This is a genomic window from Terrabacter sp. R4-6 (assembly GCF_057529065.1).
Genome location: NZ_CP197224.1, coordinates 2490779 through 2546484, shown reverse-complemented (window position 1 = coordinate 2546484; position 55706 = coordinate 2490779). Strand labels below are relative to the sequence as shown.

55 protein-coding genes (2 of these 55 running past the window's edge) are annotated in these 55706 nt (G+C 71.5%); 20 read left to right on the top strand and 35 right to left on the bottom strand.

The window, feature by feature from the left end; genetic code table 11:
• Nucleotides 1–82 carry the 5' portion of a pyridoxal kinase PdxY gene (gene pdxY / locus ACSSS0_RS11915; protein ID WP_487228128.1) on the bottom strand. It extends 767 nt beyond the left edge of the window, so 82 of the gene's 849 nt are visible here — the first part of the coding sequence; the start codon lies at nt 80–82; the stop codon falls past the left edge of the window.
• Between the two features lie 54 nt (nt 83–136).
• Here pdxY and ACSSS0_RS11910 point away from each other — a divergent pair, with 54 nt between their 5' ends.
• The 4 genes from ACSSS0_RS11910 to ACSSS0_RS11895 all read left to right on the top strand — a co-directional run bounded on the left by ACSSS0_RS11910 (nt 137) and on the right by ACSSS0_RS11895 (nt 2492).
• Complete coding sequence (locus tag ACSSS0_RS11910) at nt 137–493, top strand: GntR family transcriptional regulator (protein ID WP_487228127.1); 357 nt, start codon at nt 137–139, stop codon at nt 491–493.
• Nucleotides 490–1449: a DUF1648 domain-containing protein gene (locus ACSSS0_RS11905; protein ID WP_487228126.1), complete on the top strand. Its 960-nt coding sequence runs from the start codon at nt 490–492 to the stop codon at nt 1447–1449. The genes ACSSS0_RS11910 and ACSSS0_RS11905 overlap by 4 nt, the downstream gene beginning before the upstream one ends.
• A gap of 115 nt (nt 1450–1564) precedes the next feature.
• Nucleotides 1565–1885, top strand: coding sequence for a rhodanese-like domain-containing protein (locus ACSSS0_RS11900; protein WP_487228125.1), 321 nt, complete (start codon nt 1565–1567; stop codon nt 1883–1885).
• Between the two features lie 109 nt (nt 1886–1994).
• Nucleotides 1995–2492, top strand: a complete 498-nt coding sequence (locus tag ACSSS0_RS11895) for a CD225/dispanin family protein (protein WP_487228124.1) — start codon at nt 1995–1997, stop codon at nt 2490–2492.
• A 4-nt stretch (nt 2493–2496) separates the two neighbouring features.
• On the opposite strand, the gene ACSSS0_RS11890 is transcribed toward ACSSS0_RS11895, so the two are convergent.
• Nucleotides 2497–3825, bottom strand: a complete 1329-nt coding sequence (locus ACSSS0_RS11890) for an amidohydrolase family protein (RefSeq protein WP_487228123.1) — start codon at nt 3823–3825, stop codon at nt 2497–2499.
• Between the two features lie 80 nt (nt 3826–3905).
• Here ACSSS0_RS11890 and ACSSS0_RS11885 point away from each other — a divergent pair, with 80 nt between their 5' ends.
• The gene (locus tag ACSSS0_RS11885; protein WP_487228122.1) at nt 3906–4550 is read left to right on the top strand and encodes a GntR family transcriptional regulator; all 645 of its coding nucleotides are present in this window, start codon (nt 3906–3908) and stop codon (nt 4548–4550) included.
• 25 nt (nt 4551–4575) lie between these two features.
• On the opposite strand, the gene ACSSS0_RS11880 is transcribed toward ACSSS0_RS11885, so the two are convergent.
• From ACSSS0_RS11880 to ACSSS0_RS11870, 3 genes are all read right to left on the bottom strand, one after another.
• A complete protein-coding gene (locus tag ACSSS0_RS11880; RefSeq protein ID WP_487228121.1) occupies nt 4576–5376 on the bottom strand; it encodes a hypothetical protein in 801 nt (266 codons plus the stop codon).
• Between the two features lie 118 nt (nt 5377–5494).
• Nucleotides 5495–6355: an Fpg/Nei family DNA glycosylase gene (locus ACSSS0_RS11875; RefSeq protein WP_435987734.1), complete on the bottom strand. Its 861-nt coding sequence runs from the start codon at nt 6353–6355 to the stop codon at nt 5495–5497.
• Nucleotides 6356–6367: 12 nt separating this feature from the next.
• On the bottom strand, nt 6368–7480 hold the full coding sequence (locus tag ACSSS0_RS11870; RefSeq protein WP_435987735.1) for an App1 family protein phosphatidate phosphatase: 1113 nt from the start codon (nt 7478–7480) through the stop codon (nt 6368–6370).
• A gap of 113 nt (nt 7481–7593) precedes the next feature.
• Between ACSSS0_RS11870 and ACSSS0_RS11865 the strand changes: the two genes are divergently transcribed.
• The 3 genes from ACSSS0_RS11865 (at nt 7594) to ACSSS0_RS11855 (ending at nt 11318) form a co-directional block, all read left to right on the top strand.
• The gene (locus tag ACSSS0_RS11865) at nt 7594–8226 is read left to right on the top strand and encodes an N-acetyltransferase (RefSeq protein WP_435987736.1); all 633 of its coding nucleotides are present in this window, start codon (nt 7594–7596) and stop codon (nt 8224–8226) included.
• 93 nt (nt 8227–8319) lie between these two features.
• Nucleotides 8320–9357 carry a hypothetical protein gene (locus tag ACSSS0_RS11860; RefSeq protein WP_487228120.1) on the top strand — a complete coding sequence of 346 codons (1038 nt, stop codon included), beginning with the start codon at nt 8320–8322 and terminating at the stop codon, nt 9355–9357.
• A gap of 35 nt (nt 9358–9392) precedes the next feature.
• A complete protein-coding gene (locus ACSSS0_RS11855) occupies nt 9393–11318 on the top strand; it encodes a penicillin-binding transpeptidase domain-containing protein (RefSeq protein WP_487228119.1) in 1926 nt (641 codons plus the stop codon).
• Between the two features lie 102 nt (nt 11319–11420).
• On the opposite strand, the gene ACSSS0_RS11850 is transcribed toward ACSSS0_RS11855, so the two are convergent.
• A complete protein-coding gene (locus tag ACSSS0_RS11850; protein ID WP_435987739.1) occupies nt 11421–13379 on the bottom strand; it encodes an N-acetylmuramoyl-L-alanine amidase in 1959 nt (652 codons plus the stop codon).
• A 235-nt stretch (nt 13380–13614) separates the two neighbouring features.
• Between ACSSS0_RS11850 and ACSSS0_RS11845 the strand changes: the two genes are divergently transcribed.
• Entirely contained in the window at nt 13615–14235 is a 621-nt protein-coding gene (locus ACSSS0_RS11845) for a hypothetical protein (RefSeq protein WP_487228118.1), read from the top strand.
• Between the two features lie 191 nt (nt 14236–14426).
• Here the strand turns inward: ACSSS0_RS11845 and ACSSS0_RS11840 are convergent, their stop codons facing one another.
• Both ACSSS0_RS11840 and mobA read right to left on the bottom strand, forming a co-directional pair.
• Entirely contained in the window at nt 14427–16484 is a 2058-nt protein-coding gene (locus ACSSS0_RS11840) for a M4 family metallopeptidase (RefSeq protein ID WP_487228117.1), read from the bottom strand.
• Nucleotides 16485–16719: 235 nt separating this feature from the next.
• Nucleotides 16720–17340, bottom strand: a complete 621-nt coding sequence (gene mobA, locus ACSSS0_RS11835; protein ID WP_487228116.1) for a molybdenum cofactor guanylyltransferase — start codon at nt 17338–17340, stop codon at nt 16720–16722.
• A 38-nt stretch (nt 17341–17378) separates the two neighbouring features.
• On the opposite strand from mobA, the gene fdhD reads away from it, so the two are divergent.
• A complete protein-coding gene (gene fdhD / locus ACSSS0_RS11830; protein ID WP_487228115.1) occupies nt 17379–18227 on the top strand; it encodes a formate dehydrogenase accessory sulfurtransferase FdhD in 849 nt (282 codons plus the stop codon).
• A 26-nt stretch (nt 18228–18253) separates the two neighbouring features.
• Entirely contained in the window at nt 18254–18592 is a 339-nt protein-coding gene (locus ACSSS0_RS11825) for a YciI family protein (protein ID WP_487228114.1), read from the top strand.
• A gap of 135 nt (nt 18593–18727) precedes the next feature.
• Here the strand turns inward: ACSSS0_RS11825 and ACSSS0_RS11820 are convergent, their stop codons facing one another.
• Together ACSSS0_RS11820 and ACSSS0_RS11815 are read right to left on the bottom strand one after the other, a co-directional pair.
• Nucleotides 18728–20365 carry an ABC-F family ATP-binding cassette domain-containing protein gene (locus ACSSS0_RS11820; protein WP_487228113.1) on the bottom strand — a complete coding sequence of 546 codons (1638 nt, stop codon included), beginning with the start codon at nt 20363–20365 and terminating at the stop codon, nt 18728–18730.
• A gap of 36 nt (nt 20366–20401) precedes the next feature.
• The gene (locus ACSSS0_RS11815; protein WP_487228112.1) at nt 20402–21595 is read right to left on the bottom strand and encodes a molybdopterin molybdotransferase MoeA; all 1194 of its coding nucleotides are present in this window, start codon (nt 21593–21595) and stop codon (nt 20402–20404) included.
• Between the two features lie 42 nt (nt 21596–21637).
• On the opposite strand from ACSSS0_RS11815, the gene ACSSS0_RS11810 reads away from it, so the two are divergent.
• On the top strand, nt 21638–22957 hold the full coding sequence (locus ACSSS0_RS11810) for a glycoside hydrolase family 1 protein (protein WP_487228111.1): 1320 nt from the start codon (nt 21638–21640) through the stop codon (nt 22955–22957).
• Between the two features lie 118 nt (nt 22958–23075).
• On the opposite strand, the gene ACSSS0_RS11805 is transcribed toward ACSSS0_RS11810, so the two are convergent.
• Nucleotides 23076–24449, bottom strand: coding sequence for an L-serine ammonia-lyase (locus ACSSS0_RS11805; RefSeq protein WP_487228110.1), 1374 nt, complete (start codon nt 24447–24449; stop codon nt 23076–23078).
• Between the two features lie 160 nt (nt 24450–24609).
• Between ACSSS0_RS11805 and ACSSS0_RS11800 the strand changes: the two genes are divergently transcribed.
• Both ACSSS0_RS11800 and ACSSS0_RS11795 read left to right on the top strand, forming a co-directional pair.
• The gene (locus ACSSS0_RS11800; RefSeq protein WP_487228109.1) at nt 24610–24939 is read left to right on the top strand and encodes a hypothetical protein; all 330 of its coding nucleotides are present in this window, start codon (nt 24610–24612) and stop codon (nt 24937–24939) included.
• A complete protein-coding gene (locus ACSSS0_RS11795) occupies nt 24940–25887 on the top strand; it encodes an ornithine cyclodeaminase family protein (RefSeq protein WP_487228108.1) in 948 nt (315 codons plus the stop codon).
• 210 nt (nt 25888–26097) lie between these two features.
• On the opposite strand, the gene ACSSS0_RS11790 is transcribed toward ACSSS0_RS11795, so the two are convergent.
• The 5 genes from ACSSS0_RS11790 to ACSSS0_RS11770 all read right to left on the bottom strand — a co-directional run bounded on the left by ACSSS0_RS11790 (nt 26098) and on the right by ACSSS0_RS11770 (nt 31518).
• Nucleotides 26098–26760 carry an NAD(P)-dependent oxidoreductase gene (locus tag ACSSS0_RS11790; protein WP_487228107.1) on the bottom strand — a complete coding sequence of 221 codons (663 nt, stop codon included), beginning with the start codon at nt 26758–26760 and terminating at the stop codon, nt 26098–26100.
• Nucleotides 26761–26872: 112 nt separating this feature from the next.
• Nucleotides 26873–27646 carry an SRPBCC family protein gene (locus ACSSS0_RS11785; protein WP_487228106.1) on the bottom strand — a complete coding sequence of 258 codons (774 nt, stop codon included), beginning with the start codon at nt 27644–27646 and terminating at the stop codon, nt 26873–26875.
• A gap of 7 nt (nt 27647–27653) precedes the next feature.
• The gene (locus ACSSS0_RS11780; protein WP_487228105.1) at nt 27654–28511 is read right to left on the bottom strand and encodes an FAD binding domain-containing protein; all 858 of its coding nucleotides are present in this window, start codon (nt 28509–28511) and stop codon (nt 27654–27656) included.
• Nucleotides 28508–30994 carry a xanthine dehydrogenase family protein molybdopterin-binding subunit gene (locus ACSSS0_RS11775; protein ID WP_487228104.1) on the bottom strand — a complete coding sequence of 829 codons (2487 nt, stop codon included), beginning with the start codon at nt 30992–30994 and terminating at the stop codon, nt 28508–28510. Before ACSSS0_RS11775 ends, ACSSS0_RS11780 begins: the two co-directional genes overlap by 4 nt.
• Entirely contained in the window at nt 30991–31518 is a 528-nt protein-coding gene (locus ACSSS0_RS11770; protein ID WP_487228103.1) for a (2Fe-2S)-binding protein, read from the bottom strand. Before ACSSS0_RS11770 ends, ACSSS0_RS11775 begins: the two co-directional genes overlap by 4 nt.
• A 229-nt stretch (nt 31519–31747) precedes the next feature.
• On the opposite strand from ACSSS0_RS11770, the gene mgrA reads away from it, so the two are divergent.
• Entirely contained in the window at nt 31748–32791 is a 1044-nt protein-coding gene (mgrA, locus tag ACSSS0_RS11765; protein ID WP_487228102.1) for an L-glyceraldehyde 3-phosphate reductase, read from the top strand.
• A gap of 157 nt (nt 32792–32948) precedes the next feature.
• Here mgrA and ACSSS0_RS11760 read toward each other — a convergent pair whose 3' ends face one another.
• The 4 genes from ACSSS0_RS11760 to ACSSS0_RS11745 all read right to left on the bottom strand — a co-directional run bounded on the left by ACSSS0_RS11760 (nt 32949) and on the right by ACSSS0_RS11745 (nt 36092).
• Nucleotides 32949–33743, bottom strand: a complete 795-nt coding sequence (locus tag ACSSS0_RS11760; protein WP_487228101.1) for a trypsin-like serine protease — start codon at nt 33741–33743, stop codon at nt 32949–32951.
• Nucleotides 33744–33865: 122 nt separating this feature from the next.
• Entirely contained in the window at nt 33866–34435 is a 570-nt protein-coding gene (locus ACSSS0_RS11755; protein ID WP_487228100.1) for an NADPH-dependent FMN reductase, read from the bottom strand.
• 92 nt (nt 34436–34527) lie between these two features.
• Nucleotides 34528–35355, bottom strand: coding sequence for a sterol desaturase family protein (locus tag ACSSS0_RS11750; protein WP_487228099.1), 828 nt, complete (start codon nt 35353–35355; stop codon nt 34528–34530).
• Complete coding sequence (locus ACSSS0_RS11745) at nt 35355–36092, bottom strand: FadR/GntR family transcriptional regulator (RefSeq protein WP_487228098.1); 738 nt, start codon at nt 36090–36092, stop codon at nt 35355–35357. Before ACSSS0_RS11745 ends, ACSSS0_RS11750 begins: the two co-directional genes overlap by 1 nt.
• Before the next feature lie 84 nt (nt 36093–36176).
• Here ACSSS0_RS11745 and ACSSS0_RS11740 point away from each other — a divergent pair, with 84 nt between their 5' ends.
• From ACSSS0_RS11740 to ACSSS0_RS11725, 4 genes are all read left to right on the top strand, one after another.
• Nucleotides 36177–36680, top strand: a complete 504-nt coding sequence (locus ACSSS0_RS11740; protein ID WP_487228097.1) for a PaaI family thioesterase — start codon at nt 36177–36179, stop codon at nt 36678–36680.
• 126 nt (nt 36681–36806) lie between these two features.
• A complete protein-coding gene (locus tag ACSSS0_RS11735) occupies nt 36807–37241 on the top strand; it encodes a DUF309 domain-containing protein (RefSeq protein ID WP_487228096.1) in 435 nt (144 codons plus the stop codon).
• 192 nt (nt 37242–37433) lie between these two features.
• Nucleotides 37434–37961 carry an RNA polymerase sigma factor gene (locus ACSSS0_RS11730; RefSeq protein ID WP_487228095.1) on the top strand — a complete coding sequence of 176 codons (528 nt, stop codon included), beginning with the start codon at nt 37434–37436 and terminating at the stop codon, nt 37959–37961.
• A gap of 56 nt (nt 37962–38017) precedes the next feature.
• Nucleotides 38018–38911: a hypothetical protein gene (locus ACSSS0_RS11725; protein WP_487228094.1), complete on the top strand. Its 894-nt coding sequence runs from the start codon at nt 38018–38020 to the stop codon at nt 38909–38911.
• A 27-nt stretch (nt 38912–38938) separates the two neighbouring features.
• Here the strand turns inward: ACSSS0_RS11725 and ACSSS0_RS11720 are convergent, their stop codons facing one another.
• From ACSSS0_RS11720 to ACSSS0_RS11650, 15 genes are all read right to left on the bottom strand, one after another.
• A complete protein-coding gene (locus ACSSS0_RS11720) occupies nt 38939–40120 on the bottom strand; it encodes an XdhC family protein (protein ID WP_487228093.1) in 1182 nt (393 codons plus the stop codon).
• Nucleotides 40113–41249: a vWA domain-containing protein gene (locus ACSSS0_RS11715; RefSeq protein WP_487228092.1), complete on the bottom strand. Its 1137-nt coding sequence runs from the start codon at nt 41247–41249 to the stop codon at nt 40113–40115. Before ACSSS0_RS11715 ends, ACSSS0_RS11720 begins: the two co-directional genes overlap by 8 nt.
• Entirely contained in the window at nt 41246–42133 is an 888-nt protein-coding gene (locus ACSSS0_RS11710; RefSeq protein WP_487228091.1) for an AAA family ATPase, read from the bottom strand. The genes ACSSS0_RS11715 and ACSSS0_RS11710 overlap by 4 nt, the downstream gene beginning before the upstream one ends.
• Nucleotides 42134–42181: 48 nt before the next feature.
• On the bottom strand, nt 42182–42934 hold the full coding sequence (locus ACSSS0_RS11705; protein WP_487228090.1) for a nucleotidyltransferase family protein: 753 nt from the start codon (nt 42932–42934) through the stop codon (nt 42182–42184).
• Nucleotides 42935–42983: 49 nt separating this feature from the next.
• A complete protein-coding gene (locus ACSSS0_RS11700; protein ID WP_487228089.1) occupies nt 42984–43142 on the bottom strand; it encodes a hypothetical protein in 159 nt (52 codons plus the stop codon).
• Between the two features lie 347 nt (nt 43143–43489).
• Complete coding sequence (locus tag ACSSS0_RS11695; RefSeq protein WP_487228088.1) at nt 43490–43771, bottom strand: ASCH domain-containing protein; 282 nt, start codon at nt 43769–43771, stop codon at nt 43490–43492.
• A gap of 42 nt (nt 43772–43813) precedes the next feature.
• On the bottom strand, nt 43814–44320 hold the full coding sequence (locus tag ACSSS0_RS11690; RefSeq protein WP_487228087.1) for a pyridoxamine 5'-phosphate oxidase family protein: 507 nt from the start codon (nt 44318–44320) through the stop codon (nt 43814–43816).
• Nucleotides 44321–44643: 323 nt separating this feature from the next.
• A complete protein-coding gene (locus tag ACSSS0_RS11685) occupies nt 44644–45627 on the bottom strand; it encodes an alpha/beta fold hydrolase (protein ID WP_487228086.1) in 984 nt (327 codons plus the stop codon).
• A 104-nt stretch (nt 45628–45731) separates the two neighbouring features.
• Complete coding sequence (locus ACSSS0_RS11680; protein WP_487228085.1) at nt 45732–46736, bottom strand: Gfo/Idh/MocA family protein; 1005 nt, start codon at nt 46734–46736, stop codon at nt 45732–45734.
• A 64-nt stretch (nt 46737–46800) separates the two neighbouring features.
• On the bottom strand, nt 46801–49296 hold the full coding sequence (locus tag ACSSS0_RS11675) for an ATP-binding protein (RefSeq protein ID WP_487228084.1): 2496 nt from the start codon (nt 49294–49296) through the stop codon (nt 46801–46803).
• Nucleotides 49297–49603: 307 nt separating this feature from the next.
• Nucleotides 49604–51436 (bottom strand): GMC family oxidoreductase, encoded by a 1833-nt coding sequence (locus ACSSS0_RS11670; RefSeq protein WP_487228083.1) that lies wholly within the window; start codon nt 51434–51436, stop codon nt 49604–49606.
• A gap of 118 nt (nt 51437–51554) precedes the next feature.
• Nucleotides 51555–52226 carry a DUF72 domain-containing protein gene (locus ACSSS0_RS11665; protein ID WP_487228082.1) on the bottom strand — a complete coding sequence of 224 codons (672 nt, stop codon included), beginning with the start codon at nt 52224–52226 and terminating at the stop codon, nt 51555–51557.
• 57 nt (nt 52227–52283) lie between these two features.
• On the bottom strand, nt 52284–53342 hold the full coding sequence (locus tag ACSSS0_RS11660; protein ID WP_487228081.1) for a zinc-dependent alcohol dehydrogenase family protein: 1059 nt from the start codon (nt 53340–53342) through the stop codon (nt 52284–52286).
• Entirely contained in the window at nt 53339–54238 is a 900-nt protein-coding gene (locus ACSSS0_RS11655; protein WP_487228080.1) for an NAD-dependent epimerase/dehydratase family protein, read from the bottom strand. Before ACSSS0_RS11655 ends, ACSSS0_RS11660 begins: the two co-directional genes overlap by 4 nt.
• Before the next feature lie 44 nt (nt 54239–54282).
• Nucleotides 54283–54888: a TetR/AcrR family transcriptional regulator gene (locus ACSSS0_RS11650; RefSeq protein ID WP_487228079.1), complete on the bottom strand. Its 606-nt coding sequence runs from the start codon at nt 54886–54888 to the stop codon at nt 54283–54285.
• 68 nt (nt 54889–54956) lie between these two features.
• Here ACSSS0_RS11650 and ACSSS0_RS11645 point away from each other — a divergent pair, with 68 nt between their 5' ends.
• Nucleotides 54957–55706: the 5' portion of an alpha/beta fold hydrolase gene (locus tag ACSSS0_RS11645; protein ID WP_487228078.1), read on the top strand. 102 nt of this gene lie beyond the right edge of the window; 750 of the gene's 852 nt are visible here — the first part of the coding sequence; it begins with the start codon at nt 54957–54959; the stop codon falls past the right edge of the window.

Sequence of the window (55706 nt, the reverse complement as noted above, 5' to 3'; positions counted from 1 at the left end):
CGAGCCGCTGGAGCGGGAAGACCGCGGCCGAGTTGCCGGCGTGGCCGTAGGCGACGTGGGACTGGATCGACAGGATCTTCACGACGCCCACACTATCCGCTTGGCTTTACCGAGTAGTTATAGTCATAATAGAACTATGTTGTGGCAGGTGGACCCCACGTCGAGCACCGCGTTGCACGTGCAGGTGGCTGCCTGCGTGCGCCGCGAGATGGCCTCCGGACGGCTCGCGAAGGGCGACCGGCTGCCGTCCGCGAGGGAGGTCGCCGGTGTCCTCGACGTCAACCTCCACACGGTGCTCCGCGCCTACCAGTCCCTGCGCGACGAGGGCCTCATCGACCTGCGCCGGGGCCGTGGGGCCGTCGTCAGCGCGTCGGACCCCGGTGGTGACGCCCGGCTGCGCACCCTCACCGCCGCGCTCGTCGCCGAGGCGCGACTCGTGGGCGCCACCCCGACCGACCTCACCCGACTCATCGAGAGCGAGTTCCAGCGATGACCTCCGACCGCCGCCCCACCCATGCCCTCGTCGCGAGCGCCGTGCTGGCTCCCGTCGTGGCCGCGGCCGGCACCGGCCTGGCGTATGCCGTCCGGGACCTGGTGCCGGACCCCGTGGCCGTCCACTGGGGCCTGCACGGTGAGCCGGACCGCTGGCAGCCCTTCGCGACCGCGGTCGTCACCGCGGCCGTCATCACGACGGTGATGCCGCTCGCCCTCGTCGGTCTCACCGCGGTCATGCACCGCTCCGCCCGGGGTCCCCTCGCCGCCGTGGCCGGTGGCCTCGCGGTCTTCCTCGGTGGAGTGCTCTTCGGTGGCCTCGTCGCGCAGCGGCCGGGACAGGTCCCCCAGGCGTTCCCGCCGCAGTGGGTCGTGCCGACGCTCCTGCTGACCGCCCTCGTGGCCGTCGGGATCTGGCGCTGGGGACGCACGACGCCGCCCGAGGTCGCCGGAGCACGCGAGCCCCTACCCGCCGACGCGCGCCGCCTCGACGTCCCGTCCACGACGCGGCTCGCGTGGACCGGACGGGCGAGCCTGCGCGTGGGCCCGACGGTGACGCTGGCGGTCGTCGTCGCCCTGCCGCTCGTCTGGGTGGCGCTCTCCGGGTTCGTGTGGGTGTGGCTGCTGGCCCTCGCCCTCGGGGCCCTGCTCGCCCTCACCATCTGCGCGCGCGTGAGCGTGGACGCCTCCGGACTCCGGGTCTCGAGCGCCGGACTGTCGTGGTCCCGCGTGCCGATCGAGCGGGTCGCCTCGGCCACGACCGGCACCGTGTCGCCGCTGCGCGAGTTCGGCGGATGGGGCTGGCGCATCGGCGTCGACGGCCGCCGCGGCTACGTCACCCGTGCCGGCGAGGCCCTCGTCGTCCACCGCATCGGCGAGCCGGACGTCGTCGTCACCGTCGATGACGCCGACGAGGCCGCGGCCGTGCTCAACACCCTCGTCGCCCGGGCCTCCTGACCGACGGACGACCGTTGGTGGCCGTGCGTCGCCCACCCCGGCGTGTCCCACCGCGTGTCGCCGGCGGGCGCGGACCAACGGTCGTCGGACGGCGGCGTCGTGCCACGATGAAGGCATGAGCATCCCCACGACGACCGTGTCCGAGCTGCCCGACGACGCCGTCCTCGTCGACGTCCGCGAGGCCGACGAGTGGGCCGCCGGCCATGCCCCCAACGCCATCCACATCCCGCTCGGTGAGCTGCCGGCGCGCATCGACGAGCTGCCCGAGACCGACGACACCGTCGCCGTCGTCTGCCGCATGGGCGGCCGCTCCGCCCGCGCGGTCCAGTGGCTCTTGCACCAGGGCTACGACGTCGCCAACGTCGAGGGCGGGATGCTCGAGTGGGAGCGGGCCGGCAAGCAGCTCGCGGCGGACGGCGACCCCACCATCATCTGACCGGGTCGATTCGTCCGGTTCGCGCCCGGAACCTCGCTCCGCATGGAACGCTGTCGCTCCTGACGGGTCTCACCAGTGACCGACCCGCCGAGCCAGGAGCACCCGGACCATGGACGACCGCCGACCCGATCCCACGCAGGACACCTGGTCCCAGTGGCTGCCCGACCTCGAGCCGCCGCCCAGCGCCCCAGCGCCGACCGCAACGACCGCGCCGACCGCGGCGGCAGCCGGACCGACGGCGCCGCTGAGCCCGCCGCCCGTCCCGCTGCCGCCGCCCGCCGGCCGGGTCGACCCGCTGCCGTATGCCGCCACCCCCATCGCCGAGTGGGTCGGCCCCCGCAGTGGCCAGGCACCGCCACCACCGACCCGGCTCGGCTGGGCGATCCTGTGCACGATCTTCTGCTTCACGCCCTTCGGGATCGTCGCGATCATCAAGTCGACCCAGGTCAACCCCAGGTGGGCCCTCGGCGACTGGGACGGGGCCCGGGCCGCGTCACGGTCGGTCAAGACGTGGTGCCTGGTGGCCGCCGCGGCCTGGCCCGGCTCGTTCATGCTCTTCAGCTGCCTCGGCATCGCCAACGGCGGCCACGTCTCGCTCCACCTCTGACCCGTCAGGGGTGGCGCACCACCGCGCCCTGGGCCACGACGACCCGGACCCGCTCGACCGCGCCGCCGTCGTCGAGCGGGTTGCCGTCGACGACGAGCAGGTCGCCGAAGCCGCCCGGCACGAGCCGGCCGGCCTGACGCGACCAGCCGAGCATCCGCGCCGCGCTCGTCGTCGCCGCTCGCAGCGCGTCGAGCGGGGTCAGTCCGGCCTCGACGAGCAGGCGCACCTCGGACCCGATGGGGTCGACGTCGGTGCCGAAGGAGTCGGTGCCGGCCACGATCGTGACGCCACGCTCGTGGGCCTCGCGGACGGCCTTCATGAGGATCGGGGTGTACTCGCGACCGCGGGCGTCGAGGACGGGGTTGCTCGAGCCGATCATGCCGCTGATCGCGGCGAGGGTCGGCGTGAAGTGGGTGTCGCGCCGGGCCATCTCCGAGATCGTCGCGTCGGCGACGAAGACGCCGTGCTCGATGCTGCGGACGCCGGCGCGGACGGCACCGTCGATGCCCTCGGCGCTGTACGCGTGACACAGCACCGGGCGCCCGCTCGCGGCGCGGACCACGGCCGTGAGCTGCTCACGGTCGTAGACGAGCTCGCGCGGGTCCTGCTCGGCGAGCCCGGCCCGTGGGTTGGCCCTCGTCTTGACGACGTCGACACCGCGGGAGACGTTGACCCGGGTCACGTGGGCGATGTCGGCGGTCGACGTGACGCCGCCGGGGAGGGCCGCGAGCGGGGCGAGCTCGGGGTCGGCGAGCAGCGAGTCGCCGAGCTGCGGCGACACGAAGATGCCGGCGGCCCGCATGCGCGGCGCCAGTCCGGGCGCCCAGTCGGGCAGGGAGCGCATCGCGACGTCCTGGTAGAAGGAGGAGGACCCGCTGCGCACCGACGTGGCGCCGGCCTGCAGCAGGGCGCGGGCGTCCGCGAGCGCGTTGGCGTGGACGTGCACGTCGATGAGACCCGGCACGACCCAGCGTCCCGAGGCGTCCACCCGTCGCGCCGCGGAGCCGACCGAGGCCACGGCCCGTCGCGTCGCGTCGCGCGAGCCGACGGCGAGCACCCGACCGTCGCGGATGACGACGACGCCGTCCTCGACGACGTGGCCCGTGAGGGGGTCGACGACCGAGCCGCCCTCGACGACGAGCGGGGCCGCGGTCGTGGGCCGGAGGGAGCCGGTCCGGCCGCGGGCCACCGTGTCAGCGGCCTGTGCCGACGAGGCCGAGGCGATCCCGCCGGCCGTGACGCCCGCGAGGACCGCGGCCCCGGCGATGACGTTGCGACGCGAGAGGGCCGCGGGCGGCAGGGACGGCGTGGCGTCGTGGTCGTGCAGGCACATGCGGGACCTCCAGGGGTTAGGCTCGGGCCGAGCCGTTTTTGGTATACCAATTTGGTATACCAAGTGAGGAGGGGTGGTCAATGCCTACTCGTGAGGAACATGCGGGATCGCTCCGCGACTCCGTCACCGAGGCGCTGCGCCGGCGCATCGTGTCCGGCGACCTCGCCCCCGGCACGCGCGTCGTCGAGCGCCAGGTCGCCGAGCAGCTCGGCGTCTCCCGGGTGCCCGTGCGGGAGGCGCTGCGCGCCCTCGAGCGGGAGGGCTTCCTCGAGGAGCGGGCCACACGGGGCATGGTCGTACGCCGCCTCGACCCCGACGACGTCGCCATGCTCTTCGCGGTGCGCGAGTCCCTCGAGGCCGTGCTGTCGCACCGGCTCGTCGGCGTGCTCGACGAGGAGGGCCTCGCGACCCTCGACGACCTCGTGACGCGGGCCGACGCCCACACCCGAGCCGGTCGTCACGCCGAGGCGGTCGGCGCCAACGCCGCCTTCCACGACGCGCTGGTCGACCTCGCCCGCAGCCGCGTGCTCAGCTCGATCATCGAGCCGGTCGCCGGTCGGATGGCGTGGCTGCTCAACCAGCACGCCGAGCCGGCCGCCATGGTCGCCGAGCACCGATCCATCGTCGAGGCTCTCCGCTCCCGCGACGCCGACCGTGCGGCAGCGGTCTTCCGTGACCACCTCGCGAGCAGCCGCGCCGCCGTCACGAGCCTCGACGGACCCTGACGGGCCGGGCGTCGGGCGTGCCCCGTCAGCCGACCGGGATCGTCGACGGAGGGGTGCAGACGAGCTCCTCGCCCTGCGGAGCCGTGGACGCCGCCTCGACGACGCCACCCCCGACGGCGGACGGTCGGGCCTGTGCGGCGCGGTCGGTGACCTGGATGCAGAGCTGCCACTGCTTGACGCCCGGGTCGACCGGGGTGCGCGGGGCCTCGAAGGACTCACCCGGCACGTCGAGCGTCGGCGGCGACACGGCATACGCCTTCCCGGTGATGCTGGCGCCCGGCGCGACCGTGTGGCCGCCCATGACGGGGGCGGCGGCGAAGCGGACGTTCGGGCCCGGCGCGAAGCCCTGCTTGCTGAGGCGGAGGACGCCGGACTGCTCGTAGACCCACGCGTGCTTGAGGTCGACGTCCGCGGGGAGCGTCGCGCTGCCCAGGTCGGCGGGGACGACGTCGAAGGCGAGGACGGGCTTCGTGCCGGTGTTGGTCAGCGTGTAGTCGACGACGAGACCGGGACTCGCCGCGATGCCGGCCCCCGTCGCTCCGGCCTCGGGGCCACCCGGGGCCATCGTCGCCTCGAGGCGCACGCCGCCCGACGTCACCGTCTGGGCTCCCGCACCGGCGTCACCCGTCGAGCTCGCCGTGGCCGACCCTCCGTCGCCGCCGGCCGGGGTCGCGACGCCGGGTGACGGCGTCGCCTGCCCGCACGCGCTCGTGACGAGCACGGCTCCGAGGGCGAGGGCGAAGAGTCCTCGTCCGGGACGGACGGGCTGGAGGGGACCGCGCGGGACGTGGTGGGTCAACGGCTTCATGACGATGAAGACAACCACGAGACCGGAAGCGTTGCATTCCGGACGAATCCGCGTCGCGGAGCGGTCACACGACCAAGTAGCGCTCGCTGACCTTGACGACGCAGAGCTGCGCCACCGGCGCGGCGAGCAGGCTCGCTCACTTGAGCAGCTTGGACATCCGTCGGTCGGCGAGCGGCTTGCCACCGGTCTGGCAGGTGGCGCAGTACTGCAGGGACGTGTCGGCGAACGACACCTCGCGCACGATGTCGCCGCACTCCGGGCACGTCTCACCGGTGCGCGCATGGACCCGCATGCCCGCTCGCTTGGCGTCCTTGAGCTCCTTGGCCGGCTTGCCCGACGCCGTCGTGACGGCGCCCTTCAGCGTGTCGCGCAGGGCGGCATACAACCGGTCGACCACCTCGGGGGCGAGCGTGCCGGCGATGGCGAACGGGCTGATCTTGGCCACGTGGAGGATCTCGTCGGAGTAGGCGTTGCCGACGCCCGCGATGAACTCCTGGTCGCGCAGCAGGCCCTTGATCTGCGTGCGACGGCCCTCGAGCATCGACCGGAACCGCTCGAGCGTGAAGTCGTCGGCCATCGGGTCGGGCCCGAGGCGCGCGATGCCGGGCACCTCTGCGGGGTCCGTGACGATGTAGGCGGCGAGGGACTTCTTGGTACCGGCCTCGGTCAGGTCGAAGCCCGAGCCGTCGGACAGCCTCACCCGCAAGGCGATCGGCGACTTGCCGGGACGCACGACGGTCGTCGGCAGCTGGTCGGACCAGCGCAGCCAGCCGGCGCGCGCGAGGTGGAAGACGAGGTGCGTGCCGTCGGCGTCGATGTCGAGGAACTTGCCGTGGCGGTGGACGCCGTCGATGGGCGCACCCTCGAGCGCCTGGGGCGGCGGGTTGAACGTCTTGAGCACGCTGAACGACGCGAGCTCGACCTTCGTGATGGCAAGGCCGTCCGTCCGCTCGGCGAGGAAGTCGACGAGCGCCTGCACCTCCGGCAGCTCAGGCATGGCCCCAGTCTGTCACCCGGACCCGACGGAACGGCCCGGACGCGAGGGCTGCTCGTCGGTCGCCACGGGCTCACCGACTTTGCCGGCGCCCTCGAGCACCCGGAGCATCGCGTGCCCGTCGGCTGCCGAGAAGGTCGGCACCGATCGCGCCGCCCAGGGACGGATGGGTGAGTCGATCTTCATCGGGTTGGACAGCACCTGCTCGGTCGGCGACAGGTGCCGGATGCAGATGGCGTCGACGCGGTCGGGGCGCGCCTCGGCGAAGTCGGCGTAGATCTGCGGGTCGTGCTGGCCGTCGTCGCCGACGAGCAGCCACGTGATCTCGGGGAAGTCGCGGGCCAGCCGGTCGAGGCAGGTGCGCTTGTGCGCCTGCCCGCTGCGGAACCAGCCGGTGTTGGTGGGACCCCAGTCGGTGAGCATGAGCGGACCGAGGGGGAAGCCGTTCTCGACGAGGAAGCGGTTGAGCGTGGCAGAGGTGTTCCACGCGCCGGTCGAGACGTAGACGATGGGCGCGCCGGGGTGGGCCGAGAGGATGCGGCGGTACATCGGCGCCATGCCCGCGACCGCGTGACGCGCCTTGGCCCGGCGCACGAAGGTGTTGAACGCCGCGATCATCGGGCGGGGCAGCATCGTCGTGATGACGGTGTCGTCGATGTCGCTCACGATGCCGTGCGTCACGCCGTCGGCGACGATGAAGACGTCGGCCGCGACGGGGTCGGTGCCCTGCGCCTCGACGACGACCTGCTGCCAGCCCGGGGCGAGCCCGTGGTCCCGGGCGACGATGTCGACGTGGCCGCCGCGGTCCGACCGTCCGTAGACCTCGCGGTCGCCCACGGTGACCTTGACCGGCACCCCCGTGGCCGGTGAGGTGATGAAGGCGCGCCAGCCCCGGTCGTAGTGGGCCGGGCTCAGCGCGCCGGTCGCGTCCTGACGGGCCTCGGGGCCCTCGACGTCCTCACGGCCCTTGCGCCCGAGGAGGATCCGCGCATAGACACGGACGAAGGAGGACGAGCCGTAGCCCACGTGGGTGATGACCCGGTTGCCCCAGCCACGGCTGCGGAGCACGCGCTCGATCTGCTCGTGGACGGCGTCCTCCACGATGGCGGCCGCGTGCGGTCGGGACATGGCCACAACCTACCCGGCGGGGCCGTCCGGGGAGCACCGGGAGAGCTGCCGGCGGGTGCCAACAGGTGGACCCCGGCGGGCGCGGGGTCGACGCGGCGGGTTTGATGGACGGCGTGCACCCCATTGCCGAAGTCCTCAGCAAGGCCGCAGGCGGCGACTTCCCGGCCGTGGACGGCGCGTGGCAGCGCGTCGAGCCGTGGCGGGCCGGCGTGGAGGGCGTCGTCGCCTTCACCGGCCACGCGTACCTCGCCGTCGACGACGACGTCTCCGACGGCACCCTGGACTCGCTGAGCCCCGACGGCTTCGGCGGGGCGAGCAACCCGCGCCTCGTCTCGCGCCTCGCCGGCACCGGCTGGATCGACGCCCTCGACATCATCCTCGTGGCGCGCGGCACGGGCGGCGAGCCGGTGCTCGTGCCGCGCAGCGACCTGCGCAACCACCCCCGCGCCGAGCACGCGACGTCGGTGCGCAGCGACGTCACGACCTTCGGGTATGCCGCCCCGGACGACCACACGCTCGTGACCCTCTCGACGGGGCTGGGCGGGCTGCCCGAGGTGGGCCTCGAGACCGACCCGTCCAAGGACCACGTCGGGACCGACGTCGTGCGCGACGCGCTGACGCTCATCGACGAGGGCGACGTCGTCGTCGCGGCCTGCGCGCCCGGCAACGCCCGTGCCCTGCGCGCGTTCCTCGCGGCGGGCTTCGAGCCGGTGGCCTCCGTGCAGCTCTGGCGCCCCGAGCGCTGAGCCCGGCCCCCAGCCGCGACCCCGGGACGCGGGTCGGCGCGGCGAGCACGCCGACGATTGGCGGATGTCGGTCAGTCATGATCGGATCTGCGCGTGGACACCGGCGTTGGCGTGGGCAGTGGGGCGCACCATCGGCCTGCCCGCGACCACCTCTGGCCGGTCCTGCCGCTCGCGGCGGCGGCCTGGTGGGTCGGCGGCGCGCTGCCCTGGACCATCGACGGGCTCGGCGCACGGTCGCCGCGCAACTGGCCCTTCGACGTCGCCACGGGCTCGGCGACCGACGGCTACATCAGCCTGCTCCCCTTCACGACGGCGCGGCTCGGGCTGCTCCTGACGATCACGCTCGTCGGCGGCGCGCTCGCGGCCCTCGCGACGCTCTGGGTGCGTCCTCGCGCCGGGCGACGTCTCCGGGTGGCTGCGCTCGCCGTCCTCGGCGCCCTGACGTCCAGCGCCTACACGATCGCCCAGTCGGCCGGCGCCACCCGCCAGCTCGGCGGCGACTTCGACCGCGACGACCGCGTCATCCTCGGCGTCCTCGCCGTGGCGGTCGTGGGCACCGTCCTCGGTCTCGTGCTGGGTCTGACCGTCGCCCTGGGCGGCCCGGTGCTGCGCGCCCTGGCCGCCGCCCCGCTGGCCGTGGCTCTCGGCAGCTGGGTCAGTGCCGTCCTCGTCGCGCTGCTCGGCCCCCAGCGTTCGCTGGGCCTGCTGCAGTGGAGCCCGGTCGTCGTGGGTGTGGCCGCGGGTCTCGCCCTGGCCGGCCTGGGGCTGCGACCGGCGCGACGCCTCGTCGCGTGGCTCGCGGTGCTCGTCCTCCTCTCCGTCTGCGCCGCCGGCCAGACCGCCTTCTCCTACCTCGCCTCCTACCTGCGGCCCCGTTCGGGGTTGCCCAACGGGCTGCGCGACCACGTCGAGGCGAGCCGCGACGTCTTCGTCGCCGCCCTCTCACCGGCCGACCAGGACTGGGGCGTGCACCTCGTCGCCATCGCCGTCGGTCTGCTCGGGTCGCTCGTGCTGTGGCGGCGTCCCCGCACACCGAGGAGCCCTGGGACCGCGCGCCCGGCACCCGGCCCGACCACCCGGCATACGACCGCTCCTGCACAGGACCGTCACGTGGGCGCCACGACCTCATGACACGGGGGCCGCGGCCCGGCACGTACCGTGGAGCCATGCTCAGGGGATCTCGCGCCAGGACTCTCGTCGCCGTCTCGCTCTCGGGGGTGCTCGTCGGCACGCTCGGTGCAGGATGCTCGCTCTTCGAGTCGCCGCCGAAGCCCGACGACACCGCGCGCGCCCTCGCGACCGGCCTGGCCACGGGTGACCTCGGTGCGGTCACGTTCAAGAACACGACCCCCGCGAAGGCGACCACCTTCGTCAAGGCGGCCTACAAGGACCTCGGCACGCTGCGCCCGCAGGTGTCCCTCAGCGAGATGAGCCACAACGAGGGCTCCGACCACGCCACGGCCACGCTCTTCACCCGCTGGGACGTCTCGACGTCCCCCACCGACTGGACCTACGAGACCCAGGTCGACCTGACCCTCGTCGACGACCAGTGGCGGGTGTCGTGGACGCCGGGCGTCGTGGCGCCCCGGCTCACCTCCGACGAGACCCTCGACCTCGCGCGCAAGTGGCCGCGGCGAGCCGACATCGTCGACTCCTCCGGCGGCAAGATCATGACCGAGCGCGAGGTCGCCGCCGTCGGCATCGACAAGACGAAGGTGTCGGGGGCCGAGGCCACGGCCTCGGCGAAGAAGCTCGCCGCGCTCGTCGAGATCGACCCCGCCCGGTTCGCGGCGAAGGTCGAGGCCGCCGGCTCGAAGGCCTTCGTCGAGGGCGTCACCCTGCGCGCCACCGACCCGATCATCGAGGAGCGCGGCGCCGCCATCGAGAAGGTCAAGGGCGCGCTCACCGTCCCGGCCCTGCAGGTGCTCGGGCCGAGCCGCACCTGGGCCGCCCCGATCCTCGGCACCGTCGGCGAGGCCACGGCCGAGCAGATCAAGGCCTCCAAGGACACCCTCGAGGCCGGCGACACCGTCGGCAAGAACGGCCTCCAGTACCGCTACGACGCCCGGCTGCGCGGCACGCCTGGCCTCGCCGTGCACGCCGTCAAGCGCGGCGCCGACGGCAGCGCCCTCGACAAGCGTGAGCTCTTCGCCGAGCAGTCGACCGAGGGTGAGCCGCTGACGATCACCCTCGACCCCAAGGCGCAGTCCGCGGCCGAGGCCGCGCTCGCCAAGCAGACGAAGCACCCGACCGCGCTCGTCGCCGTCCGCGTGTCGACCGGTGAGGTGCTCGCCGCCGCCGTCGGGCCCGCCGCTGCCGGCACGACGCTCGCCCTCGCCGGCAAGGAGGCGCCGGGCTCGACGTTCAAGATCATCAGCTCGCTGGCCAACGTGCGCAAGGGCGCCACGGCCGAGACGAAGCTGCCGTGCACCGAGACGCTCACCGTCAACGGTCGCCGGTTCAGCAACTACACGACCTACCCCGAGGACAAGCTGGGCGACATCCCGATGCGGACCGCCCTCGCCTACTCGTGCAACACCGCCTTCATCAGCCAGTACAAGAAGGTGAGCCAGGACGACCTCGTGTCGGCCGCGCAGTCGCTCGGCATGGGCGAGAAGCTCGACCTGCCCTTCACCGGCTTCCTCGGCTCGGTGCCGACGACCGACGACGTCGTCGAGCACGCGGCGTCGTTCATCGGCCAGGGGCGCGTCGAGGCCTCGCCGCTGACGATGGCGCTCGTCGTCGCGTCGGTCATGAAGGGCCAGACGGTGCGCCCCCAGCTCGTGGCCGGCGCCCCGGCGCTGCCGAAGCCCGCGACGCCCCTCGACCCCACCGAGGCGGGCGTGCTGAGGCAGGAGATGCGCGACGTCGTCGCCGAGGGGTCCGGCACGGTCCTCAAGCCGCTCGGCGTGGAGTACGCCAAGACCGGCACCGCGGAGTTCGGCACGAAGAGCCCGCCCGACACCCACGTCTGGATGGTCGCCGGCCGCGGGGACATCGCGATCGCGGCCTACAACGAGGTCGGCGACAACGGCGTGACCGGCGCCGCGCCCTTCATCGTCAGCTTCCTCAAGGCCTACGACCTCCGCTGACACCGTCGAAGGGCCACAAACCGGGCCCGAACGCGGTCGAAGGGCCACAAACCTGCCCGGTTTGTGGCCCTTCGACGGTTGGGGTGGGGGGTCCCCCGCGTGCTAGCGGGCCGTCACGACGTCGACGTCCGCGGCGCGGACGTAGGCGAAGCGGTGGCCGAGCGAGATCTGGTAGTAGCGGTCCTGCCCGACGACGTCGACGTGGTCGTTCGGGGTGTCGAGCGAGAACGTCGACGCGCGGTAGTAGTTCGTCGGGACCGTGAGGTCGCCGACGGCATACCGCTGGCCCGCCGCGAAGGTGTACTGCAGCGGGGCGAGCGCCTGGACCGGGATGCCCGCGGGGTACGCGGACGCCTCGGGGTAGGCGCGGCCGTAGACGGGCGCCTTGGCCAGGCCCGCCTTGGGCACGACGTAGGAGCCCTTGACCGGGACCGCCGTCGGGTCGCTCGCCGGGTTGAGGAACCAGCCCTTGACCCCGTTGAACCAGATTGCCGTCCAGTCACCGCGGCGCTCGGCCACGGCGAAGGTCAGGCCGGTCTGGGCGCGAGCCCCGATGTCGGACACGCTCGTCGTCGACGGCGTGCCGTTCGGCTTGCGGCCGATGTCGTTGACGAGCGGTGCGCTCGCCGACGGCTCGGTGTGCAGGTAGACGAAGTTCGTGCCCTGCGGTCGGCAGGCCACGCCCGCGGTCGTGCACGAGGTCACCGGCTGGATGTTGTCCTCGAAGCCGGGGAGGATGCGGACGAGGTCCTTGGCGTCACCGGACTGGTGCGCCGAGAGCGGCGCCCCGAGCAGCTGGAAGTAGTGCTCCCAGTTCCAGTAGGGGCCCGGGTCCCAGTGCATGCCGGCGACGTTGGCCGGCGTGACGCCGGGGATCTGGTCGTGGCCGAAGATGTGCTGCATGTCGAGCGGGATGTCGTACTTCGTCGCGAGGTAGCGCACGAGACGGGCCGACGAGCGGTACATCGGCTCGCTGAACCACTCGGCGCCGACCGGCGCGAAGCCCTCGTGCTCGAGGCCGATCGAGTGGCTGTTGACGTACCAGTTGCCCGCGTGCCAGCCGACGTCCTGCGGCTCGAGGTGCTGGGCGATGTGGCCGTCGGAGCTGCGCAGGCTGTACTGCCACGACACGTAGGTCGGGTCGCTGACGAGCTTGAGCGTCGTGGCGTAGCTCGCCTCGGTGTCGTGGATGACGATGTTGGTGATCTTCGGCGCGCGCGGGCGCTGGGCGAGGTCGTGGTTGCCGTAGTCGCCGTCGCCGAACTCCTCGTAGGGCGCGGGGATCCACTCGCAGTCGAGCCCGGGCGGGCAGTCGACGGGGCCGCCGTTGGGCTTCTTGAGCAGCCCGAGACGGTCGACCTGAGCGGTGTCGGCCGTGACGGCCGAGGGCAGCAGGGAGACCTCCTTGCCGTCGACGGTGCGGCGCGAGGCACCGGACGCGATGACGGAGTACGTGTCGTCGGCGAAGGCCTCGGCGACGTCCTCCTGCACGGAGCCGGAGGCGTCGGCCACGGCGGCGTACCACTGGCCGGCGTCGGTGGCCTCGCCCGTGGGCAGGCCCAGCCGCTTCTGCGTCGCGGCCAGCAGGGCCGCCCCGCCCCGGATGTTGGCGAGCTCGTCGGTGCGCAGCGCGTCCTCGGGGAGCCCGGTCAGCTCGGCCGCCCGGCCGAGCGTGTCGGCCACGGGAGCGGCCTCCGGCGCCGGCGCGTCCCCGAGGCCCTTCGCCTCGGCCCGCGTGCCGAGGCCCGCGTCGACGAGGTGCATCGGCCCGTAGCCGCCCGACGTGCTGTGGCCCGGGTTGAAGTCCCAGCGCGTCTGCGCGTAGGACACGGCCTCGAGCACGGAGCGGGGCACGCCGTACTCGGTCGATGCCGCCTCGAAGGCGCGCTCTCGGCTCGCCGGGTCGCTGCCCGAGGCCGAGGCCGACGGGTCCGCGGCCTGCGCGGCCGGGCTCGTCAGCGCCAGGCCGGCGGCGACGGCCGCGACAGCCCCCAGCGCGGCGACGGACCGCCGCGCCCGTCGGGCTCCCGGAGTCCGGTGTGGTGTGGAGTTGGGTATCACTCGATCGTCCCTTTCATGTCCCTGGTGACCGCAGGTTGCTGACCGCCGACGTGGGTCCGTCGGCGCCCGCATCCGTGCGGATGGGTGCGTCCGGCCCCGAGCCCGACACACACCTCTGACACCGAGCATTCCTGCGCACCCCGAGGCCCGCCACTTGAAACCGTCATCCAAGCGTTGTCCCGAATCCACCGCGTCAGGCGTGCATCGCCTGCCGCGAGGGGCCACCATGGTCTGCATGGGGCGCGCAGGCCTGTGCGTGGGGATGGCCGTCGCAGCACTCTTCGTCGGGGGCTGCGGGTCGGCCACGCCCGACGACGGGTCGACCGGCGGGGTGACCCCGGCGGCCCCGACGGCCACGTCGTCGACGACGTCGGCCCTGCGCTTCGGGGCCGCCGGCGACGACGCGCTCGGGTCGTCCTACGGGCCCGCCTTCCCGTTGACGTTGCGTCGCACCGGCGGCATCGCCGGCTTCGACGACCAGGTCGTGCTCGAGGCCAACGGCCGGGTCCGCGTCGAGACGCGCTCGGTCCACGGCCGCGTGTGCACCCTCAGCGCCCCGCAGCAGCGCCAGCTCGTCACGCTCCTCGCGACGCTCCGCCTCGGCCCCTCGACGACCGCGCCGTCGACCGACGGCTCCCTCGGGAGCGACCCCGACGCCGTCCCCGAGAGCGACCCGATCACGATCTCCGTCACCGACCACCAGGCCCGCGCGATCGACCTCAGCGACCCGTCGCTCGGCGAGATCTCGGGCCTCGTCGGGGTCCTCGTCAGCGACGTCACGCTCTCGGTGCCGGCGACGACCCGCTGCACGACGCCGTCGACACCCGTCGCTCCCCCCGCCGCGCCGGCTCCCTGAGCGACCGCTCCCTGAGAGCCCGCTCCTGAGCGCCCGCCCGGCGTTCGGCCGCGCGGCAGTCGCGCCGCGCGGCACGCGTCCCCCGCCACACGCACGAGGTCGGTATGCCCCGGGGCTGACCCGGCGGCATACCGACCTCTGGTGGTGCGTGTCCTTCAGGGCAGCTCACGCGGCCCGACGTGCTGTGTCCGTCAGAAGTTCGTCGACACGTCGTCGATGACGAAGCTCGTCTGGAGCGAGGAGTCCTCGGTGGAGGCGAACTTCAGCGTGACGTTCGTGCCCTTGTAGGCCGTGAGGTCGAGCGTCTTGGCGACGTAGGACGCCTTCGGCGTGGACAGGTTGGAGAAGCTGGCCTTGGTGACGCCGTTGAGCTGGACCGTGGCCTTGTCGTATGCCGTCGAGGTCGTCGTCTCGGCCGTGTCGATGCGGATGTAGTACGTCAGCGTCGGCGAGGTGGCCGTGGACGGGACGGAGAAGGTCTGCGACTCGTTCTCGGAGGCCGTCGTGCCGTTGCCGCCGAGCCACAGCTTCCACGAACCGGTGCGCGCGGGGCGACCCGTGTTGTTCGTGATCGGGCCGGAGGTGCCGGTCCAGCCGGTCTGGCCGGACTCGAAGCCGCCGTTGGTCAGCGCAGCGCCGGTGGGCGGGGGCGTCGTGCCGCCGCACGTCTCGGTGCTGGCCGGGGCGGAGATGGCGGCCATGGCCTTGTCGACCGCGGTGCACTCGGCCGAGCCGGCGCCGTAGAGGTCCTTGGCCGCCTTGATGACGCCGGTGCGGGCCGCGGCGTAGTTGCTGCTCGAGGTGAGGTACGTCGACAGCGTGCGGTACCAGATCTTCTCGACCTTGAGGTGGCCGATGCCGGTCACGGTCGAGGCGTTGCACGTCGGGCTGTTGTAGGACGTGCCGTTGATCGTCTTGGCGCCCGAGCCCTCGGAGGCCAGGTAGTACCAGTGGTTCAGCGGGCCGGACGAGTAGTGCGGGTCGAGGCCACCGAGGGAGCTGCTCCAGCAGTCCTTCGAGGCGCCGTCCTTGCTCGGCTTGTCCATGTAGCGCAGCGGCGTGCCGTTGCCGTTGATGTTGATCTCTTCGCCGATGAGGTAGTCGGGGGTGTCGCTCGGGTTGTTCGAGTACCACTCGACGCCCGTGCCGAAGATGTCGGACGTCGCCTCGTTGAGGCCACCCGCGTCGCCGGAGTAGTTGAGGCCGGCGGTGTTCTCGGTGACGCCGTGGCTCATCTCGTGGCCGGCGACGTCGAGCTCGACGAGCGGGGCGGCGTTGCCCGCGCCGTCGCCGTACGTCATCTGCGTGCCGTCCCAGAAGGCGTTGACGTAGTTCTGGCCGTAGTGGACGCGGCTGCGGGCGCCGGTGCCGTTGTTCCAGATGCCGGCGCGGCCGAGCTGGGTGTTGTAGTAGTCGTACGTCTTGCCGGCGCCGTAGTGGGCGTCGACGGCGGCCGACTGGCGGTTGCTCTGGAGGCCGTTGCCCCAGACGTCGTCGGCGTCGGTGAACGTCGTGCCGGTGCCGGACGTCGCCTGGTTGAGGTCGGTCGTGTAGTTGCCGTGCGAGTCCTTCATCGTGTAGCTCGTGCCGGCGGTCGTGCCGAGCGTGACGGAGCCGACGAAGATGCCGTTGCCCGTGCCGTGCTTGATGTCGTCCCAGCTCGTCAGGGTCTTGCCCGTGGTGGCGTCGACGATCGTGTGCAGGCGGGTCGGGGTCTGGTCGGCCTTGATGCCCTCGGTGATGACCTCGTAGGCGAGCTTGGGGCCGGTGGCCGACTGGAAGATGACGAGCTCACCGAGGGTGGCGGTCTCCTTGTCGGCCTTCGACGCGGCGAGACCGGCCTGGTGCGCCTCGCTCTTGGAGACGCTCGGGGTCATCGTCGCGGGGGTGACGTTCTTGCGGTAGTTCCACGTGACGCTCTTGACGGCACCCGAGGAGTCCTTGTGGCTGACGAAGTCGCCGCCGATGACGCGCAGGCCGTCGAGGGTGCGCTCGTAGCGGACGTGCGTCGCGCCGTTGGCGTCCTGGATGACGGACTTGACGGTGAGCTTCTCGCCCGAGGCGAGGCCGAGGGCGCTCGCGGACGATGCGGCTCGGGACTGCTCGGTCGCCTTGAGGCTCTGCGACTCGGGGGCGGGCGCCTTGTCGCGTCCCGCACCGGCCGCTGCGCCCGCCGGGATCGCCGGCGAGATGGCGAGGGCGAGGGCGAGCAGCCCTCCGGTCGCCAGCCCAGACTTCAGTCGATTCACTGGTTGCTCCTTGTCGAGATGCGGCTCGAAGGCCGCCTGGAGGGAGTTCCGCTCATCTCACGACTTGAGATCGGGCCGGAACGAGCGTGACGTTCGCAGCAGCCCAGAACACGGGTCAACGGGGCTTACCAAGTCTTTGCCAAATGCGTTCCAAGTCCTGAGTAGCCCATGGCTGCAAGAGGATTCGCTGCAGGGCGCGACTTGGGCGATCTCCCAGAGTCGCCCGCCGAGGCAGTCAGTCGACGCCCGGACGGTGCTCCGCGCGGTCGCGCGCACGCGCGAGGTCGGCCGGTGTGTCGACGTCCAGGGCCACCTCGCCGGGGTCGTCCACCGACTGCGTGCGTATGCCGTGGGCAAGGTCGCGCACGCTCCTGCCGTAGGGGTCCCCGAGCTCCTCGAGACGCCCCTGAAGGGCGGGCAGGCGCCAGGCCGAGCAGAGCCAGTTGGTGCGTCCCTCGCGGTCGACCGTCACGGCGAGGTCGGCCGACCCGAGCGCGTCGAGGAGCCGGTCGACGTGGGCGGGGGTGACGAAGGGCAGGTCCGCGCCGAGCAGCACGACGGCATACGGCAGCGGGGTGTCGCCGGCGGCGTCGGTGACGAGGGCCGCGACGGCGGTGGACACGGCCGAGACGGGACCGCCGCCCGGGACGCGCTCCCACACGACGCGTACGCCCTCGGGGACGCCCTGGCCGGGACCGACGACGAGCGCCGGACGGTCGCCGGCCGCGTCGAGCACGCGCGCGACGAGGGGGCGACCACCCACGTCGAGGACAGGCTTGTGGGAGCCCATGCGCCGGGAGGCCCCGCCCGTCAGGACGACGACGACCGGGGGTGCTTCGGGTGGGCGGGGCGGCACCCCTCGGAGTCTGGCACGACGTCTGGCAGGCTGAGGCCATGGGACGGGTCACGGTACGGCGCAAGGTCACGACGATCGACCTCGCGACCCCGTCGACGACCACGCGGCCCGACACGCTCACCGTCGAGGAGCCGCTCGAGCTGCGGGTCAACGGCTCGCCGCTCACGGTGACGATGCGCACGCCGGGTCACGACATCGAGCTCGTCCACGGCTTCCTCATGTCCGAGGGGCTGATCCGGTCGGCCGACGACATCGCGCTGGCGCGCTATTGCGAGGGCGCGGTCGTCTCCGGCGAGAGCGGCTTCGACGAGAACACCTACAACGTCATCGACGTGACGCTGGCGCCCGGCGTCGCTGCCCCGGCCGCGTCGGCCACGCGTGCCTTCTTCACGAACTCGTCATGCGGCGTCTGCGGCAAGGCGAGCATCGAGCAGCTCCGGGCGCAGTCGGCCTTCGACGTGCGCTCCGACACGACGGAGTTCGCGGCCAAGATCGTCGCCGAGCTGCCCGACGCGCTGCGCGTCGAGCAGCGGTCGTTCGACAAGACGGGCGGGCTGCACGCCGCCGGCCTCTTCACCGCCGACGGCGAGCTGCTCGTCGTGCGCGAGGACGTCGGCCGGCACAACGCCGTCGACAAGGTCGTCGGGTGGGCCCTCCAGAGCGGACGCGTGCCGGGCGTCGGGTGCGTGCTCGTCGTCTCCGGGCGCGCGTCGTTCGAGCTGACGCAGAAGGCGATCATGGCCGGGATCCCCTGCCTCGCAGCGGTGTCGGCGCCGTCGTCGCTGGCCGTGGAGTGCGCCGAGGACGCCGGGATGAGCCTGCTCGGCTTCGTGCGCGGCACCCGCCTCAACGTGTATGCCGGCGCGCACCGGATCACGACCACCTGACCACCCGAGCGACTGGAGGCCCACCCGTGGCGATCTTCGCGATCCACTACACCTACCCCGACGACGCGACCGAGATGCTGACGATCCGTCCCGAGCACCGCGAGTGGCTGACCGGGCTGTCGGGCCTGCTCGTCGCCGGGATGTACCAGGACGGCATCGACGAGGTGAGCGAGGGCGAGCCGACCGAGCAGGAGGCCGTCAACGCGGCGCTCATCGTCTACTCCGGCGAGTCGCTCGAGGCGGTCACGGAGACGTTCGACCAGGACCCCTACTGGGTCGGGGGGCACATCCTGCGCCGCGTCGTGCGCCAGTGGGACCCGCCGCTCGGCCCGTGGGTCGCCGACCCGACCAACTCCCCCGGCTGACGCCGCCGCCGCTCCTCTTCGGCTCCTCTTCGGCTCCTCTTCGGGAAGACACTCTTCGGCAAGACACACCGTGCAGGTCACAACACACCGGGATCGGATCCCGGCGTGTTGTGACCTACTCGGTGTGTTGCGGCGTCAGGTGCGGGTGACCTGGCCGGCCTCGACGTGCCAGCGCTCGTCGAGGCGGACGTTCTCGAGCAGCCGGCGGTCGTGCGAGACGAGCAGCAGGGCCCCGTCGTAGGAGTCGAGCGCCTCCTCGAGCTGCTCGATGGCGGGCAGGTCGAGGTGGTTCGTCGGCTCGTCGAGCACGAGGAGGTTGACGCCCCGCGCCTGCAGGAGCGCCATCGCGGCCCGGGTGCGCTCGCCGGGTGACAGCCGCCCCACGGCGCTGCCGACCTGGTCGGCCTTGAGCCCGAACTTCGCGAGCAGCGTGCGGCGGTCGGCCGGGTTGAGGTCGGGCACGGCCTCGCCGAACGCGTCCCCGAGCGGCAGGTCGTCGCGCAGGCCGGTACGGGCCTGGTCGATCTCGCCGACGGCGACGCTCGCGCCGAGCGAGGCGCCACCCTCGTCCGGGGCGAGCCGACCGAGCAGGAGCGAGAGCAGCGTGGTCTTGCCGGCTCCGTTGGGCCCGGTGATGCCGATGCGCCGACGGGCCTCGACCTGCAGTGACGCCGGACCGAAGGTCCAGTCACCCCGGCGCACCACGGCCTCGTTGAGCGTGGCCACGACCGAGCTCGAGCGGGGCGCCGCCGCGATGGTGAACTGGAGCACCCACTCCTTGCGCGGCTCGGCGACCTCGTCGAGCCGAGCGATCCGCGACTCCATCTGGCGCACCTTGCGCGCCTGCTTCTCGGCCGAGTCCTGCTGGGCCGAGCGCCGGATCTTGTCGTTGTCGGGGCTCTTTTTCATCGCGTTGCGCACGCCCTTGGACGACCACTCCCGCTGCGTGCGAGCCCGCGCCTCCAGGTCGGCCTTCGTGCCGGCATACGCCTCGTACGCCTCGCGGGCGTGCCGGCGGGCGACCTCCCGCTCGTCGAGGTAGGACTCGTAGCCGCCGTCGTGGACGGCGACCGAGTTCTGCGCGAGGTCGAGCTCGACGATGCGCGTGACGCAGCGGGCGAGGAACTCGCGGTCGTGCGAGACGAGCACGACGCCGCCGCGCTGGCCGTGGACGAAGGCCTCGAGCCGGTCGAGGCCGGCGAGGTCGAGGTCGTTGGTCGGCTCGTCGAGGAGCACGAGGTCGAAGCGGCTCAGCAGCAGCGCGGCGAGCGCCGCGCGTGCGGCCTGGCCACCGGACAGCGAGGTCATGAGGGCGTCCGGCCCGACGTCGAGGCCGAGCTCGGCGAGCATCGGCGGGATGCGGTCGTCGAGGTCGGGCGCACCGCTGACGAGCCAGTGGTCGAGCGCGACGGCATACGTCTCGTAGGCCGTCGGGTCGTCCCCGCCGAGGGCGGCGGCGGCCTCCTCCATGGCGAGGGTCGCGGCGGTCGCGCCGGTGCGGCGGCCGATGTGGTCGGCGACGGTCTCGCCGGGCACGCGCTCGTGCTCCTGCGGCAGCCAGCCGACGAAGGCGTCGGACGGCGCGGTCGTCACGGTGCCGCCGAGCGGCTCGGACTCGCCGGCGAGCAGACGCAGCAGCGTCGACTTGCCCGCCCCGTTGGCGCCGACGACCCCGACGACGTCGCCCGGGGCGACCGTGAGGTCGAGGTGCTCGAAGAGGGTCCGGTGGGCGTGGCCACCGGCGAGGTCCTTGGCCACCAGGGTCGCGCTCACGCTCACCAGCCTAGGGGCGCCCGGCGGGTGCCTCGTTCACACCGGGTGGACGACGACGAGGTCGCCCTCGATGAGCTGGTCGACGCCCTCGGGCACCTCGATGAGGCAGGTGGCCGCGGCGAGCGCCGTGAGGTGGCGGGCGTCGGGCGCGCTGACGGTGCCGTCGTCGTGGAGCACGCTCGTGACGAACTGGACGCGCCCTGCGCGCGTGCGACGCGTCCTGCCGACGTATGCCGCCCGGCCGGGTCGCGTCGCCGGCACCCCGTGGCGTCGGTCGAGGGCCGGACGCACGAGCACGTGGAAGGCGACGAACGCGCCGACCGGCGTCCCCGGCAGGCAGACGACCGGCGTGGACCCGTAGCGGCCGAGGCCCTGCGGACCGCCGGGCTGCATCGCGAGATGGACGAAGTCGAAGGTCGGCAGCGGCTCGCAGACCTGACGCACGACCTCGTAGGCGCCGGCGCTGACGCCACCGGTCGTGACGACGAGGTCGACGGCGGGGTCGGCGTCGAGCCCGTCGAGCAGGGCGCGCAGGTCGCCGGGCTCGTCGGAGCAGACGTCGACGTGCCGCACCTCGCAGCCCGCGGCCTCGGCGAGCGCGGCGACCATGTCGGAGTTGGACTCGTGGATGCCTCCCGCGCCGGGGTCGGCGTCCGGCGGGGCGAGCTCTGCGCCGGTCGCGATGACCGCGACCCGGGTCGGCACGTGGACCTCGACCGTCGTGCACCCGGCCGAGCGGCCCAGGGCGATGAGCGCGGCCGTCACGGCGGTGCCGGCGGACGCGATGACCGACCCGGCCGTCACGTCCTCACCACGGGGACGGACGTGCTGGCCCGGTGCGGCATCGAGGTCGACGAGCACCCGCGACGGCGCGGGCCCGGTGGGGCTCGCGTCGGTGCGCTCGACCGGGACGACGGCGACGGTGCCCAGCGGTACCCGCGCTCCGGTCATGACCCGGGCCGCCTCGCCCGGCGCCAGCACGAAGTCGGGGGCCGACCCGGCGGGCACGTCCCCGACCACGGGGAAGGCGCGCTGGTCCGGCGCACCCGGGCACACGGCATACCCGTCCATGGCGGACGCGTCGAAGCGCGGGAGGTCGTCGGCCGCGACGAGGTCGGCGGCGAGCCGGCGGCCGGCGGCGTGCCGGTCGAGCGTCACGGTCTCGGTCGGGCCGTCGCCGAGGAGCCGCGCGACGGCGGCCCGGTGATCGGCGACGGAGACGTGACCCACGCGCGCCAGTCTGTCGCATCGGGTGCCGGTACGTTGAGCCGCATGGCGACCGCTGACGGCTTCCGGCTCGACGGGGTGCTGCTCGGCGTCGCGACCGCCGCCACGCAGGTCGAGGGTGGCGACGTCGACAGCAGCTGGAGCGACTGGGCCGACCGACCGGGCACCATCGCCGACGGCTCCAGCCCGCGGCGCGCGACCGACCACTGGCGACGGTGGCGCGAGGACACCGAGCTGATGGCCTCGCTCGGCGTGCAGGTCTATCGGATGAGCGTCGAGTGGGCCCGTCTCGAGCCGCGCCCCGGCGGTTGGGACGACGCAGCCTTCGCCCGCTATCGCGAGGAGCTGGAGCTGCTGCGCGACAGGGGGATCCGCCCTCTCGTGACGCTGCACCACTTCAGCCACCCGCTGTGGTTCGAGCGCGACGGCGGGTGGCTCGCACCCGGCGCGCTCTGGGTGTGGGAGCGGTTCGTCGCCGAGGTCGTGACGCGGCTCGGCGACCTCGTCGCGGAGTGGGTGACGATCAACGAGCCGAACGTCTACGTCACCGGCGCCCACGTGTTCGGCGACTTCCCGCCGGGCCACCGGAGCCTCCGCGAGGGCATGCGGGTCTACGGCGTGCTCGCGGCCGCGCACATCCGGGCGTACGCCCTCATCCACGCACTGCGACCCGCGCCGGACACGATGGTCGGGGTCGCCCACCACCTGCGGCTCTTCCGGCCGGGCAACCCGCGCAACCCGTGGCACCGAGCGCTGACGCCCGTCATGCGCCACCTCTTCCAGGACGCGATCGTGCGGGCGATGACGACCGGCGAGTTCGCGGCGCCGCTGCGCCGGCCGGGCGGGATCACGCCGGGGCGCTACGCCGACTTCTTCGGTCTCAACTACTACTCCCGGACGACGGTGACGCGCTTCGACGACGGCACGCCGCCGGGCGTCCCCGTCAACGACCTCGGCTGGGAGGTGTATGCCGCCGGGCTGGGAGAGACGGCGCGGTGGGCCTGGGAGACCTACGGGCTCCCGGTCTGGGTCACCGAGAACGGCACGTGCGACGCCGCCGACGCCTTCCGTTCGCGCTACCTCTGGGAGCACCTCTCGGTCGTGAGCGACGTTCGGGCCCAAGGCGTTCCGGTCGAGCGCTACTACCACTGGTGCTTCGTCGACAACTGGGAGTGGAACGAGGGCGAGGGGCCGCGGTTCGGCCTCGTCGCCCTCGACTACGAGACGCAGGAGCGCACGGTCCGCGAGTCGGGTCGGTTCTTCGCCGAGATGGTCCGCGAGGGCGGTGCGACGGCTGACATGCACGCGAGATACGTTGCGGGACAGGACTACCCGGTGAGCCGGGTCGAGGCCCACCGCCGCTGAACAACCGCAACGGTTCGCGCCACCCGGAGCCGTCCGAGCCACCGTCTCGGGCGCGCGCCACCCGTGAGCCGGTGGCTCGGTGCCCCCAGGGTGGCTCGGCGCGCACCGGGCCGCGGCGTCAGCACTCGATGACGTTGACGGCGAGGCCGCCGCGCGCGGTCTCCTTGTACTTCACCTTCATGTCACGGCCCGTCTCGCGCATCGTCTTGACGACCTTGTCGAGCGAGACGACGTGCGAGCCGTCGCCGCGCAGCGCGGTGCGGGCCGCGGTGATGGCCTTGACGGAGGCGATGGCGTTGCGCTCGATGCACGGGATCTGCACGAGGCCGCCGACGGGGTCGCAGGTCAGGCCGAGGTTGTGCTCCATGCCGATCTCGGCGGCGTTCTCGACCTGCTCGGGCGTGCCGCCCATGACGGCGGCCATCGCGGCGGCCGCCATCGAGCAGGCCGAGCCGACCTCGCCCTGGCAGCCGACCTCGGCGCCGGAGATCGAGGCGGTCTCCTTGTAGATGACGCCGATGGCGCCGGCGGTGAGCAGGAAGCGGACGATGCCGTCCCGGTCGGCGCCGTTGACGAAGTTCGCGTAGTAGTGCAGCACCGCGGGGATGATCCCGGCCGCGCCGTTGGTCGGGGCGGTGACGACGCGGCCACCCGAGGCGTTCTCCTCGTTCACGGCGAGCGCGTAGAGGGTGATCCAGTCCATGCCGCGCAGGGGGTCGTCGCTGTTGGCCTCGAGCGAGAGGCGGCGGGCGAGCTCGGGGGCGCGGCGCCGCACGCGCAGGCCGCCGGGCAGCACGCCCTCGGTGGCGATGCCGTTGCGCACGCACTCCTTCATGACGCGCCAGATCTCGAGGAGGCCGTCGCGGACCTCCTGCTCGGTGCGCCACGACAGCTCGTTCTCGAGCATGATGCGGGCGATCGACTTGCCCGTCTCCTTGCAGTGGGCGAGCAGCTCGTCGCCGGTGCGGAAGGGGTGCGCGACCGGGGTCGAGTCCTCGACGATCTTCGTCGACCCGTCGGCGTCCTCTCCGACGACGAAGCCGCCGCCGACGGAGTAGTACGTGTGCTCGGCGACGGTCGCGCCGTCGGCGTCGAGCGCGGTGAACGTCATGCCGTTGGGGTGCAGCGGCAGCGTCTTGCGGCGGTGCAGCGTGAGGTCCTCGAGCTCGATGAAGGCGATCTCGTGCTCGCCGAGCAAGCGGAGGCGCTTCGTCGCGCGGATCTCGGCGAGGCGCCCCTCGACGGCGCGCGGGTCGCACAGCTCGGGCCGCTCCCCCGTGAGACCGAGGAGGACGGCCTTGTCGCTGCCGTGCCCGTGTCCGGTCGCGCCGAGCGAGCCGAAGAGCTGCGAGCGCACGCGTGCGACCCGGTCGATGACTCCCTCGTCGCGCAGCCGCTCCGCGAAGAGGGCGGCGGCCCGCATCGGGCCGACGGTGTGCGAGCTCGACGGCCCGATGCCGACCGAGAAGAGATCGAAAACGCTGAGCGCCATGGAGTCCTGACTTCGTGTCGTCGTTGACGGCTGCCGCCCGGGGTGGTGGGCGATCCGCTCGAGCCTACGTCCCGGGGGCACCGGCACGCACATGCGTGGATTCCGGCCCCCGGGACCTCCCGGACGGGCAGCTCCCAGCCACGGCACCTACAGTCGAGGAGTGCCCCAGGTCAGTGCCGACGTCCACGTCCCGCTCCCGCCGCCCGTCGCGCGGGCGCTGGCCGCGTCGGTGGGCGAGCCGGCGCTCCGGCTGCCTCCGCACGTGACCCCGGAGCCCGTCGCGTGGCGCTTCGACGCGGAGGACGACGGCACGCTTGTCGTGCTGACGCTGGCGTATGCCGTCGACCCGGGTTGGGTGCGCTCGATCACCCACGAGGTCACCCAGTGGTCGCTCGCCAAGCAGCTGCGCACCCACCTCGCGGCGCTCGCGGACGCCGGCGGCGATCCGGCGCGGGTCGAGCGCGCGCGCTCGAGCGCGGGTGAGGGCTGAGTGCAGCAGCCGCGCTGGGTCGACGCCGCCACCGTGCGCCGGAACCTCTCGCCCGACCGCGCCCGGCGGCTCATCCGTCGCGAGCTCGCCGACGGTCTCGACCCGGCGTCGGACCCGCCCCGGCTCGCCGCGGGGGTCGGTGACGGCCAGCTCCTCGTCATGCCGTCGGCGAACCGCCGCACGGCCGGGGTCAAGGTGCTCACCGTCGCGCCGGGCAACCCGGCGCGTGGTCTCGACCGCATCCAGGCGGTCTACGTCCTCATGGACGCCGACACCCTCGCCCCGTCGGTGCTCGTCGACGGCACGGCCGTCACGTCGCTGCGCACCCCGGCGGTGTCCGCCGTCGCGATGGATGCGCTCGCCCCTTCCGAGGTCGAGTCGGCCGTCATCTTCGGCAGCGGGCCCCAGGCGCTCGGTCACGCGGAGGCGTTGCTCGCCATCCGGCATACGACCTCGGTGACTGTGGTCGGCCGACGAGGTGACGCGGCGCGTGCGACCGCGCAGCGGATCTCGGGGCTCGCGTCGACGCACGCGCTCACCACGCGTGGGCTCACCGTCGACGACCCTGAGGTCGAGGACGCCGTCCGCGGGGCGCAGGTCGTCGTGACCGCGACGTCGGCGGCGACGCCCGTGCTCGGCGACGACTGGGTCGCCGACGGCGCGTGCGTCGTGGCCATCGGGTCGCACGAGCCGCACCGCCGCGAGCTCGGGTCGGCGCTGCTCGGGCGCTCGCTCGTCGTCGTCGAGGACATCGGCACGGCGCACCGCGAGGCGGGCGACGTCATCCTCGCCGCCGCGCAGGGCGCCATCGACTGGGCCGACGTGCGCACCCTCGCCGAGGTCGTGCTCGGCCGGGTCGAGCGGGCGACGGACCGCCCGAACGTCTTCAAGAGCGTCGGCATGGCGTGGCAGGACCTCGTCATCGCCGAGCACGTCGCCCGCCCCTGACCCTCGAGTGAGCGCCCAGTCCCAGTCGAGTGGCCCCGCTCTCCCACCCGAGGCACCTCCCCATCCGTCGAGTGGCCCCGTCGTCACAGGCCGGTGGTGTGACGACGGGGCCACTCGACGGGAGGTGGCGACACCGGGTGTTGCGGGAGTGACGGCGAGGCCACTCGAGTGGGGTGGGGCGCTCACTCGAGTTGAGGGGCGGGGGCGGTGTCAGGCTGTGGGGCTGGTCGCCACGACCTCGTCGATGGGCTGGTAGCCGTCGTTGAAGGGGAGGATGCGGCGGGCCGTCGTGTCGGGGTGCTCGACGACCGCGCGGATGACGTGGGCGACGTTGTCACGCGAGACCTTGCCGGCCTCGACGCCCTCGCCGGTCTCGATGTGACCCGTGGCCGCGTCGGTGGTGAGGGCGCTCGGGCGCAGGATCGTCCACGCGAGGTCGGTGCCCTGGAGGTGCTCGTCCGCGGCCGCCTTCGCCTCGGCGTAGGCGTAGAAGCCGTTGTCCTCGGGGACACCGTGGTCTGGCCCGGCGCCGAAGTAGGACACCATGACGTAGCGCCCGACGCCGGCCTGTCCCGCGGCGTCCATCGAGCGGATCGCCGCGTCGCGGTCGACGGCATACGTCCGCTCGGGACTGCCACCGCCGGCGCCCGCTGACCAGACGACGACGTCGCTGCCGCGGACGAGGTCGGCGATCTGCTCGGTCGTGGCGTGCTCGACGTCGAGCACGGCTGCCGTGGCACCGGTCGCCTCGACGTCGGCCACGTGGTCCGGGTTGCGCACGAGCGAGGTGACGTCGTGACCGTCGGCGACGAGCAGCGGGGCGGCGAGCAGTGCGACCTTGCCGTGGCCGCCGATGAGGATGACGCGGGACATGACTCTCCTGGGGTTCGGGGACGGGGTCTCGTCAGGTCCAACGCCATCGCACCCCTTGCGTATGCCGCAGGCCCGGCCGGGAGCGCGACCGGGCCTGCTGCACGTGCTGGGGTCAGTCGCCTCGGCGACCGATGAGCCAACCGATGACGACCCCGATGGCGGCAGCCGCTGCGTAACCGGCATACCGCTGGACCAGCACGGGCATCACGGCCGAGCCGAGGTCGAGGGGGGCGTCCTCCTCGACGGAGGCCGGGACCCTGCGCGGGGGCGGCGGCTGGTGCGCCGCCGGAGCGGGCGCGGCTGCCGTCGTGCCGGCACGGCTCGTGCCGGTGTCGGCTGCGAGCGCGTCGGACGCCGTCTCGACGAAGCCGCCGGATGGCGCCTCCGCTGCAGCAGCGGCCGTGGCCGGCACCGGCACCGGCGCCGCCTCGGGAGCGGCCTCCGGACCGGTCAGCTGCTTCTCGATGCACGCGACGAACGCGCCCAGCAGCTTGTCGGACACGTCCTGCATGACGCCGCGGCCGAACTGCGCCGGCTTGCCGGTGACGGCGAGGTCGGTGACGACGTCGGCGCGGGTGCCGTCGCCGTCGGGGCTCAGGGTGATCGTCACGGTCGCGCCGGCCGTGCCGTTGCCCCGCTTGTCCTTGCCCTTGGCCTCGATGACGGCGTGGTGCGCCGCGTCGTCGCGCTCGACGAACGAGCCCGACCCGGAGTAGACGAGCGCGATCGGCCCGAGCTTGACCTTGACCGTGCCGGAGAAGCCGTCGTCGGTCACCTCCGTCACGGTCGCGCCGGGGAAGCAGCTGCCGACGCGCTCGAGGTCCATGAAGAGGGCCCAGGCGTCGTCGACCGAGGTCGGCACGGTGAAGGAGTGCGTCAGGTCCATCCGGGCATCACGCTCCTGCCGCGGCGAGGACCGCGCGCCGCGTCAGCACCGTGGCGAGGTGCTTGCGGTAGTCGGAGTCGCCGTTGAGGTCCGACGGCGGGTTGGTGCCGTCGGTGACGGACGCGACCGCCGCGCGGACCGCCTCGTCGGTCGCGGGCTGCCCGACGAGGGCCTCCTCTACCGAGCGGGCGCGCAGCGGGGTCGAGCCCATGTTGGTCAGACCGACGCGGGCCTCGGCGATCGAGCCGCCCTCGCTGCGCACCGTGGCCGCGACGCCGACGATCGACCACTGGTGGCTGACGCGGACGAACTTCTCGTAGTGCGCGCCCCAGCCCGTGTGCTTCGGGACGCGGATCTGGGTCAGCAGCTCGCCCTCGCCGACGGCCGTCGCGAAGAGGTCCTCGAAGAAGTCCTCCGCCGCGACGGTGCGGGTCGAGCCGTCCGCTCCCGCGATGACGAGCTCGGCCTCGAGGGCGAGCGCCGGCGCGCCGACGTCACCCGCCGGGTCGGCGTGCACGAGCGCGCCGCCGATCGTGCCGCGGTGGCGGATCTGCGGGTCGGCGACGGTCTGGATCGCCTTGGACAGCAGGGCCGCATGGGTCGACACGGCCTCGGAGGCCAGGACGGCGGCATACGTCGTCATGGCTCCGATGACGAGGTGGTCACCGTCCTCGCTGACGCCCTGCAGCTCGGAGATGCGGCCGAGGTCGATGACGACCCCGGGCGCGTTGAGGCGCATGCGCAGGATGGGCAGCAGCGACTGGCCGCCCGCGAGCACCTTGGCGTCGTCGCCGTGCTCGGCGAGCGCCGCGACGGCCTCCTGGACGGTCGTGGGGGCGAGGTAGTCGAACTGGGCGGGGATCATGCCTGGCTCCCTTCGGTCGCGGCGCCGGGATCCTGGTTGGGCACGCCCTCGTCGAAGTGCGGCTGCGCCTCGCGGTCACCCTCCGTCGAGACCGCGCGTCCGGCCTGGATGGCCTTCCACACGCGCTCGGGAGTGCACGGCATGACGACGTCGTCGACGCCGAGCGGTCGCACCGCGTCGACGATCGCGTTGACGACGGCGGGCGTCGAGGCGATCGCGCCGGCCTCGCCGACTCCCTTGGTGCCCAGGGCGGTGTAGGTCGAGGGCGAGGTCGTGTGGTCGGTGACGAAGCTGATCGTGTCGGCCGACGTCGGCAGGGTGTAGTCGACGAACGAGCCGGTCACGAGCGTGCCCTGGTCGTCGTACTCCGCGCCCTCCCAGAGGGCCTGCGCGATGCCCTGGACGAGACCGCCGTGCACCTGTCCCTCGACGATGAGCGGGTTGATGATGACGCCGATGTCGTCGACGCAGACGTACTTGCGCATCGACGTCGCCCCGGTCTCCGTGTCGACCTCCATGGCGCACAGGTGCGTGCCGTGGGGGAAGGAGAAGTTCTCGGGGTCGAAGGTGGCGTCGGAGTCGAGGCTCGGCTCGACGCCGTCGGGCAGGTTGTGGCCGGTCCACGTCGCGAGCGCGACCTCAGGCATGCTGACGCCCTTGTCGGTGCCCTTGACGCCGAAGCGACCGCCCGTGAACTCGATGTCGTCGACGCTCGCCTCGAGCAGGTGCGCTGCGACGACCTTGGCCTTCTCGATGACCTTGTCGGCGGCCCGGACGACGGCCTCGGCTCCCACGACGAGGGAGCGCGAGCCGTAGGTGTCCATGCCCTTGGACGAGATCTGGGTGTCGCCGTGGAGCACCTCGACGTCCTCGAAGGGGACCCCGAGCCGGTCCGCGACGATCTGGCTCCAGGCCGTCTCGTGGCCCTGGCCGTGCGGCGAGACGCCCGTGAGGACCTCCACCTTGCCGGTGGCGAGCATCCGGATGCTGGCGCTCTCCCAGCCGCCGGCGCCGTAGTTGAGCGAGCCGAGGATGCGGGACGGCGCGAGGCCGCACATCTCGGTGAAGGTGGAGATGCCGATGCCGAGCTGGACCGGGTCGTTGCTCTCACGCCGGCGCTTCTGCTCGGCGCGCAGCTCGTCGTAGCCGAAGAGGTCCTTGGCCTTGGCGGTCGCGGCCTCGTAGTTGCCGGAGTCGTACGTCATGCCGGCGACCGAGGTGAAGGGGAACTCGTCGTGCGTGATCCAGTTCTGCTCGCGGACCTCGAGCGGGTCGCGGCCGAGCTCGGCCGCGAGCTCGTCCATCATGCGTTCGATGGCGAAGGTCGCCTCGGGGCGACCGGCCCCGCGGTAGGCGTCGACCCACGTCTTGTTCGTCAGCAGCGTCCGCACGGTGAAGTGGTAGGCGGCGAACTTGTAGATGGAGTTGAACATCCACGCGCCGAGCACCGGCACGCCGCCGCCGACGACGCCGACGTAGGCGCCGAGGTCGGCGAGCAGCTCGACCTTGAGGCCGGTGACGGTGCCGTCCTTGCGGGCGCTCAGCGTCAGCTTCTGCCACTGGTCGCGCCCGTGGTGTCCGGAGAGGAGGGACTCGCTGCGGGTCTCGGTGTACTTGCACGGCTTGCCGAGCCGTCGGGCCACGGCGATCGTCGCGAACTCCTCGGGCGTCGTCTGGAGCTTGCCGCCGAAGCCGCCGCCGACGTCGGGGGCGATGATCCGCACCTTGGACTCGGGGATGCCGGTGGTCGCGGCGACGAGGAAGCGCAGGATGTGCGGCACCTGCGTCGAGGTCCAGACCGTCATCTGCTCGCCGGTCGGGTCGCACACCGTCGACCGCGGCTCCATGAAGGCGGGGATGAGCCGCTGCTGACGGAACTCGCGCTCGATGACGACGCCGTCGTTGCGTGCGGCGGCGATCTCGTCCTCGACATCGGTGCCCGACCCCTGCGCGGCCGAGTCGAGGGTCCACACGGCGGAGGTGTTGGTGCCGAGGTCGGGGTGCGCGAGCACCTCGTCCTTGACGGCCTCCTTGAGGTCGAGGACCGCGGGCAGCTCGTCGTAGTCGACGTCGACGAGCTCGGCGGCGTCTCGCGCCTCGGCTGCAGAGCGGGCGGCGACGACGGCGACGATCTCGCCGGCACACGCGACGTGGTCGACGACGACGGGCAGGTGGTTCGGTGTCTTCTGCTCGGCGTTGAGCGGCCACGCGTTGGCGATGGCGCCCTGCACGTCCTTGATGTCCGCGCCGGTGACGACCCCGACGACACCCGGGGCCTTCCTCGCCTCGTCGGTGTTGATGGCGGTGATGGTGGCGTGGGCGAAGGGGCTGCGCACCATGGCGAGGTGCAGCATGCCGGGGAGCTGGATGTTGTCGGTCCACCGGGTGCGGCCGGTGATGAGGCGCTGGTCCTCCTTGCGGGCGCGCGCCTTGCCGATCTCGGGTGTGGCGGCGTCGGCCGCCCGGTCCTCGGTGATCGTCATGACGACACCGCCTGCGAGCTCGCCGAGCTTGCCGAGCTCGCGGAGCTGGCAGCGCCCGCGCCGCTCATGGCGCCGGCCGCCTGCTGCACGGCCTTGACGATGTTGTGGTAGCCGGTGCAGCGGCAGAGGTTGCCCTCGAGACCCTCGCGGATCTCCTGCTCGCTGGGGTCGGGATTGTCCTTGAGGACGTCACACGCCTGCATGATCATGCCGGGGGTGCAGTAGCCGCACTGGAGGGCGTGGCACTCGTGGAAGGCCTGCTGGACCGGGTGGAGCTCACCGTCCGTGGCGAGCCCCTCGATCGTCGTCACCTCGTGGCCGTCCGCCTGGACGGCGAGGACGTTGCACGACTTCACGCTCGTGCCGTCGAGGTGCACGGTGCAGGCACCGCAGTTGCTCGTGTCGCATCCGATGACGGTTCCGGTCTTACCGAGGCTCTCGCGAAGGTACTGGACCAGAAGGGTCCTGGGCTCGACCTCGTCGGAGTAGCTCACCCCGTCGACGGTCATGTTGATTCGGGTCATGCTGTCGGTCCTCCTGCCACGCTGCAGTTGACATCGTTGACTTCCCCACGCGCAGTCTTACTCGCGTTCAACTACTGCACAAGGGCAACGGGAAGAACCCTCCACATCCGCAGAGCCTCCCCGGAGCAACCCCGGAGCATCCGCATCCGATCCCCCAGCCGGCCGACCCCGCGGCCACAGCGTGACCCGGCTTTTGGCGGCATACGGCATGGGGACGAGACTGGGTCGCATGACTCTTCACGCCGACGACTACCAGGCCTCCCGCAGCCGCTACGACTCCATGACCTACCGCCGGACGGGCCGTTCGGGGCTGGACCTGCCGGCCGTCTCGCTCGGGCTGTGGCACAACTTCGGCGACGACGTTCCCCTCGACCGCCAGCGCGCGACCCTGCGCCGCGCCTTCGACCTCGGCGTCACGCACTTCGACCTCGCCAACAACTACGGCCCGCCCTACGGCAGCGCCGAGCGCAACTTCGGCACGATCTACGCGCAGGACTTCAAGCGCTACCGCGACGAGCTGATCCTGTCGACGAAGGCCGGCTACGACATGTGGCCCGGCCCGTACGGCCAGGGCGGCGGCAGCCGCAAGTACGTCCTGTCCTCGCTCGACCAGTCCCTCGCCCGGATGGGCGTCGACTACGTCGACATCTTCTACTCCCACCGTTTCGACGAGACGACGCCGCTCGAGGAGACGATGGGCGCGCTCGACACGGCCGTCCGCCAGGGCAAGGCGCTGTATGCCGGCATCTCCTCCTACTCGGGCCCCCGCACCAAGGAGGCCGTCGCCATCCTCCGCGAGCTCGGCACGCCGCTGCTCATCCACCAGCCGAGCTACTCGATGCTCAACCGCTGGGTCGAGGAGGACCTGCTCGACGTGCTCGGCGAGGAGGGTGTCGGCTGCATCGCCTTCAGCCCGCTCGCGCAGGGGATGCTCACGAGCAAGTACCTGGGCGGCGTGCCGGAGGGCTCGCGTGCGTCGCAGGACAAGTCGCTCTCGACCGACCTGCTGACCGAGCAGAACCTCACGCACATCCGCGCCCTCAACGAGATGGCGCAGTCGCGGGGCCAGTCGCTCGCGCAGATGGCGCTCGCGTGGATCCTGCGCGACCAGCGCATCACGTCGGTGCTCATCGGCGCCTCGTCGGTCGCCCAGCTCGAGGACAGCCTCGGCTCGCTCGACAACCTCGACTTCTCGCAGGAGGAGCTCGACACGATCGACCAGCACGCGGTCGAGGGCGGCATCAACCTCTGGAAGACCTCCAGCGCCCACTGACCCCTGGGGGTCGTATGCCGTGTCGCCGGGACCGCGCGTCGCCGCGGTCCCGGCCACCGGCCTCTACGTCAGTGCCCCGCCAGGCGGAGCACTGACGTAGAGGACCCGGGCACACGGCATACGCAAGGGCTCCCGCAGCAGCGGCCCACTCGGGACGTCAGTCGTCGAGGTAGCCCTGGACGAACGCGAGGACGTCGGCCCGGTCGGTGCGGAAGACGCCACCGGTGCCGCCGCACGTCGGGTTGATGCCGAAGGACGTGACGCCCGCGACGACGTTGCTCGTGCCGAGGAAGTTCGGGCCGCCGGAGTCACCGAAGCACGTGCCGCCGGTGTTGGCGTTGTTGGACAGCAGCAGCGACTGGGGTCCGGTGAAACCGGTGTTGATCTGGAGCAGGTGCGGGTGCGCGACCATCCGGATGCGCAGCGCCGACTCCTTCCACGAGGCGGCGTCGGGGAAGGCCTTCTGGAGGCCGTAGCCGACGGAGGTGAACGTCGTCGCGCGGCTCGGCTTGAGCGCGTCGAGCTGGTCGGTCGTGGGCAGCGCGCCGTAGGTCGACATGGTCATCGGGGTGTCGAGCACGACGACGCCGACGTCGTGGAGGTAGAAGGCGTCGGGGTCGTAGGACGGGATGGTGTGCGGGGTGCCACCGACCTGGCCCTTGAGCGGGTAGCCGTTGCCGGGTCGCCCGCTCTCGACGTCCGCCTGGAACCAGATCTCGACGTGGGCGGCGGGGGCCTCGGTGCAGTGGCCGGCGGTGAGGTAGACGGTGGAGCTGAGCAGGGTGCCGGAGCAGCGCCACAGCGGGTTGCCGTCGGCATCCTGGGCGACCATGAGCCCGACATAGGGGTGACCGTTGCCGTCGAGCGTGCCGTTGGTGACGGCGCCGGCGGGCGCTGACGCCCCGAGCGCCAGGGCGAGGGTCGCGACGAGCGCGAACCAGATCTTCTTCATGGGTGGACCTTTCGGGGGCGGGCGCGCCGCGGCGCGCAGCTCGTTCCCCGAGGTCTCGCCACGGTAACCCGCCAGGCGGCCCGCGTGGGCCTATTCGTCCGACGGATATGAGGCCGGGTGCCTCACGCGCGGGGCAGCACCGTGAGGACGCGCTCGACGTGGTCGCGGAACTCCTGCATGAAGTCGGTGAGGAACTGCTTCATCGACTCGTCCGTCACGTCGCCGTCGTCGGTGATCGCGCCGGGCTCGAGCCGGATGTAGGCCTCGGGTGAGGTCATCTGGCGGGCGTTGCAGAAGCTGAGCACGGCCCGCAGGCTCTGCTGGGCGAGCGCCGTGCCGATCTGTCCGGGAGAGGCGCCGATGACGGCGGCGGGCATGTGGTTGAAGGAGTTCTGCCCCCAGGGGCGCGAGGCCCAGTCGATGGCGTTCTTCAGGGCGCCGGGGATCGAGCGGTTGTACTCCGGCGTCACGAAGAGGACGGCGCTCGAGGCGGCGATGGCCTCCTTGAGCGCCGTGGCCTCGGCCGGGTAGTCGCTGTCGAAGTCCGGGCTGTAGAGCGGCAGGTTGCCGATCGGGACCTCGGTGAACTCGAGGTCCGAGGGCGCGAGTCGGACCAGCGCCGTGCTCAGGGTCCGGTTGATCGAGGTCGATGACAGGCTGCCGACGAAGTAGCCGACCTGGTACGTGCTCACGATGATCTCCTCGCTCGGGGCCTCCAGTGTCGTCCTCCCGGGAGCCCGCGGCTAGGGCACGGCCCGTCACGGACCCGGCCACACGGCATACCTCAGGTGTTGGGCCGCCAGCCCGGGCCGCGGACGACGAAGCCCCAGCGGTCGCGCCACGAGCGGGCGGCGCGGACGTCGGCCCAGATCGAGGCGTACTCGTGGGTGGCGACGACGAGCGGGTTGTAGGTGCGCAGCTGCTTCGTCAGGCCGTAGACGACGCGCTCGCCCTCGGGCTCGAAGGAGCGGAAGAGGCGGTCCCAGATGACGAGGATGCCGCCGTAGTTGCGGTCGAGGTAGGGGCTGTTCATGCCGTGGTGCACGCGGTGGTGCGAGGGCGTGTTCATGACGTACTCGACTGGGCGCCAGAGCTTCCCGATGCGCTCGGTGTGGAGGAAGAACTGGTAGAGCAGCGAGATCGACTGCTGGAGGAAGATCGCCCACACCGGCACGCCGAGGAGCGCGAGCGGCGCCCAGAACGGGATGCCGCCGAAGGGGGTCCACGTCTGGCGCAGCGCCGTCGAGAAGTTGTAGCGCTGGCTCGAGTGGTGCACGACGTGGCTGGCCCAGAGGATCCGCACCTCGTGGTGGGCGCGGTGGTACCAGTAGTAGGCGAGGTCCTCGGCGAAGAAGATGACGACCCAGACCCACCACAGCGAGGTGTCGAGGCGGAGCGGCGTCACGGCATACAGCGCGGCGTAGACGACGAGCTGCGCTGCCTTGTAGACGATCCCGACGCCGACGCTGCCGATGCCCATGGTGAGGCTCGTGACGGTGTCGCGGACCTCGTAGCCGACCTCGTCGTCGTCGGGCGCGAGCCAGAGCGAGAGCACCTCGATGACGATGAAGGCGATGAAGAAGGGGATCGCCGTGACGATGATGTCGACCATCACGCCCCCTTGGTCACCGGGTCGAGCGTGCGCCCGTCGTCGGTGAGCGAGGCCCAGACGTCAACGGCCTGGGTGAGGATCGCGTCGGCGAGCCGCGCCGCCCCGGCGGCGTCGCCGGTCGCGATGGCCTCGGCGAGCGGCGCGTGCGGGAGCAGGTCGGCGCGGTCGCCGGCGAGGAGCGCGTCCATGACCTCGGGGCTGCCGTCGATGGCGTGGACGAGGGAGTTGAGCGCGAGCCGGAAGGTGAGGTTGCCGCTCGCCTCGACGACGGCGAGCCAGAAGTCGCGGTCGGCGTCGTCGATGTCGGGGCAGCCGTATGCCGCCGCTGCCGCCACGACGCTCGCCCGTGCCGGCTCGGTCGCCCGGGTCGCGGCGAGGCGGGAGGCCTCGACGCCGATGCAGCGTCGCATCTCGAGGCCGTCGCGCAGGATCATCGGGTCGAGCCCGTCGCCCGAGCGGGCGAGGTGGGCGAGCAGGTCGAGGCCGGCGCTGCTGCGCACGTCGAGGACCGTGGTGCCGCCGCCGTGGACGACGCGGACGAAGCCCGCGACCTGGAGGCGCTGGAGGGCCTCGCGGACGGCGTGCCGGTTGACGGCGAAGGAGGCGGCGAGCTCGCGCTCCGGCGGCAGGGAGTCGCCGGGGGCGAAGCGGCCGGTGAGGATCGCGTCGCGCAGCTCGGTGAAGACCTGCTCGGACACGGACCGGCGGGCGACGGGGGTGAATCCGCTCTGACTCATGTCGTCGAGGATGGCACCGCGCACGTCAACTCATCAAGAGGTTGGACCAATTCGTGATGCGGAGCTCGCTTGTAGGTTGGGCGCATGCCGGACACCGACGTCGACATCGCCTGCGCCGACGATGCGCTCAGCATCCAGGAGCGCCTCTACCCGAACCTCCCGTGCTTCGGCTGCGGGCAGGGCAACCCGAAGGGGCTGCAGCTCAAGAGCTACCCGATCGGTGACGGCGGTGGTGCGGGCGGCGTGACGGCGGCGTTCATGCCGTGGCCCGAGCACGACAACGGCCTCGGCTACCTCAACGGCGGCATCATCGGCACGGTCCTCGACTGCCACAGCGCGGCCGCCGTCATGCTCGAGGCCCAGCGCCGGGGCTGGCCGCCGCTGCCGGGCGCCGACCTCTCCTACGTCACGGCCGGGCTCGACGTGCGCTACCTGCGACCGGCTCCCCTGCACGACGAGGTCGAGCTCTTCGCGACCGTCACCAAGGCTGACGAGCCGCAGATGACGGTCGAGGTCGAGCTGCGCTTCGACGGCAAGGTGCGCGCGCAGGCCACCGCCGTCTGGAAGCGCTGGCGCCCGCGCGCCTGAGCTTTAGCCCTGCGCGCCGCCGCCCCTTCGCGGCCCGGGTCGTCGGGCAGGACCGGACCGCAGGGCGAGGGCCTACGGTGGACGCATGAGGCTGCCCACCCGACGTCACGTCCAGCGGAGCCTGCAGTGACCGGCGCGAGCGACCGCGACCGCGACGGGGCCGGGCGACCCCGCCAGGAGCGACCCCGCGATGCTCTCGGTCGACCGCTGCCCTACGGCGCCAAAGGCGTCGAGCCGGTCTCCGAGGAGCCACTCCCGCCGCACGAGACCCTGGCCGCGGCCAAGGCCTTGGTCGAGGAGGGGCGGCCCTTCTCGGCGCACGAGGTCCTCGAGGCCCGCTGGAAGGCCGGGCCCGATGACGAGCGTGACCTCTGGCAGGGCCTCGCCCAGCTCTGCGTCGCCCTGACGCACGCCGCTCGGGGCAACGAGGTCGGGGCTCACCGGCTGCTCGACCGCGGCGTCGACAGGCTCCAGCAGTATGCCGCGAGCGAGGGTCCCACCTACGGGCTCGACCTCACGGCCGTCGTCTCCTGCGCGCGCGACCGGGTCGCGTCGAAGTAGGGGACCCACGGCGTCACCGGGGCGTGATGCGACGGCGCCTCGACCGCAGGCCGGCGGCGGCGGCCCGACGTTTTCGCCGACGACCGGAATCCGGCGACCGAGCATGTCAACCTTCGAGGAGGACGAGCGACTTCTCCCATGACAGGCCCGACTACTCGTCGGAGGTGGGACGTGGTCACGGGAGCGATCCGCATGGAGTCGACAACGACGCAGGGCACGAGGGAGCAGGTCCTGACCACGCTCTTCCGGTCGCACTGCGTCGAGCTGGTCCGGCTCGCCTACTGCCTGCTCGGTGACCGGGAGCGGGCCGAGGAAGCGGTGCAGGACGTCTACCTGTCGCTCTTCCGGCACTGGCCTCCCCGGGACGAGACCTCGGCCCTGGCCTACCTGCGTGCAGGTGTCATCAACCGGTGCCGCTCGGACCAGCGCCGGCTGTACAGCGTGCGGCGTAGTCAGCCGCAGCTCGTCATGCGAGCCGTCGACGAACAGGTCGGGACCGACGCGGCGACCGACGTCGTCGCGCGCGACGAGGCGAGCCGGCTGGCGGAGCAGGTGCGCAGGCTGCCACGCCGTCAGCGGGAGGTCATCACCTGCCGCTACTACCTCCAGCTCAGCGAGCGCGAGACGGCAGACCTCCTCGAGATCGGGGTGGGCTCGGTCAAGCGTCACGCCCATCGGGCTCTGGCCACACTGCAGTCGCGACTGGAGGACTCACGATGAATGCGATCGAGCGCAGGGTGATCGAGGCGCTCCAGACGTATGGGGAGGGACTCGAGATGACAACCCAGGACATCAACCGGCTCGAGGAAGAGCTCGAGCAGAAGCGCGCCGTCAGGCGGTCTGCGAGCACGCAGCGGCGGAACAGGATCTTCCAGGGAGCGGTGGCCGCCTGCGCGGTCACCGGGGTCGTCCTCGGGGCCCTTGCTCTGCGCAGTGATCCCCCGCCGCCGCCTGTTCCAGCGGGCCCGACAGCGGTGACCACGAACGACCTCGCCGGGGTCTGGTCGTACGACGGCTGGCTGTGGACCTTCCATGCCGACGGCAGGCTGACGCAGTCCAACCGGCCGTACGATCCCGACGCACAGACCGACTCAGGCGCGACGTCGAGCACGTACACCCGTACGCCGGACGGCTTCATCCAGCGCTTGGGAGCCGGATCCCAGGCCTGCGACGTCACGTGGAAGGGGACGACCTCGCCCGAGGGCCGCCTTCGCGCCACGCCGACTGAGGAGAGCGGCCCTGGCTGCGAAGCAGCATCCGGTCCGGTGGCTACCGGCGCTCCTGAGGTGTGGGAGTTCACGCGGGTCTCGCCGGTCTCGACGGCAGGTGCCGACCTGGCGCTGCTGTGGCCGACCACTGCGCCCCAACCGTTGCCGAACGTCGCGAAGGTCTACGGCACGTGGCTGCTCCGCGGCTCGGGCACCCTCCTCAGCATCGACCCCTCGGGCGACTACGCCGTCCGCACGTTCGACACCCTGGACCAGCCGCAGACGGGCAAGGCCGCGGTGACGCGTGCGGGGTCGCTGGTCTTCACGCCGACGAGCACCCCTTCGTGCACGGCTCGCTACGAGTCGGTCGTCACCCGCAACGCGACCATGGACGCCACGTCGGCGGCCGGGAGCTGCGCACGCCTCGGAGGCACCACCGACACCTGGATCCGGATCAACTGAGCACCACGCACTCCGGTCGGGCCGCTGTCACTCCCCGACCGGGGTGTCGTGCGCGGGATGGTGGTGGTGGATCGGGCCCTCGGTCGCGGCGAGCCGCTCGCCGGCGCCGCCCCAGCGCAGCGCGATGATCTCGGCGGCGATCGAGACGGCGGTCTCCTCGGGCGTGCGGGCGCCGAGGTCGAGACCGATCGGTGAGCTCATCCGAGCGAGCTCGTCGTCGGTGAGGCCGGCCTCTCGCAGCCGCTCGAGCCGGTCCTCGTGGGTGCGCCGCGAGCCCATGGCGCCGATGTAGGCGACCTCGGGCAGCCGGAGCGCGACCTCGAGCAGAGGCACGTCGAACTTCGGGTCGTGGGTGAGCACGGCGATGACGGTGCGGCTGTCGATGCGGCCCTCGTCGACCTCCGCCTGGAGGTAGTCGTGCGGCCACTTGACGACGACCTCGTCGGCGCCGGGGAAGCGCGTCTTCGTCGCGAAGACGGGCCGGGCGTCGCAGACCGTGACGTAGTAGCCGAGGAAGCCGCCGACCCGCGCGACGGCGGCGGCGAAGTCGATGGCCCCGAAGACGAGCATCCGCGGCTTCGGCGCGTGCGCGGCGACGAAGACCCGCATCCCCTCGCCGCGACGCTCCCCGTCGGGACCGTAGGTGAGGATCGCCGAGCGGCCCTGTGCGAGAAGGCCTCGGGCGTCGTCGCGTACGGCATCGTCCGCGCGCCCGCTGCCGAGCGAGCCGAGCACGGAGGTGTCGGCGTCTCCTTCGTCCGCCCCGTCGGCCTCGGGGTGCACGACGACGCGGCGCCCGATCCACGTGGGCTCGGGGTGCTCGATGACGGTGACGACGGCGACGGGCCGTCCAGCGGCGATGTCGGCGGCGACGTCGCCGAGCTCGGGGAAGGTCTCGCAGTTCACCTTCTCGACGAAGACGTCGAGGATGCCCCCACAGGTCAGCCCGACGGCATACGCGTCGTCGTCGCTGACGCCGTAGCGCTGGAGCACGGGCTTGCCGGTCTCGACGACCTCCTGGCTCAGCTCGTAGACGGCGCCCTCGACACAGCCACCGGAGACGGAGCCGACGGCCTCGCCGCCGGGGCCGACGAGCATCGAGGCGCCGGCCTGCCGCGGCGCCGAGCGCCACGTGCCGACGACGGTGCCGACGCCGACGGTCTCTCCGGCCGACCACCACTGCATCAGCTCGTCCATCACCTCACGCACGGGCCACCACCTCGATCAGCTCCTCGAACGCCGCGAGCGAGTGCCCTGCGACGAAGTCGTCGATGTGCGGCAGGGCCGCAACGATCCCCTGCTGCACCGGCTCGTAGCCGACCTTCCCGCGGTGCGGGTTGGCCCACACGACCCGGTGCGAGAGGGCGCCCAGGCGGCGCATCTGCTCACCGAGCACCTCCGGACCCTCGCGTTCCCAGCCGTCGGAGAAGACAACGACGACGGAGCCCCGGGCCATACCCCGCCGACCCCAGCGGTCGAGGAAGGCGCCGATGGCCTCGCCGAGGCGGGTGCCGCCCGACCAGTCGGGGACGACGCGTCCGGCGGCGGCGAGCGCCCGGTCGGGGTCGCGCTCGGTGAGCGCCCGGGTCACGTGGGTCAGGCGGGTGCCCATGGTGAAGACCTCGACGTGGGGCACCGTGCGCACGAAGACGTGGGCGAGGCGGAGGAGGCTGTCGGCATACGGGCTCATGGAGCCGGAGACGTCGATGAGCAGGACGATGCGGCGCGGGCGGGTGCCGCGGCGGCGGTGGTGGATGCGGCCGGGCTCGCCCATCCGGCGCAGCTGCTCGCGGAGCGTGGCGGGGCCGTCGACGGTGCCGCTACTCGCGCGGACGTGGCGGCGGGCGCGGCGCAGCGGCGAGCGCGGGTCGAGGCTCGCGAACATCCTTGCGGCGGCGGCGCGGTCGGCGGCGTTGAGGCTCGCGACGTCACGGTGGCGCAGCACCTCCTGCGCGCTCGCCTTGGCCTGGATCGTGTCGGCCTCGCCGTCGCCGGCCTCCCCCTCGGTGTCGCCGAGCGGCGCCTGGCGCACGGGCGGGCGCTGGATGTCGACGCGGCGCCCCTGCGGGATGGACTCGCCGCCGAACCACCGCTCGAAGATCTCGTCGTATGCCGGGAAGTCCGCGGGAGTGGACGTGAGGGTCGAGCGCCCGGCCCAGTAGACGCCCGCGCGCTCGCCCATGCCGACGGTCGCCGTGGCGACGAGGAAGGTGCGCTCGCGGTCGGCGGTGACGTTGACGCCGGCGGCACGCAGGGCGCGGGCGAAGCCGAGGAGCAGCTCGTCGACGTCGGGCTCGCCGGTGGGGGTTGGGGCCGGGCGCGCGGCGGTCGGGGTCATGCGGTGAGCAGCTTGTCGAGCGAGGCGCGGATCCTCTCGGAGTCCTCGCGGTACTTCAGGGCGGCGCCGAGGGTGGCGGCGGCGACCTCGGCGTCGAGACGGGTGGCGCCGACGGTCTCGAGGGCGCGCGCCCAGTCGAGCGTCTCGGCGACGCCCGGGGGCTTGATGAGCTCGCCGCTCGTGCGGAGGCGCTGGACGAGGGTGACGATCTGCTCGGCGAGTGCGGCGCTCACCTCGGGGAGGCGGGTGCGGACGATCTCGAGCTCGCGGGCCAGGCCGGGGTGGTCGATCCAGTGATAGAGGCAACGGCGCTTGAGCGCGTCGTGCAGCTCGCGGGTGCGGTTGGAGGTGAGGACGACGATCGGCGGGGTTAGGGCAGCGATGGTGCCGAGCTCGGGAATCGTCACCTGCCACGTGCTGAGCACCTCGAGGAGGAAGGCCTCGAACTCGTCGTCAGCGCGGTCGATCTCGTCGATGAGCAGGACGCACGGGGCTTCGCGGAGGGCCTGGAGCACGGGGCGGGCGAGGAGGAAGCGCTCGTCGAAGAGCTCGGCCTCGAGTGCCTCGGCGTCGTGGTGCTCCTCGCGGGACAGGGCCTCGACGGTGCGCAGGTGGAGGATCTGCCGCGGGAAGTCCCAGTCGTAGAGGGCCTGCGTCGCGTCGATGCCCTCGTAGCACTGGAGGCGGATGAGCTTGAGGTCGAGCGCCTGGGCGAGGCCCTCGGCGAGGGCGGTCTTGCCGGTGCCGGGCTCGCCCTCGAGCAGGATCGGCCGGTTCAGCCGGGTCGCGAGGAAGGTGATCGTCGCGAGCGCGTCGTCGGCGAGATAGCCCGTGCCGCCGAGGGCGGTCGTGACGTCGTCGGCACTGGTGAACAGGTGATCCATCCCCTGAGCATCACTCATCGACGGGGCTTGCGGAAGCGGAGGGCCTCTTCAGCGGGACGTGTCGAGCTCTTCAGAGGTGTCGACGTCGCGGCCCGTCGCGAGGTCGCCACACTCGACGAACTCGTGCGCTGTGGTGCGGAAGTAGTGGCGGGCGCCGTGGTCGCCGCTGGCCGAGGCGATGACCTGCTCCCAGTGGTCGCGACCGATGAGCGCCGGGTGCCCGGGCACGCCTCCGTATGCCGCCCGGCGGAGGGTTGCGCGGAGCTCCTGGCCGGTGGGGGCTGGGGTGTCGGCAGGGTTCGGCAGCTCGACGGCGTGCTCGTCGGGGTCGGAGTGCGGCGAGTGGTCGTTGTCGACATGGCCCGGGGCGTCGAGCACACGGGCGACGACCTCGGGCGTCAGGTCCGGGAGGTCGACGAGGGTGACGAGCACGGCGTCGACGCAGCCCTCGCCCTCGTAGGTGGAGCGAGTGAGAGCCGTGAGGCCGGCGCGGAGGGAGGCGCCCATGCCCTCGTCCCAGTCGGGGCAGGGGACGACAGCGACGTCGCGGCCTAGGGCGGTGACGATGGCAGTGACTTCCTCGGCAGCGGCACCGACGACGACGGTGATGCCGGAGCAGCCGCCGGAGTGAAGCAGGGAGACAGCCCGCTCGACGAGCGTCGGCTCGTCAGGGTGGCGGCGAACCAGAGCCTTCGGGCCGCCCATGCGCCTGCCGGCGCCCGCAGCAAGGACGAGCCCGCGTACGTGGGCCGCCCGTCCATGCACGGCAGCCGGGTGGGGTGCGGTGTCGCTCTCGCTCACATCCGGAACGTACCCGGCGGGATGCATCTGATTGCGGAGGCGGAGTTGCTCAGATCGCCGCGTGGCCCATGTTGATGAGCAGCCTTATCTCGTTGTGGAGCGGACCCTTGTCGGTGGACGGCGCCTGCGTGTACTGCTCGGCGAGCGTCAGGATGGCGTGCCCGACGTCCGCGATCGGGAACCTGACCGGCGCGGGTGGGATGGGCATGAGCGCAGCGGACTGGTGCGGCACTGCCAGAGCCGCCACGGCGACGAACAGTGCGATCGATGCACGGCGTCGGAATCGCCTCGGACCATACTGCTTCACCGCTGCGGGCGTGGCGCCTGCGGTGAAGGACTGTGTGCCACAGGGACTTTGGCTTCCATTCGTGGTGGTCATCGGAGTCCACCTCCAGTCCTACGAGAACTCCGGATTCCCCAATGTGGGCCGTCCACGGCGCCATGTCTGTGCGCACGGGAACACACTGATCAGAGCGTGGCGGAGCATGCGAGAGGGGGCGGCCGACTGCGGCAGAGACATCCCCGTCGTCACGGAGCGGTGGCGACCCGTCGCGGTCACACGACATGGAACTCGATCCGATGGACCAGGGTGTCGTCGTCGATCGGCCCCGAGTGCGCCGCCCGGTCACGGAGAGCCTCGAGGTCGGTCTCGCCCGAGGCGCGCACGTCCTCGTCCGTCACGGCGGAGAAGGGCACGACCTCCATGGAGTCGACCTCTATGACGACCCCCGCGGTCCGGTATCGGCCCCCGGCCTTGACCTGCGGACGGTCCCACCGACGGATCGTGACGGTGATCTCCCCGCGGGCGACCGCGTCTCGTAGTTCACGACTGAACATCACATCGACACGCTACGTCGCACCGTCAGCGCTCAGCTCCGTTCAGTGCAGGGGCAGTTCGGCTCTCGAGCCGTTGACGAGCAGCAGGGCGCGGTCGAGGTGTGCCCTGTAGACGCGCAGCGGGGCTGGCTCCTGCACCTGGCGCAGCGACCAAGTGTTGCCCCCAGCTGCCACAGACGCCGTAGAGAATGCAGCCAACGCCGCTTCGAGCTCGTCGGCCGACACCTGCTCCGCGCGCGCCGCAAGCTGGAGCCCTTCCCCGGTGTCGGCCGGCTGCCTGCTGTCGAAGACGCTGATGCCCACCTCGGGCCTCTCGCGGAGATTGATCGAATGCTGCGCCTCGGGTCTCGAGAGCCAGATGAGCTCGACGTCGAGCCGATCCGTCGACGGTGAGCGCAGGGCGGCGCAGAACCAGACGGTCGATGCCCACGGCCGGCCGCTCGCGTCCGCGGTGGCAAGTGTCATGTACTGAATGTCGTCGAGAAGCGCTGTGGCGATCCGTAGGCGGTGGCCGACGGCATCCTGCAGGTCCGATGGCGGCACATACATGTCCCGAGTATCCCTGCCTCTCCAGCAGCGATCAGCAGATTCGCTGTCGTCCTCGGCCAAGACACCGCGGCCGATGCGCACCCACAACTGCCGTGCTGACTCCAGCTACACGCGAAAGGCACGACGCCCATTCCGCCGCGAATCGGGCGAGGTCTCTAGCCCGCTCTCACCCGCGCTCGGACCAGAGGTGCAATCTCGGCAGCATCAACCACAGCACAGCGGGCTGTCGGGAACCGTCTGTCCGGTCATGTGCCCGGGTGACCCTCGCACCTTGGCCGTCTGAGCCCAGCCTCTCGAAAGCTGCTCGGTCGCTGCATGTCGGGTTACGCGGTTCGGGCTTTGAGCCAGGTGACCATTGCCGCCCAGCGCCCTTGGTCCCCTGTGAGCACCGCTTCGCTGTGACCGGCGTTGGCTACCATGATGGTCACATGAGGCAGGCCTGCGCGATCGGCCCAATAGTCGATCGCCGTCATGGTTCCCGGCGGGACCACGGGATCGGCGGCGCCCATGATTGCGTAGAACGGCGGGGACAGCCGCGAGAAGTAGGTCTCGGGCTTGAAGGTTGTCCAGCGTCGGCCGCACTCTACCCAGGCAAGATACGGGCACTGGACGGCGAGGCTCGCCCACTGCGAAAGCACCACGACAGCCTGCGTGCGCACGTCGACGCCTGATGAGCCATGGACGGCGATATTCATGACGCGATGCGGCTGCAGCACACCCGAGACGGAGACCACTGCCCGGACGCTGCGGTAGTAGCCAGCCGCGGAAAGGGCCACGTGTCCACCCGAGGAAAAGCCATAGAGGGCAATGCGTGCCGGGTCGACACCGAACTTGCTGGCGTTGGCCTTGATCCACCTCACCGCGAGCTCAGTGTCGATGCGTTGAGCCGGCCACGGTGTTCCGACGTGACTTCCGAGCGGTGCGGTCAGGCGGTAGTTGATGTTGAAGACCGCGAAGCCCTCGGCGTACAGCTTGGCCGAAACGCTGCTGGACGAGGCCTTGTCCCCGTTTGCCCAGGATCCACCGTGGATCACGACCACGGCAGCCCGCGCGGACCCACCGACCCACGCGTCGTTGTAGTAGGCATCAAGATTCTGGTACGGGTCTTCGGTGGAATACCTGTAGGTCTTGACCACGGCCCCGGCGGTGACTGTTGCACTTGTGGCAGTCCCCCCGACGCCGACAACCGAGACCTTCGCGTCAAGCACCGGAGGCAGCATGCCAGCCGCGCTGGCGACGGCGCCGACCATGACGACAGCAACTGTGGCGATGTGTCGGAAAAGCTGGATGACTGGGTTGTGGAACATGGGTCATGCCCCAATTCAGGACGGAGTGGTCACAGCTCAGCGGCCAACGAGCACAACGAGATTGGGCCATCACGAGGAAGACGTGATGGGAGGGATCCAATTTCTCATTGAGTGCTGATAGGGCTGCTCGTCTGTTGCGCGATGTCGAGCAACCTCAGAGCCCGGCGCCCGTCCGCCGCTGTTACCGCAGGTTGGCGCTGGCAGCGGATTGCGTCGGCGAACTCGGCAAGTTCGGGCATGAGCATCATGGTGATGTGGTCCCCCAGCACAGCGGGCCGGATGGTTGTCGGCTCCCCATAGGCGGGAAGCACATCGCTGTTGATCTCGACGTCGTACTGCACGAAGTTGTTGCCCCGGAGAGTGATCGAGCCCGCGCTGCCGATAACACGAAGGTCGTAGAAGAATCGGTGCGCCGACTGGGTGACGAGGAACTGAGCCAGGAGTCCCTCACCGAAGTCGAGAAGTATCGACGATGTGTCGTCGGTGCCGTGGTCTGCCCGTTGACGGACCGTGGCCGAAACATGCCTTGGCTCTTGGCCTACGAACCACAGCGCAAGGTCAATCAGGTGGCATCCGACGTAGAGGAGGGCACCGCCCCCGGCGGCAGGATCGGCCCTCCAATCGTCGTCGTCCATCGGTCCGGTGCCGATGGCCCCCGAGATTGCTTGCAGTTGTCCGATCGCACCTTGGCTCAGAAGGTCGTGGACGTGACTGGCCATGCCGAAGCGGAACGAGTAGCCGACCATGCATGTAACGCCAGCGGCTCTAGCGGCGACCTCGATCTCGCGGGCCTGCGCCTCGTTGAGCGCCATAGGCTTCTCGATGAGCAGGTGCATGCCGGCCCGGATCGCCGAGAGGGCTACCGGTGCCAGCTGGTGGTGCGGTGTGGCGATGAGGACTGCGTCGGGTTCGCCGTGGGCAACGGCGTCCTCGAAGGTCACGTATGTCTGGGCCTCACCCATTCGTGAAGCTCTCTCGGCTGCCTCAAGCACCGGATCGACGCAAGCGACCAGTCGCATCGTGTCGCTACGGGCTACCGCTTGGGCCAAGGCCGTGCCGTGGCGGCCACAGCCCACCACCGCGACTCGCAAGGTGTCGAGCTCGTTCATGGAGACCTCCCAGTTCGAAACTACGATGCCTGGCCGAGCTTCTCGATGCGCAGAATGTACGCACTCAGTACGCAGTTGCCCCGCCGGATGACAGGCCTCCGGCACCAACCGTCAGACCCGCGCTGGCGAGATCCAGTGCCTCAGTCGTGGTCAGGTCACGGCCATCGACCCATGCCGAACTGAACCGCTCGCTCCCGAGCGTGGTGCGGGCGCGGTCAAGTGCAGGCCAGACGTCTTCCTCTTCAACAGCGGGCCGCGGCGCCGCCAACGCTTCGCGGCGACTGGTCGCCGCGGAAAGGAGACAAACAGCCGTCTTTGTCGAGCGCAGGGCCTCCACTACTAGCGCGGCGATCTCGATGCAGCGCACGGTCGCGGCAGACCCGTCATCGTGCATGGCATAGCTGAGCTCCACGCTTTCGCGAGCCAGCTCAGCAGCGTGCTCGACCGCACCCAGTTCCAGCACGACGAGCGCCAAGTTCATGACGGCCGCCCGCTCCCCCATCCGCGTCCCGGCCTGATGCCACTGCGTGTGACACTCTTCGAGGAGAACCTGGGCCTTGGTCAACTGACCAGCGCGTCTGGCCTGTTGCCCGAGTTCGTTCAGGGCGTATGCAATGCCCCACGCGTCGCTCGTCAGCCGTTGCATGGCCAAGCCCTGCTCCAGCCAGGCGTTGGACTGCTCCAGGTCACCCCTCAGGCTGTCGACCCGGCCAAGGCCCAAGAGCGCTTGCGCATGCTCGGGGCTTTGCTCGTCCATGACGAGACCCAGCGCTCGCACATAGCGATCCCGCGCCTCAGTGAGTAGGCCGTGGTGTACGGCGACATCGCCCAGAGCACAAATGGCCCGGGCAGAGCCGCTTCGGTCAGCGGCTGCGTCACATATGTCGAGGCTGCCCTCGAAAAACTCTTGGGCGTGGGTCAAGTCTCCTGAGTATTCGGCGAGCCTCCCTGCGGTCTGGAGGGCGCGGGCCAGGGTTGAGGGACTGAGCTCCCCTGGGTGGCTCATGAACCGTGTCAGCCAATCCCGTCCTTCGCCCAGAAATCCCTGAGCGAGCCAGAATCCGCCCAGTCCCCAACACATCTCAGCGCCTAGGTCGAACTCTCCGCGTTCCAGATGCCATTCCAGGGCTGTTGTCAAGTTGGCATGCTCTCGTTGGAGCACGGCCGCATCAGCTGGGTAGTGAAGCCCTAACCGGGTAGCGGCTCCATCGTGAGCGACTTTCCGGTAGTAGTGCGCGTGGCAGGCGGCAGCGACTTCTTCCTGCCCTGAGCCGGCAAGACGCTCACGGGCATACTCACGAACCGTGTCCAGCATCCGGAACCGTCGTTGCTCGCGGTCTTCCTCACTCAGCAGCAACGACTTCTCCGCCAGTCCAGCTAACGCATGTACCACGTCTGTGGGCTCGAGACCCAGCCCCGCGCCTACTTGTTGCCCGGCCGAAACGGTCCACCCACCGGCAAACACCGCCATCCCGGGAAACAGCACCTGCTCGGCTGGTGTGAGCAGTTCCCAACTCCAGTCGAAGGCAGCCCGCAGGGACTGATGGCGGGACCCGCCGAGCCGTCGGCCATGAGACAGGAAGTCCAGGCGGTCCACAAGTTGGCGTGCTACTTCATGAAGCCCCAGAGACGGTACCCACACCGCAGTTAGTTCAAGAGCCAGCGGCACACCTTCCAACCGGCGAGCGATCTCCGTCGCGAGTTCAAGATCTGGGACTGCCCTTATGTCGACCGCCCCCGCCGCGCGTGCACGTTCGATGAAGAGTGTCACCGACTCGTCCGCCGCCATCGGGGGCACGAGCCACACCATCTCGCCAGGAATGCGCAACGGTTCCCGGCTAGTGACGACGAGGTTCACACCAGCGCAAGCCCGCAGCAGTTCACTCCCGAGATCTGCGCAACCGTCCGCAACATGCTCGCAGTTGTCCAGGACCAGCAGCATGCGTTTCGACTCGAGGTAACGCAAGAGAGTGTCCGTCAGAGATTCGCGAGGCGGGCAGGTTAGGCCAAGACCCAGTGCAACGGCCGCCTGCACTGGGTCCGGCCCCGTGCCCACGCGAGTCAGGTCAATGATCACGACGCCATTGCCAAAACTAGACTGACTTCGCTGCGCCATTTCCCTGGCCAGACGAGATTTGCCAATCCCTCCGGTCCCCGTGAGCGTCACTAAGCGCCATTCTGCGCTCAATTCGAGAGCTCTGGCCAGCTCACAAGCACGGCCGACCATCGGTGTGGGCTCGATCGGCAGAACCCGACGATCTTTGGCGCGCGCTGCGGGCCGACAGGAATCGACAAAGTTGGCTCGTTCAGCGGTGTCCAGACCCAACGCGTCTGCCAGGCGGCGGACTGTGTCGGGATACGGGAACCTGCGGGCGCTCCGCTCGAGGTCTGCCACCCCTCGCCGACTCAATCCTGCTCGCTCGGCCAGAGCCTCCTGGGACAAGCCAACGCGGCGGCGGTGCCGACGCAACAACTCGCCAACCCCGTCGAACCCACTGCCGACCCTGCGTCGACGCCCACAAATCGAGGGTAGCGACGAATGAGCACTGAAGCAGTCCACTCGATGGTGTCATCGGGCCCGATCGGGGGGTCACCTTGGTCGAATGGAGTCGGGCGCATCCCTCGTTCTGGCGCAGGCTGCTGGGCCCATTCAAAACGCCCGACAACTGCTGCAAGCCGTGTCTTTCCGCCGCGAATGGACCGTCGCGTCGACAATCCGGACGCGCCGTCCTCTAGCGCGTGCTCAGCGCCGCGAGCTCGCGAACGTCTTCGCCCGGTAGAGCCGGACGAGGGCTCCTCGCACCGGCGGACGCTTATGTTCCCCGGTCGATAAGAGTCGGTCAGTTCTTCCGCTGGCCTCCCAGCCGTTAGCCGACCAGCTCGTGGAGGTGGACGTCGTGGTCGCCGGCGATCAGCTCGGCCGCCTTCTCGCCGATCATGATCGTCGCGGCGTTCGTGTTGCCGCTGACGACGTTCGGCATGACGCTGGCGTCTGCCACGCGCAGGGCCTCGATGCCGTGCACCCGCAGCCGCGGGTCGACCACGTCACCGATCCGGCACGTCGACGTCACGTGATAGACGGTCAGCGCGTAGTGGCGGGCCAGGTCCTCCAGCAGCGCGTCGCTCGGCTCGGATCCGGCCTCGTGGCCGTGGGCCTGTGCCAGGTGCGGTGGGATGACGGGCTCACCCAGGCCACCGCCGGGCCAGGCCTTCGCGATCTCGAGGGCCCTGCGCATCACGGCGATCATCACCGTCACGTCGTGGGGGCCGTCGAAGTAGTTGAGCTCGATCCGGGGCGCGACGGCCGGGTCCGCGCTGGCCAGCGTCACGGCGCCCTCCGAGTGGGGTTGCACGGGGTTGGGCAGCAGGACCACCTGGCCGCGCGTCGGGTCGAGGAAGGACTCCGGGTCCTCGAAGAACGCGGACGGCGGGAGCCGGAAGACGCCCTCCCAGATCGGCGGCGTGTAGCCGGTCGCGAGGAAGCCGATCTGCGCGTCGTGGGTGTGGGCGTCGCCCAGCCCGGTCGAGAAGAACGCGACGGCGTCGTAGAGCGAGGACGACGCGAGCCCGCCGCCGGTGGTGAACCACTCGCCGATGCGTCGCTCGGCCTCGGCCTTGGCTGCAGCCAGGGGCTCGGGGAGGTCGCCGTCGTCGGCGGGGTCGGCCGGGAGCGGACCGGCCGGAGCGCGCAGCGCGTCCGGCCCGAGAGACATGGCGACGTCGACCATCGTCTCGCCGATCCCGTCGGCGGCGAACATCAGCGGCGTGTGCAGGTGGTCCTTGAGGTGACGCCCGACGTCCGGGAGGTCGACGACGCATTCGACTCCGACAGCTGCGAGCTCGTCGCGAGCCCCCACTCCCGAGAGCAGCAGGAGGTGCGGGGAGCCGATGGCGCCCGCGCACAGCACCACCTCGGTGCCCGCGGCGACCTCCTCGCTGACGCCCTGTTCGGTGCGGTAGGCGACCCCGGTCGCCCGGACCACTTCACCGTTGGCCTCGAGCAGGACGCGCTCCACAAGCGCGCCGGTGACGACCGTGAGGTTCTCCCGACCCATCGCGGGCTCGAGGTAGGCGTGGAAGGTCGAACTGCGCCGGCCGTCCTTCGTCGTGGTCTGGAAGAGCGAGGCCACCCCCTCGGGCTCGAGGCGGTCGCGACCGTTGTAGTCACCCTGCTTGAGGCCCGCCGCCCCGGCGGCCTCGACGAACTGGTTGGAGGCGCGCAGGATCGGCTGCCGCACCGACACCCCCACCGGACCGTGGTGTCCGTGCATCTCGCGGTCGGGGTGCAGCTCAGGACTGTCCACGAAGCCCTCAGACTTGAGGAAGTAGGGCAGCACCTCCTCGTAGGACCAGCCGTCCGCGCCCGAAGCGGCCCACGCGTCGAAGTCGCCGGGGTGTCCCCGGACGTATGCCATGTAGTTCAGTCCCGAGGAGCCGCCGAGCATCTTGCCCCTCGGCACCATCATCTGGCCGCCGACCAGGCCCTTCCCGACCCCGCCCGGGTCGCCGTTGTACATCCAGTCGGTCGCGGGGTCGTTCTGCAGGCTCGCCACCGCGGCCGGCACCAGCTCGGCGGGCGGCGGCGGGCCGCCGGCCTCGAGCAGGCACACCCGGACCTGTGGGTCCTCGCTCAGCCGGGCAGCGACCACGGCTCCTGCCGATCCCGCCCCCACGATCACGTAGTCGTACGTCGTGCCCATCGCTACCACCTCGTCGTGGCGCCTCGCCGGGCGGCGGGGACGGTATCGCCACGCAACCACACTCCGGAAGGGGAGACAAGGAAGCCTGAACAGCGCACGAGAGGTCAGGCCAGCGTGCTCAGCCGGCGTCGCGGTCGAGCAGGGCGAGGAAGCGTTCTGCGTCGCCGGTGCGGGGCAGGTTGTTGAACATGACGTACGGCCTCGGGCGACCGTCGACCAAGTCACGCAACCGACGCAGCTCCTCATCGGTATGGACGTGCCGCGAGCCCGTCGTGCCGTGCAGCCGGTAGTAGGTCTGCTCCGGTGTCACGGTCTCGGTCTGCATCGGGTCCACGACGTGCACCAGGTCCAGCTCGGCACACAGCTCCCTGAGCAGCGGCGCGGGCCACTCGCCGCGGGGCTCCCAGAGCAGCCGACCGGCCGGCCGCTCCACCTGCGACAGGAAGTCACGCAGCCGCCGCACGTTCTCGGCCGTCGGGCGGAAGCTCTTGGGGCACTGGAGCAGCACAGCAGTCGCCCCCAGGATGCGAGCGCACTCGAGAGTCCGCTTCCACCCGGCAAGGACCTCGGGCGTCGTCCGGAACCCTCCCACCTGACCATGGGCGCTCTCCGGCAGAGGCTGTTTCAGGCGCCGGTAGGTCGGGCTGTTGGACTCATGGGTAACGATCTGCCACGCCTTCATCGTGAACTCGAAGTCGGTCGGGACCTGGCTGCGCCACCGGGTCAGCACGGCATCCGCCGGCGGGTCGTAGAAGGTGTTCTGCACCTCGACGACCGGGAAGCGCTGCACGTACGACGCCTGCGACACGGTCCACCCACACAGCCCGACCCGAACGTCCACGGCGCCCTATCCCTCCCCCGGATGACAGTCGTCAAGACTCACGACGGTCATCCCGGCGGCTGACGCCTGATCCACAGAGGCCAAGGCCGCGCCCGCGTCCTCGAGGCCGATGACCTGGCCGACGAGGTCGGCGGGTCGGGGGGTGCCGTCCTCGATCAGCGCGAGCATCGCGGGGTAGTCGCGGGCGGGCATGCCGTGGGACCCGTAGATCTCGAGCTCCTGGGAGATGACGAGGTCCATCGGGACCGGCGGCGTCGCGTTAGCACCGAGCAGCAGGCCCGCCTGCACGTGGCGGCCACGCCGTCGCAGGCTGCGCACCGACGCCACCGCCGCCTCGGGCGAGCCGAACGCGTCGATGGAGACGTGCGCACCGCCACCCGTGACCTCCCGGATCGCCGCGGCCACGTCTTCGACAGCCCCACCATCGACGACCGCCGTAGCACCCAGCGACGAAGCCCGTTCCAGCGCAGCCGGATTCACGTCGACGGCGACCACCCGCGCACCGAGCGCCACCCCGATCATCACCGCCGACAGGCCGACCCCGCCGCACCCGTGCACGGCCAGCCACTCGCCAGAACCGAGACGGCCGTGCGTCGTCAGAGCCCGGAAGGCCGTCGCGAACCGGCACCCCAGCGACGCCGCCGTCACGAAGTCGACCGAGTCCGGCAGCCTCACGAGGTTCGTGTCGGCCCCGTGGATCGGCACGAGCTCAGCAAACGACCCCGGGCCTGTGAAACCGGGCTGCGTCTGGTCAGGACACACCTGCGCCTCGCCGGCCAGGCACCACGAGCACACACCACACCCGCACACGAAGGGCACCGTCACCCGGTCGCCGACCGCCCAGTCCCGCACGCCGGCCCCTACCGAAGCCACGACACCGGCCAGCTCGTGGCCCGGGGTGTGAGGCAACGACACCGGGTCGTGCCCCTTCCACGCGTGCCAGTCCGAACGGCATACGCCCGTCGCCTTGACGGCGATGACGACGCCACCGTCCGGACACGACGGCTCGGGCACGTCCCGCAGCTCCGGCATACGCCCGTAGTCGTCGTAGACGACGGCCTTCACGACGCGTGCGGGTCCGTCAGGACGTCGCGCCACGAGTGCTGCGGCGAGTAGCCGAGCAGGTCGCGCGCCTTGTCGATCGAGTAGAAGGTCTCGTTGCGTCCCATCGGCCGCCGCAGCTCCACCCCGTCGTAGAAGCGCTCGCGCACCTCGTCGGTCGTCGCGGCGACGGACATGTCGGCGTTCGCGACGTTGAAGACCTCGTAGCCCAGCCCGTCCACCTCGAGGCAGCGCGCCACCATCTGACCGAGGTCGCGGGTGTCGATGTAGGCGAAGATGTTGCGCCGCCGCAGCGCCGGGTCCGTGAGGAACGGCGGGAACATCTCGGCGTACTCGTGCGGCTCGATGACGTTGTTGATGCGCAGCCCGTAGATGTCGACGCCGGTGCGGGCCTGGAAGGAGCGCGCCGTCACCTCGTTGGCCACCTTCGACATGGCATACGAGTCCTCCGGCACCGTCGGGTGCTCCTCGTCGACCGGCACGTAGAGCGGCCGCCGCTCGCCCTGCGCGAAGCACACGCCGTACGTCGTCTCCGACGACGCGAAGATCACCTTGCGCACGCCGAGCCGCGTCGCGGCCTCGAGCACGTTGTACGTGCTGAGCACGTTCGTCGCGTACGTCTTCGCCTCCGACGTGAGCAGGATCGCCGGCACGGCGGCGAAGTGCACGACGGCGTCGTAGGCAGGCTTGGCCGGCAGGTCGAGCTCGTCGAAGCGCGCCAGTCCCGCGAGCGCCGAGTAGACCTCGCCGGCGTCGGTCAGGTCGACGCGCAGGTCGTCGACGGCCGTATGCCGTAGCGGCACGAGATCGGCGTTCGTGACCTGGTGCCCCTGCTCGGCGAGGAAGGGTGCGACGTGCTTGCCGGCCTTTCCGCTGCCGCCGGTGAAGAAGATGCGCATGCCCCGATCCAATCACCGATGCCTCACCACCGTTCGGGCGCCGGTCACGCCCTGACGGGTGGGAGCAGAGGGAGCAGCATCTCGCGGAGCGCCTCCTCGGTCTGCCCGGCCGAGAGCCCGCCGTCGAACCGGAGGATCCGCCACGTCGTGGCGTCACAGACGGCGACGACCTGGGCCAGCCGACGCTTTCGAGTCGCTGTGTCGTGAATCCCGTCGAGGCGCTCGGCGAATGCCTCCCGGCACCAGCTCACGTGGTAGCTGCGGCTGCGGGCGGCGAGCTCCGGCACGCCGGGCGCCTGACCCGCCTCGGCGTAGAGCTTGAGGATCAGGGCGCCGTGGTTCTCGTAGTAGCGGACCAGCGAGTGCAGCGTGGCCTCGGGGCTCTCCCCCACGGCGGCCGCCCGGTCGGCGGCAAGGCGGGAGAGCTCGCGCTCGACCGTGGCGGCGAGGAGCCCGTGCTTCGTGCCGAAGCGCCGGATCACCGTCTGCACCGTGACCTCGGCCGCGGCGGCGACGTCCTCGAGCCGGATGCGGTCGTACGGGACGTCGGCGTAGAGCCCGAGCATGGCGTCGATGATCCGCTGGCCGGTCTGCTCGGCCGCTTCCGCTCGGGCCGTCATCCGGTAGGTCCGCGCCGCCCCATCTTTCATGCGACCAATGCTAACCTCAATACATTCATGTCAGTCTTACTAAGATCAACTCACGCAAGGAGCAGTCGATGGACCCCCACACCCCCGCTTCCGGCAGCGACCCGACGCTCGCCGAGTGCACCGCCCTCGTGCCCACCCGGCTCGGCCGGCTTCACGTCCGTCTGGTCGGGGACGGCCCCACGACCGTCCTGTGGTCCTCGATGTTCGTCGACAGCCACACGTGGGACCCCGTGGTGCCGCTGCTGCCTCGGGACCGGCGGTACGCGCTCGTCGACCCGCCCGGGCTGGGCCTCAGCGAGTCGTTGCGCGACGCCAGCGACATCGCCGGCGCCGCGGACGCTGCCACCGACCTGCTCGCCGGGCTCGGCGTCGACGGCCCGGTCGACTGGGTCGGCAACGCCTTCGGCGGGCACGTCGGTTTCAAGCTCGCGGCGCGACCCGGAGTGCTCCGGAGTCTCGTGGCCGTCAGCTCGCCGGCCCAACCTGTCGACGCCCCGCTGCGCCGGCAGATCACGCTCCTGCTCCCGGTCCTTCGGACTGCGGGGCCCGTGGGGCCGGTGCGCACGGCGATCCTCGCGGCCATGCTCACCGACGCCTCGCGAGACAGCGCGCCTCTGCGTCAGGCGGTGGAGGAGTCCCTGGCGCGCCCCACCCACCGCAGCATGGCCCTGGCCGTCCGGTCCTTCATCCTCAACCGGGTCGACGTCACGGCTGAGCTCGCGGACCTCACCGTGCCGAGCCTCTTCGTGGCCTCCGACGACCGCGGCGACTGGAGCCCGCAGGACGCCGAGGATGCCGCAGCCGTGGCGCCCGACGCC

Bases quoted from the DNA above. Each gene is read 5' to 3' on its own strand.
- mgrA (WP_487228102.1), top strand. From the start codon at position 31,748: ATGACTCTTCACGCCGACGACTACCAGGCCTCCCGCAGCCGCTACGAC.
- ACSSS0_RS11805 (WP_487228110.1), bottom strand. From the start codon at position 24,449: ATGGCGCTCAGCGTTTTCGATCTCTTCTCGGTCGGCATCGGGCCGTCG.
- ACSSS0_RS11680 (WP_487228085.1), bottom strand. From the start codon at position 46,736: ATGAACGAGCTCGACACCTTGCGAGTCGCGGTGGTGGGCTGTGGCCGC.
- ACSSS0_RS11845 (WP_487228118.1), top strand. From the start codon at position 13,615: ATGGGGCGCGCAGGCCTGTGCGTGGGGATGGCCGTCGCAGCACTCTTC.
- ACSSS0_RS11780 (WP_487228105.1), bottom strand. From the start codon at position 28,511: ATGATCCCCGCCCAGTTCGACTACCTCGCCCCCACGACCGTCCAGGAG.
- ACSSS0_RS11810 (WP_487228111.1), top strand. From the start codon at position 21,638: ATGGCGACCGCTGACGGCTTCCGGCTCGACGGGGTGCTGCTCGGCGTC.
- ACSSS0_RS11875 (WP_435987734.1), bottom strand. From the start codon at position 6,355: ATGCCTGAGCTGCCGGAGGTGCAGGCGCTCGTCGACTTCCTCGCCGAG.
- ACSSS0_RS11785 (WP_487228106.1), bottom strand. From the start codon at position 27,646: ATGGACCTGACGCACTCCTTCACCGTGCCGACCTCGGTCGACGACGCC.
- ACSSS0_RS11740 (WP_487228097.1), top strand. From the start codon at position 36,177: ATGCCGGACACCGACGTCGACATCGCCTGCGCCGACGATGCGCTCAGC.
- ACSSS0_RS11725 (WP_487228094.1), top strand. From the start codon at position 38,018: ATGACAACCCAGGACATCAACCGGCTCGAGGAAGAGCTCGAGCAGAAG.
- ACSSS0_RS11750 (WP_487228099.1), bottom strand. From the start codon at position 35,355: ATGGTCGACATCATCGTCACGGCGATCCCCTTCTTCATCGCCTTCATC.
- fdhD (WP_487228115.1), top strand. From the start codon at position 17,379: ATGGGACGGGTCACGGTACGGCGCAAGGTCACGACGATCGACCTCGCG.
- ACSSS0_RS11910 (WP_487228127.1), top strand. From the start codon at position 137: ATGTTGTGGCAGGTGGACCCCACGTCGAGCACCGCGTTGCACGTGCAG.
- ACSSS0_RS11760 (WP_487228101.1), bottom strand. From the start codon at position 33,743: ATGAAGAAGATCTGGTTCGCGCTCGTCGCGACCCTCGCCCTGGCGCTC.
- ACSSS0_RS11775 (WP_487228104.1), bottom strand. From the start codon at position 30,994: ATGACGATCACCGAGGACCGGGCGGCCGACGCCGCCACACCCGAGATC.
- ACSSS0_RS11745 (WP_487228098.1), bottom strand. From the start codon at position 36,092: ATGAGTCAGAGCGGATTCACCCCCGTCGCCCGCCGGTCCGTGTCCGAG.
- ACSSS0_RS11890 (WP_487228123.1), bottom strand. From the start codon at position 3,825: ATGTGCCTGCACGACCACGACGCCACGCCGTCCCTGCCGCCCGCGGCC.
- ACSSS0_RS11790 (WP_487228107.1), bottom strand. From the start codon at position 26,760: ATGTCCCGCGTCATCCTCATCGGCGGCCACGGCAAGGTCGCACTGCTC.
- ACSSS0_RS11905 (WP_487228126.1), top strand. From the start codon at position 490: ATGACCTCCGACCGCCGCCCCACCCATGCCCTCGTCGCGAGCGCCGTG.
- ACSSS0_RS11700 (WP_487228089.1), bottom strand. From the start codon at position 43,142: ATGCCCATCCCACCCGCGCCGGTCAGGTTCCCGATCGCGGACGTCGGG.
- ACSSS0_RS11870 (WP_435987735.1), bottom strand. From the start codon at position 7,480: ATGTCCCGACCGCACGCGGCCGCCATCGTGGAGGACGCCGTCCACGAG.
- ACSSS0_RS11895 (WP_487228124.1), top strand. From the start codon at position 1,995: ATGGACGACCGCCGACCCGATCCCACGCAGGACACCTGGTCCCAGTGG.
- ACSSS0_RS11670 (WP_487228083.1), bottom strand. From the start codon at position 51,436: ATGGGCACGACGTACGACTACGTGATCGTGGGGGCGGGATCGGCAGGA.
- ACSSS0_RS11650 (WP_487228079.1), bottom strand. From the start codon at position 54,888: ATGAAAGATGGGGCGGCGCGGACCTACCGGATGACGGCCCGAGCGGAA.
- ACSSS0_RS11900 (WP_487228125.1), top strand. From the start codon at position 1,565: ATGAGCATCCCCACGACGACCGTGTCCGAGCTGCCCGACGACGCCGTC.
- ACSSS0_RS11655 (WP_487228080.1), bottom strand. From the start codon at position 54,238: ATGCGCATCTTCTTCACCGGCGGCAGCGGAAAGGCCGGCAAGCACGTC.
- ACSSS0_RS11685 (WP_487228086.1), bottom strand. From the start codon at position 45,627: ATGTTCCACAACCCAGTCATCCAGCTTTTCCGACACATCGCCACAGTT.
- ACSSS0_RS11715 (WP_487228092.1), bottom strand. From the start codon at position 41,249: ATGACCCCGACCGCCGCGCGCCCGGCCCCAACCCCCACCGGCGAGCCC.
- ACSSS0_RS11885 (WP_487228122.1), top strand. From the start codon at position 3,906: ATGCCTACTCGTGAGGAACATGCGGGATCGCTCCGCGACTCCGTCACC.
- ACSSS0_RS11855 (WP_487228119.1), top strand. From the start codon at position 9,393: ATGCTCAGGGGATCTCGCGCCAGGACTCTCGTCGCCGTCTCGCTCTCG.
- ACSSS0_RS11690 (WP_487228087.1), bottom strand. From the start codon at position 44,320: ATGTATGTGCCGCCATCGGACCTGCAGGATGCCGTCGGCCACCGCCTA.
- ACSSS0_RS11710 (WP_487228091.1), bottom strand. From the start codon at position 42,133: ATGGATCACCTGTTCACCAGTGCCGACGACGTCACGACCGCCCTCGGC.
- ACSSS0_RS11770 (WP_487228103.1), bottom strand. From the start codon at position 31,518: ATGACCCGAATCAACATGACCGTCGACGGGGTGAGCTACTCCGACGAG.
- ACSSS0_RS11730 (WP_487228095.1), top strand. From the start codon at position 37,434: ATGGAGTCGACAACGACGCAGGGCACGAGGGAGCAGGTCCTGACCACG.
- ACSSS0_RS11695 (WP_487228088.1), bottom strand. From the start codon at position 43,771: ATGTTCAGTCGTGAACTACGAGACGCGGTCGCCCGCGGGGAGATCACC.